General features: G+C 72.9%; 48 protein-coding genes and 1 pseudogene (1 of these 49 cut by a window edge). 16 read left to right on the forward strand and 33 right to left on the reverse strand.

What is annotated here, in order from left to right; all coding sequences use genetic code 11:
- The 16 genes and pseudogenes from ACFYR0_RS33640 to ACFYR0_RS33715 all read right to left on the reverse strand — a co-directional run.
- Positions 1-141 (reverse strand): annotated as a pseudogene (locus ACFYR0_RS33640) (4-hydroxy-3-methylbut-2-en-1-yl diphosphate synthase); the annotation flags it as partial.
- Positions 142-145: 4 nt separating this feature from the next.
- Positions 146-1,168, reverse strand: a complete 1,023-nt coding sequence (gene hpnH, locus ACFYR0_RS33645; protein ID WP_389336708.1) for an adenosyl-hopene transferase HpnH — start codon at positions 1,166-1,168, stop codon at positions 146-148.
- 5 nt (positions 1,169-1,173) lie between these two features.
- Positions 1,174-1,815 (reverse strand): 1-hydroxy-2-methyl-2-butenyl 4-diphosphate reductase, encoded by a 642-nt coding sequence (locus tag ACFYR0_RS33650; protein ID WP_389336711.1) that lies wholly within the window; start codon positions 1,813-1,815, stop codon positions 1,174-1,176.
- Positions 1,815-3,818: a squalene--hopene cyclase gene (shc, locus tag ACFYR0_RS33655; protein WP_389336714.1), complete on the reverse strand. Its 2,004-nt coding sequence runs from the start codon at positions 3,816-3,818 to the stop codon at positions 1,815-1,817. The genes ACFYR0_RS33650 and shc overlap by 1 nt, the downstream gene beginning before the upstream one ends.
- Before the next feature lie 121 nt (positions 3,819-3,939).
- Entirely contained in the window at positions 3,940-5,004 is a 1,065-nt protein-coding gene (locus ACFYR0_RS33660) for a polyprenyl synthetase family protein (RefSeq protein WP_389336912.1), read from the reverse strand.
- A gap of 68 nt (positions 5,005-5,072) precedes the next feature.
- Entirely contained in the window at positions 5,073-6,509 is a 1,437-nt protein-coding gene (hpnE, locus tag ACFYR0_RS33665) for a hydroxysqualene dehydroxylase HpnE (RefSeq protein WP_389336717.1), read from the reverse strand.
- Positions 6,506-6,691 (reverse strand): DUF6380 family protein, encoded by a 186-nt coding sequence (locus ACFYR0_RS33670; RefSeq protein WP_389336720.1) that lies wholly within the window; start codon positions 6,689-6,691, stop codon positions 6,506-6,508. The genes hpnE and ACFYR0_RS33670 overlap by 4 nt, the downstream gene beginning before the upstream one ends.
- Positions 6,691-7,641, reverse strand: a complete 951-nt coding sequence (gene hpnD / locus ACFYR0_RS33675; protein WP_389336723.1) for a presqualene diphosphate synthase HpnD — start codon at positions 7,639-7,641, stop codon at positions 6,691-6,693. The genes ACFYR0_RS33670 and hpnD overlap by 1 nt, the downstream gene beginning before the upstream one ends.
- Positions 7,638-8,570: a squalene synthase HpnC gene (hpnC, locus tag ACFYR0_RS33680; protein WP_389336726.1), complete on the reverse strand. Its 933-nt coding sequence runs from the start codon at positions 8,568-8,570 to the stop codon at positions 7,638-7,640. Before hpnC ends, hpnD begins: the two co-directional genes overlap by 4 nt.
- 340 nt (positions 8,571-8,910) lie before the next feature.
- Positions 8,911-9,678 (reverse strand): ABC transporter ATP-binding protein, encoded by a 768-nt coding sequence (locus ACFYR0_RS33685; protein ID WP_389336729.1) that lies wholly within the window; start codon positions 9,676-9,678, stop codon positions 8,911-8,913.
- A complete protein-coding gene (locus tag ACFYR0_RS33690; protein ID WP_386378306.1) occupies positions 9,671-10,600 on the reverse strand; it encodes an ABC transporter permease in 930 nt (309 codons plus the stop codon). Before ACFYR0_RS33690 ends, ACFYR0_RS33685 begins: the two co-directional genes overlap by 8 nt.
- 85 nt (positions 10,601-10,685) lie before the next feature.
- A complete protein-coding gene (locus tag ACFYR0_RS33695; protein ID WP_389336732.1) occupies positions 10,686-11,570 on the reverse strand; it encodes a glycosyltransferase family 2 protein in 885 nt (294 codons plus the stop codon).
- Positions 11,567-12,346 carry a CDP-alcohol phosphatidyltransferase family protein gene (locus ACFYR0_RS33700; protein WP_389336735.1) on the reverse strand — a complete coding sequence of 260 codons (780 nt, stop codon included), beginning with the start codon at positions 12,344-12,346 and terminating at the stop codon, positions 11,567-11,569. The genes ACFYR0_RS33695 and ACFYR0_RS33700 overlap by 4 nt, the downstream gene beginning before the upstream one ends.
- Positions 12,324-13,385: an iron-containing alcohol dehydrogenase family protein gene (locus ACFYR0_RS33705; RefSeq protein WP_389336738.1), complete on the reverse strand. Its 1,062-nt coding sequence runs from the start codon at positions 13,383-13,385 to the stop codon at positions 12,324-12,326. Before ACFYR0_RS33705 ends, ACFYR0_RS33700 begins: the two co-directional genes overlap by 23 nt.
- Entirely contained in the window at positions 13,373-14,125 is a 753-nt protein-coding gene (locus ACFYR0_RS33710) for a sugar phosphate nucleotidyltransferase (RefSeq protein WP_389336741.1), read from the reverse strand. Before ACFYR0_RS33710 ends, ACFYR0_RS33705 begins: the two co-directional genes overlap by 13 nt.
- Complete coding sequence (locus ACFYR0_RS33715) at positions 14,122-15,918, reverse strand: DUF5941 domain-containing protein (protein WP_389336745.1); 1,797 nt, start codon at positions 15,916-15,918, stop codon at positions 14,122-14,124. Before ACFYR0_RS33715 ends, ACFYR0_RS33710 begins: the two co-directional genes overlap by 4 nt.
- A 433-nt stretch (positions 15,919-16,351) precedes the next feature.
- On the opposite strand from ACFYR0_RS33715, the gene galE reads away from it, so the two are divergent.
- The 3 genes from galE (at position 16,352) to idi (ending at position 19,218) form a co-directional block, all read left to right on the forward strand.
- A complete protein-coding gene (gene galE, locus ACFYR0_RS33720) occupies positions 16,352-17,323 on the forward strand; it encodes a UDP-glucose 4-epimerase GalE (RefSeq protein WP_389336748.1) in 972 nt (323 codons plus the stop codon).
- Positions 17,324-17,511: 188 nt separating this feature from the next.
- Positions 17,512-18,450 (forward strand): cation diffusion facilitator family transporter, encoded by a 939-nt coding sequence (locus ACFYR0_RS33725; RefSeq protein WP_389336751.1) that lies wholly within the window; start codon positions 17,512-17,514, stop codon positions 18,448-18,450.
- 174 nt (positions 18,451-18,624) lie between these two features.
- Positions 18,625-19,218 (forward strand): isopentenyl-diphosphate Delta-isomerase, encoded by a 594-nt coding sequence (gene idi, locus ACFYR0_RS33730; protein WP_389336754.1) that lies wholly within the window; start codon positions 18,625-18,627, stop codon positions 19,216-19,218.
- A gap of 48 nt (positions 19,219-19,266) precedes the next feature.
- Here the strand turns inward: idi and ACFYR0_RS33735 are convergent, their stop codons facing one another.
- On the reverse strand, positions 19,267-19,776 hold the full coding sequence (locus ACFYR0_RS33735; RefSeq protein WP_389336915.1) for an ATP-binding protein: 510 nt from the start codon (positions 19,774-19,776) through the stop codon (positions 19,267-19,269).
- A 291-nt stretch (positions 19,777-20,067) separates the two neighbouring features.
- Here ACFYR0_RS33735 and ACFYR0_RS33740 point away from each other — a divergent pair, with 291 nt between their 5' ends.
- Complete coding sequence (locus ACFYR0_RS33740; protein ID WP_389336757.1) at positions 20,068-20,817, forward strand: enoyl-CoA hydratase/isomerase family protein; 750 nt, start codon at positions 20,068-20,070, stop codon at positions 20,815-20,817.
- 7 nt (positions 20,818-20,824) lie between these two features.
- Here the strand turns inward: ACFYR0_RS33740 and ACFYR0_RS33745 are convergent, their stop codons facing one another.
- Together ACFYR0_RS33745 and ACFYR0_RS33750 are read right to left on the reverse strand one after the other, a co-directional pair.
- The gene (locus ACFYR0_RS33745) at positions 20,825-21,460 is read right to left on the reverse strand and encodes a DJ-1/PfpI family protein (RefSeq protein ID WP_389336760.1); all 636 of its coding nucleotides are present in this window, start codon (positions 21,458-21,460) and stop codon (positions 20,825-20,827) included.
- A 75-nt stretch (positions 21,461-21,535) separates the two neighbouring features.
- The gene (locus ACFYR0_RS33750) at positions 21,536-22,498 is read right to left on the reverse strand and encodes a GlxA family transcriptional regulator (protein ID WP_389336763.1); all 963 of its coding nucleotides are present in this window, start codon (positions 22,496-22,498) and stop codon (positions 21,536-21,538) included.
- A gap of 152 nt (positions 22,499-22,650) precedes the next feature.
- Between ACFYR0_RS33750 and ACFYR0_RS33755 the strand changes: the two genes are divergently transcribed.
- Both ACFYR0_RS33755 and ACFYR0_RS33760 read left to right on the forward strand, forming a co-directional pair.
- Positions 22,651-25,023, forward strand: a complete 2,373-nt coding sequence (locus tag ACFYR0_RS33755; RefSeq protein WP_389336767.1) for a Tex family protein — start codon at positions 22,651-22,653, stop codon at positions 25,021-25,023.
- 283 nt (positions 25,024-25,306) lie between these two features.
- Entirely contained in the window at positions 25,307-26,494 is a 1,188-nt protein-coding gene (locus ACFYR0_RS33760; RefSeq protein WP_389336770.1) for a serine hydrolase domain-containing protein, read from the forward strand.
- A 217-nt stretch (positions 26,495-26,711) separates the two neighbouring features.
- On the opposite strand, the gene ACFYR0_RS33765 is transcribed toward ACFYR0_RS33760, so the two are convergent.
- Both ACFYR0_RS33765 and ACFYR0_RS33770 read right to left on the reverse strand, forming a co-directional pair.
- Positions 26,712-28,352, reverse strand: a complete 1,641-nt coding sequence (locus tag ACFYR0_RS33765) for an ABC-F family ATP-binding cassette domain-containing protein (protein ID WP_389336773.1) — start codon at positions 28,350-28,352, stop codon at positions 26,712-26,714.
- Between the two features lie 13 nt (positions 28,353-28,365).
- A complete protein-coding gene (locus ACFYR0_RS33770) occupies positions 28,366-29,415 on the reverse strand; it encodes an oxidoreductase (RefSeq protein WP_389336776.1) in 1,050 nt (349 codons plus the stop codon).
- Positions 29,416-29,620: 205 nt separating this feature from the next.
- On the opposite strand from ACFYR0_RS33770, the gene ACFYR0_RS33775 reads away from it, so the two are divergent.
- Positions 29,621-30,325, forward strand: a complete 705-nt coding sequence (locus ACFYR0_RS33775; protein WP_389336779.1) for a MerR family transcriptional regulator — start codon at positions 29,621-29,623, stop codon at positions 30,323-30,325.
- A gap of 13 nt (positions 30,326-30,338) precedes the next feature.
- Here ACFYR0_RS33775 and ACFYR0_RS33780 read toward each other — a convergent pair whose 3' ends face one another.
- From ACFYR0_RS33780 to ACFYR0_RS33800, 5 genes are all read right to left on the reverse strand, one after another.
- Positions 30,339-31,652, reverse strand: coding sequence for a glycoside hydrolase domain-containing protein (locus ACFYR0_RS33780; protein WP_389336782.1), 1,314 nt, complete (start codon positions 31,650-31,652; stop codon positions 30,339-30,341).
- Positions 31,653-31,829: 177 nt separating this feature from the next.
- Positions 31,830-34,010 carry a 3-hydroxyacyl-CoA dehydrogenase NAD-binding domain-containing protein gene (locus ACFYR0_RS33785; RefSeq protein WP_389336785.1) on the reverse strand — a complete coding sequence of 727 codons (2,181 nt, stop codon included), beginning with the start codon at positions 34,008-34,010 and terminating at the stop codon, positions 31,830-31,832.
- Between the two features lie 36 nt (positions 34,011-34,046).
- Positions 34,047-35,261, reverse strand: a complete 1,215-nt coding sequence (locus ACFYR0_RS33790; RefSeq protein WP_389336788.1) for an acetyl-CoA C-acetyltransferase — start codon at positions 35,259-35,261, stop codon at positions 34,047-34,049.
- Positions 35,262-35,272: 11 nt separating this feature from the next.
- Positions 35,273-36,427 (reverse strand): CaiB/BaiF CoA transferase family protein, encoded by a 1,155-nt coding sequence (locus ACFYR0_RS33795; RefSeq protein WP_389336791.1) that lies wholly within the window; start codon positions 36,425-36,427, stop codon positions 35,273-35,275.
- Between the two features lie 401 nt (positions 36,428-36,828).
- Positions 36,829-37,209 carry an MmcQ/YjbR family DNA-binding protein gene (locus ACFYR0_RS33800; RefSeq protein WP_389336794.1) on the reverse strand — a complete coding sequence of 127 codons (381 nt, stop codon included), beginning with the start codon at positions 37,207-37,209 and terminating at the stop codon, positions 36,829-36,831.
- A gap of 91 nt (positions 37,210-37,300) precedes the next feature.
- On the opposite strand from ACFYR0_RS33800, the gene ACFYR0_RS33805 reads away from it, so the two are divergent.
- Positions 37,301-38,479 carry a saccharopine dehydrogenase family protein gene (locus ACFYR0_RS33805; RefSeq protein WP_389336797.1) on the forward strand — a complete coding sequence of 393 codons (1,179 nt, stop codon included), beginning with the start codon at positions 37,301-37,303 and terminating at the stop codon, positions 38,477-38,479.
- Positions 38,480-38,728: 249 nt separating this feature from the next.
- On the opposite strand, the gene ACFYR0_RS33810 is transcribed toward ACFYR0_RS33805, so the two are convergent.
- Positions 38,729-39,421, reverse strand: coding sequence for an endonuclease V (locus ACFYR0_RS33810; RefSeq protein WP_389336800.1), 693 nt, complete (start codon positions 39,419-39,421; stop codon positions 38,729-38,731).
- 63 nt (positions 39,422-39,484) lie between these two features.
- Here ACFYR0_RS33810 and ACFYR0_RS33815 point away from each other — a divergent pair, with 63 nt between their 5' ends.
- On the forward strand, positions 39,485-39,781 hold the full coding sequence (locus ACFYR0_RS33815; protein WP_389336803.1) for a YciI family protein: 297 nt from the start codon (positions 39,485-39,487) through the stop codon (positions 39,779-39,781).
- A gap of 122 nt (positions 39,782-39,903) precedes the next feature.
- Here the strand turns inward: ACFYR0_RS33815 and ACFYR0_RS33820 are convergent, their stop codons facing one another.
- Positions 39,904-41,025 (reverse strand): WD40/YVTN/BNR-like repeat-containing protein, encoded by a 1,122-nt coding sequence (locus ACFYR0_RS33820; RefSeq protein WP_389336806.1) that lies wholly within the window; start codon positions 41,023-41,025, stop codon positions 39,904-39,906.
- Between the two features lie 227 nt (positions 41,026-41,252).
- On the opposite strand from ACFYR0_RS33820, the gene ACFYR0_RS33825 reads away from it, so the two are divergent.
- The 4 genes from ACFYR0_RS33825 (at position 41,253) to ACFYR0_RS33840 (ending at position 45,906) form a co-directional block, all read left to right on the forward strand.
- A complete protein-coding gene (locus ACFYR0_RS33825; protein ID WP_386378335.1) occupies positions 41,253-41,669 on the forward strand; it encodes an SsgA family sporulation/cell division regulator in 417 nt (138 codons plus the stop codon).
- A gap of 420 nt (positions 41,670-42,089) precedes the next feature.
- Positions 42,090-43,712 carry an ABC-F family ATP-binding cassette domain-containing protein gene (locus tag ACFYR0_RS33830; RefSeq protein WP_389336809.1) on the forward strand — a complete coding sequence of 541 codons (1,623 nt, stop codon included), beginning with the start codon at positions 42,090-42,092 and terminating at the stop codon, positions 43,710-43,712.
- Positions 43,713-43,904: 192 nt separating this feature from the next.
- Entirely contained in the window at positions 43,905-44,681 is a 777-nt protein-coding gene (gene ddaH / locus ACFYR0_RS33835; RefSeq protein ID WP_389336812.1) for a dimethylargininase, read from the forward strand.
- A gap of 250 nt (positions 44,682-44,931) precedes the next feature.
- Positions 44,932-45,906: an acyl-ACP desaturase gene (locus tag ACFYR0_RS33840; protein WP_389336816.1), complete on the forward strand. Its 975-nt coding sequence runs from the start codon at positions 44,932-44,934 to the stop codon at positions 45,904-45,906.
- A 551-nt stretch (positions 45,907-46,457) separates the two neighbouring features.
- Here the strand turns inward: ACFYR0_RS33840 and ACFYR0_RS33845 are convergent.
- Positions 46,458-46,703, reverse strand: a complete 246-nt coding sequence (locus tag ACFYR0_RS33845; protein WP_389336819.1) for a WhiB family transcriptional regulator — start codon at positions 46,701-46,703, stop codon at positions 46,458-46,460.
- A gap of 185 nt (positions 46,704-46,888) precedes the next feature.
- Between ACFYR0_RS33845 and ACFYR0_RS33850 the strand changes: the two genes are divergently transcribed.
- Positions 46,889-47,677 carry a VOC family protein gene (locus tag ACFYR0_RS33850; protein ID WP_389336822.1) on the forward strand — a complete coding sequence of 263 codons (789 nt, stop codon included), beginning with the start codon at positions 46,889-46,891 and terminating at the stop codon, positions 47,675-47,677.
- A 174-nt stretch (positions 47,678-47,851) separates the two neighbouring features.
- Here the strand turns inward: ACFYR0_RS33850 and ACFYR0_RS33855 are convergent, their stop codons facing one another.
- Positions 47,852-48,880 carry a LacI family DNA-binding transcriptional regulator gene (locus ACFYR0_RS33855; protein ID WP_389336825.1) on the reverse strand — a complete coding sequence of 343 codons (1,029 nt, stop codon included), beginning with the start codon at positions 48,878-48,880 and terminating at the stop codon, positions 47,852-47,854.
- 45 nt (positions 48,881-48,925) lie between these two features.
- Positions 48,926-49,951, reverse strand: a complete 1,026-nt coding sequence (gene ligD, locus ACFYR0_RS33860; RefSeq protein ID WP_389336828.1) for a non-homologous end-joining DNA ligase — start codon at positions 49,949-49,951, stop codon at positions 48,926-48,928.
- Between the two features lie 73 nt (positions 49,952-50,024).
- On the opposite strand from ligD, the gene ACFYR0_RS33865 reads away from it, so the two are divergent.
- Positions 50,025-51,095, forward strand: a complete 1,071-nt coding sequence (locus ACFYR0_RS33865) for an ATP-dependent DNA ligase (protein WP_389336831.1) — start codon at positions 50,025-50,027, stop codon at positions 51,093-51,095.
- Between the two features lies 1 nt (position 51,096).
- On the opposite strand, the gene ACFYR0_RS33870 is transcribed toward ACFYR0_RS33865, so the two are convergent.
- Positions 51,097-52,287, reverse strand: a complete 1,191-nt coding sequence (locus tag ACFYR0_RS33870; RefSeq protein ID WP_389336834.1) for a zinc-dependent alcohol dehydrogenase — start codon at positions 52,285-52,287, stop codon at positions 51,097-51,099.
- 208 nt (positions 52,288-52,495) lie between these two features.
- Between ACFYR0_RS33870 and ACFYR0_RS33875 the strand changes: the two genes are divergently transcribed.
- Positions 52,496-53,485, forward strand: a complete 990-nt coding sequence (locus ACFYR0_RS33875) for a DUF3048 domain-containing protein (protein ID WP_389336837.1) — start codon at positions 52,496-52,498, stop codon at positions 53,483-53,485.
- Between the two features lie 205 nt (positions 53,486-53,690).
- Here ACFYR0_RS33875 and ACFYR0_RS33880 read toward each other — a convergent pair whose 3' ends face one another.
- Positions 53,691-56,017 carry the 3' portion of an ATP-binding protein gene (locus ACFYR0_RS33880; protein WP_389336840.1) on the reverse strand. The gene runs 355 nt beyond the window's last position, so the window shows 2,327 of its 2,682 coding nt (coding positions 356-2,682); its start codon lies beyond the right edge, outside the window; the stop codon is at positions 53,691-53,693.

Below are 56,017 nucleotides of genomic sequence, written 5' to 3' on the forward strand. Positions count from 1 at the left end.
GCGGGTCGTCGTCATCGACTGCACCGACACGGGGGCGTCCCCGCCGACCGCCACGGAGCCGACCTGGATCTGCCGGCTCTTCCGGCGCTCGGCGATCGGCCTGGCCGGTACGGCGGGGACGCCCAGGGGGACGGCGGTCATGGCCTCACTCCCGGTTCCCGCCGACCGTCTCGCGCATGGCCCGCAGGGACTCCTTCAGCGAGCCCATGGTGGCCAGCACGGCGGTGGGCTCGTAGCCGCAGTGCGCCATGCAGTTGGCGCAGCGCGGGTCCTTGCCGCGGCCGTACTTGTCCCAGTCCGTGTCCTCGATCAGCTCGCGGTACGTCGGGACGTAGCCGTCGCTCATCAGGTAGCAGGGGCGCTGCCAGCCGAAGAGGGAGTAGTTGGGGATCGCCCAGGCGGTGCAGGGGAAGTCGACCTTGCCCTCCAGGAAGTCCAGGAAGAGCGGGGAGTGGTTGAGCCGCCAGCGGCTCCGGTTGCCGCCGGAGAAGGCCTTCCTGAACAGTTCGCGGGTCTGCTCGACGCCGAGGAAGTGCTCCTGGTCGGGCGCCTTCTCGTAGGCGTAGGCGGGCGAGATCATCATCTCGTCGACCCTGAGCTCGTCGTTGAGGAAGTTGAGGACCTCCACGACGGTCTGCGGGGTGTCGGTGTTGAAGAAGGTGGAGTTGGTGGTGACCCGGAAGCCGCGCCGCTGGGCCTCCTTGATCGCCTCCACCGCCTCGTCGAAGACGCCTTCCTTGGCCACCGACTCGTCGTGCCGCTCCCGCAGTCCGTCGATGTGCACCGCGAAGGCGAAGTACGGGGAGGGCGTGAACCTGTCGATCTTCTTACGCAGCAGCATGGCGTTGGTGCAGAGGAAGACGTACTTGCGCCTGGCCACCAGCTGCCGCACGATCTCGTCGATCTGAGGGTGCATCAGCGGTTCGCCGCCGGCGATCGACACCATCGGCGCGCCGGACTCCAGCACCGCGCCCACCGCCTGGGCCACCGGCATGCGCTGCTTGAGCACGCCCGCCGGGTGCTGGATCTTCCCGCAGCCCTCGCACTTGAGATTGCAGGCGAACAGCGGCTCCAGCTCGACGATGAGCGGGAACTTGTCACGCCTGCGGAGCTTCTGTTCGGCCAGGTATGTAGCAACCTTGATGGACTGTCGCAGCGGCATGGCCATCTGGCTCACCTCCGGGGGAGCAGCAGGGAACGGTGCCATTCGAAGAAAGCGGGAAGCACACGGCGAAGAACGCGGAAAGCTGATATTCCACCGCGCAACGTACCGATCCGGACGAGTTCGTGTTCTGGAGCGTCCACGACCACCCGGACGGCCGCAACCGGGCGCTCGCCCGCCCGGACGGCACTCAGGAGCGTGGCGGCCGACTCCATGTCGACCGCGATGGCTCCGGTCGCGCGCAGCGCGGCACGCTCGGCGCCGCGTACGACGTGGTCGGAGCCGGTGAGTGGGCCGGTGTGCACGGTGCGGCCGGGAACGGCCCGTGTCAGCTCCTTGACCAGCAGTTCGGTGCCCACGCACGGGGTGCTGCCGTGCGGGTCCCGGGTCTCCTCGGCGACGACGAGGTCGCCGGGGTGCATACCGGGGGCCAGGCCCGCGCAGAAGCCGGTGGCGACCACCGCGGCGTCGGCGAGCACCGGGCCGGCCAGCACCCGGGTGACGGACCGTTCCGCCGCCCTCGGCCCCATCCCGGTGCGCACCACCGTGACCGGCCCGTCCGCGCCGCCACGGTCGCCCATGCGCAGGGCGAGGTGCTCGATGCCGAGCGCGCAGGCGATCAGCAGCGGAGCCGGGGCGGGCCTGGCCGTCATCAGCCCCCCTCGGCCTCGGTGCGGGGTCCGGCGAAGGGGTCGCCGTTGACGTACCGGCCGAGCGCGGTCAGTGGGAAGACCAGCCGGTACAGGTGGTAGTTGATGGAGAAGTCCCAGGGGAATCCGGTGCCGGTGAAGTGGGGCTCGTCCCAGGAGCCGTCCTCGCGCTGGCGGGCCGTGAGCCACTCGATGCCGCGCCGGACGGCCTTGGACTCGTTGTCCCCCGCGGCCAGCAGGGCGAGCAGCGCCCAGGCGGTCTGTGAGGGCGTGGACTCGCCGCGCCCGCCCCAGCCGCGGGTGTCCCGGTAGGAGCGCAGGTCCTCGCCCCAGCCGCCGTCGTCGTTCTGTACGGTCTCCAGCCAGGTCACCGCCCGCCGGATCGACGGGTGGGAGCCGGGCAGGCCGGCCGCGGTCAGGGCGGGCACCACCGAGCCGGTGCCGTAGATGTAGTTGACGCCCCAGCGCCCGAACCACGAGCCGTCCGGCTCCTGTTCGGCCAGCAGCCACCGGATGCCGCGCAGGGTGCGCGGGTCGTGGGCGAGGCCCTCGAAGGCGAGCATCTCGACGACGTGCGCGGTGACGTCGGCCGAGGGCGGGTCGATGACCTCGCCGAAGTCGCAGAACGGCAGCCGGTTGGGGAGCGGACTGGTGTTGTCGACGTCGAAGGCGCCCCACGCGCCGTTGCGGGACTGCATGCCGAGGCTCCAGCGCACGGCACGTCCGACGGCCCGGTCCAGCCGCTCGGAGTCGTGGTGGCGGACCCGGCGCAGCGCGAGGACGACCTCGGCGGTGTCGTCGATGTCGGGGTAGTTGTCGTTGTGGAACTCGAACGCCCAGCCGCCCGGCTGGAGTCCGGGACGCTTGACCGCCCAGTCGCCGGGGCGGACGATCTCCTCGCCGAGCATCCAGTCGGCGGCCTTGACGAGTTGGGGATGGTCGGCGGGCACCCCGGCGTCGGCCAGCGCGATGGTCGCGAGGCAGGTGTCCCACACCGGCGACTGACAGGCCTCGATCATGCGGGCGCCGTCCGCGCGCCACACGGCGAAACGGTCCAGCGAGGCCAGTCCCTCGCGCATCACCGGATGCCTCAGGTCGTAGCCGAGCAGATGCAGCGCGATCAGCGAGTACACGGCCGGCGGCTGGATGCCGCCCCAGCAGCCGTCGTTCTCCTGCCGCTCGATGATCCAGCGGGCGGCGGTGTTCATCGCCGCCTTGCGCAGCCGGTGCGGGGCGATCTTGCGCAGCGCGTGCAGCGTGCGGTCCAGACGCTGGAAGGCGCCGTCCCAACTGAACGGCGGGGCGAGGGGCTTGGGCGGGTTGGGCCGCGCGGGGTCGGTGTGCAGCTCGTCGAGCGGGAAGGGCGCGGGGCGCACCGGGCGCTTGGCCGAGACGACGGTCAGCGGGACGATCGTCTGCCGGGCCCAGCAGCCGAAGTCGTAGATGTTGAGCGGCACCCACGGCGGCAAGTAGATGATCTCCGGCGGGAGTTCGGGCAGGTCCTCCCACTTCCACCAGCCGAACAGGGCGAGCCAGATCCGGGTGAAGACCCGGGCCCCGGCGATCCCGCCGCGCTCGCGGACCCAGGCGGACGCCTTCGCCATATGGGGTGCGCCGGGGTCGTCCCCGGCCAGCCGCAGGGCGACGTACGCCTCGATGGTGGCGGACAGTTCGCCCGGTCCGCCGTAGAAGGTGGCCCAGGTGCCGTCCTCGCGCTGTTCACCGCGGATGAACAGGGCGGCCGCCCGGATGGTGTGGTCGTCGAGGATGCCCAGGAACTGGCGCAGCAGCAGGTCCTCGGCGTCCATGGTGACGTTGGTCTCCAGGTCGCCCTTCCACCAGCCCTGGGCGTTCTGGCGGGCCAGCAGGTGGTCGGTCGCGCGCCGCATCGCGCGTTCGGCGGCGTCGAGCACCCCGGCCGCCCCGGGGGCGGTGCTGTGTGTCCGTGTGGCCGCGGCAGCGTGGGGCGGCACCGCCCCGGCGCTTCCGTCGGTCGTCGCTGTCATGGCTTCCCCTTCACTGCAGTCGTGCTGGTGGTGCGTCTGCCGTGGGTCCGCCGTCGGCCGGCGGGCGCACCGGGTGCGCCCGCGGCCGGCGACTAAGCGAGGTTCGTCCGGCCCATGGTGATCATCTCTTTCGTACGACGACGAAGTCGGCGAGCGCCGAGAACTGCGCCCTGACCCTCTCGGGCATGTCGACGGCGTCCAGGGCCTTCAGGGCGAGGGTGTGCTGGTGGCGGGCCTCGGAGGCGGTCCACTCGCGGCCGCCCGCCTCCTCGACGAGGGCGGCGCGGGCGGCGAACTCCGCCTCGGAGAAGTTCGCGAAGTCGCTGCTCCTGGCGTCGGCGGCGAGCAGCTCCCCGAGCCGCTCGGAGGCGGGGCCGCCGGCCGCGAGGGCGGCGACGACGGGCAGGGACTTCTTGCGCTGGCGCAGGTCGCTCCAGGTCTGCTTGCCGGTGGACCCGGGGTCGCCCCAGATGCCGAGGAGGTCGTCGACGGCCTGGAAGGCGAGGCCGAGGTGGTGGCCGTACTTCTCCAGGTGGTCGGCGGTGTGGTCGTCGGCGCCGCCCAGCACGGCGCCGATGGAGCTGGCGCAGGCGAGCAGGGCGCCGGTCTTGTTGCCCTCCATCTCCAGGCACTCCTCGACGCTGACGCGGTCGCGGTGCTCGTAGGAGATGTCCTGGGCCTGGCCGTCGATGAGGGCCCGGGAGGCGGAGGTCAGCCGGCGGGTGGCGCGGGCGGCCTCGGCGGTGCCCAGCTCCAGCAGGACCTCGTTGGCGAGGGCGAACATGGCGTCGCCGACCAGGATGGCCTGGGCGGGGCCGTGCACCTTCCAGACGGTCTCGCGGTGGCGGCGCCGCTCGTCGCCGTCCATCAGGTCGTCGTGCAGCAGCGAGAAGTTGTGGACCAGTTCCACGGCGACGGCGCCGGGGACGCCGGTCTCGGGCCGGGCGCCGGTGACCTCGGCGGACAGCACGGCCAGGGCGGGGCGTACGGCCTTGCCGCCGTCGCCCGCGCTCGGCCTGCCCTCTGCGTCGATCCAGCCGAAGTGGTAGGCGGACACGGTGTCCATGGGCGGCGCCAGGCGGTCGACGGCCGCCCGCAGCACGGGGGTGGTCAGGGTCCGGCCGCGCTCCAGGAGGGTGGTCACGTCCACCGCGGTCTCGCGTTCGGCCGTCGAGGCCGGGGGCACAGTGGGCACAGGTTCTCCTCTTGTTGCGGTGCCGGAGGTGCGGGGACCTGCCGCGCGCTCATCGAGTCTCATGCCGCCGCCTCGAACTCGAAGAGGTGGCGGGGGCGGGGCCGTCCCAGGGCGCTCAGCGCGGCGTCCGCCGCGCCGACACCGCTGCGGACCGCACTCTCCATCGTCGCGGGCCACCCTGTGGCGGTCCACGATCCGGCCAGGTACAGGCCGGGTGCCTTGGTGTGGGCGCCGGGCCTGAGCCGTCCGACGCCGGGGGCGGGGGCGAACGTGGCGGTGCGCTCCCGGGTCACGAAGAAGTCCAGCACCTCGGCCCCGCGGGTGAGCGGCAGCAGCCGCTCCAGCTCGGGCAGATAGCGCTCGCGCAGCGCGGCCACCGGCTCGTCGATGTCCCGTTGCGCGGCCGACTGGGAGACCGCGAGGTACTGGCCGCGGCGCAGCCCGGAGGCGGCGGTGCGGTCGAACACCCACTGCAGGGGGGTGCCGAGGGCGGCCAGGAACGGCGCGTCGAGCACCTTGCGGTCGTAGACGACGTGGACGTTGAGGATCGGCGCGGTGCCGATCTCCAGCAGCCGCCCGGGGGCGTCGAGGGCGCCGGCGGGCAGCAGGTCGTACGCCTCGCGCTGCGGTACGGCGAGGACGACGGCGTCCGCCTCGACGGTCTCGCCGGGAACCCGGACGCTCCAGCGTCCGTTCCCGTGACGGGAGACGGAGGTGACTCGTGTACGGACCTCGGTACGCACGCCCGCGGAGTCGAGCGCCTTGCGGGCCAGCCGGTCGTGCAGTTCGCCCAGCGGGACGTGCGCCCAGCCGATGTCGGCGGCGCCGGGGTCGGACAGCAGACCGGTCTTGAACACCATCGCGGCGAGCCCCAGGGAGGCGTCGCCCGCGACCGCGTTGAGGGTGGCGACCCCGACCAGGTCCCACAGGGCCTCGACGGCACGCGCCGACTGACCGTGCGTGGTCAGCCAGCTGCCGAAGTCCTGTGCGTCCAGGCCCGGATCGGTGAGGTCGAGGCCCTGCAGCGCGAGCGCGGCGCGGCCGACCGCGGCGCGTTCGGCGAGGGAGAGATGCGGATAGGTGGCGAGGCTGCGCCCCAGGTGCAGGGGGACGGGCAGCGCGTCGCGCCGCAGTCTGCCGAGCCTTCGGCCCGCGGGCCGGGCCACGTCGAGGACGGGTACGTCGAGCCGCTTCTGGAGCGGGGCGAGGGCGCTGCCCTCGATCCGGTCGAGGAACCACCGGTAGGCGGTGCAGCAGCGCAGATAGACGTGCTGGCCGTTGTCGACGGTGAGGTCGCCGCGCTGGAAGGAGAAGGCCAGGCCGCCCAGTCTCGGCCTGCCCTCGAGCAGGGTGACGCGCATGCCCGCGTCGGCGAGCGCGAGCGCGGCGGTGACGCCTGCGAGCCCGCCGCCGACCACGACGGCATCCCGGCCGGACGTCCCGGGGCTCTCGGCGAGGCCGGTGAGCGGCTCGTGCGGCCGCTGGCCGTCGGTCATCGTGTGCCCTCCCCCGCAAAGCCGCCATGACGGTCGAACGCTGCACGGCGGGCCGCTGCACTCAGGGACGCCGTCCGCCGGCGGAGGGTTGCGCACCGTTTGCGGCCCGTGCGACGGGCCTCTCTGTTGATGCCTGCGGCGTCACCTCGGCCCGGGCTCCCGGAGCCCGCGGGGCTGTCCATCAGATCCGCCTCCTGCCGGTCCGCGTCACATGGCGGGTGTCCAGTCCGGACAGTCCGCGCACGGCGACGTAGGCCTTCTCGGGGCCGGGCAGGGAGACACGGCCGCGCAGCACGGCCCCGGGGTCGCGCTCGATACGGTCCAGCAGCCTGCGGTAGATGCCGGCCATGGCCGCGACGCAGGCGCCGCTGCGCCGGTCGAGCAGGGGCAGCAGCCGGTAGCCCTCGGCGAACAGGGTGCGGGCCCGGCGCACCTCGAAGTGCACGAGACCGGCGAAGTCGGAGCCCCCGGGCGGCACGGGCCCCCCGTCGAAGCCGGCCGAGCAGCCGAACTTGGCGAGGTCGTCGGCGGGCAGATAGGTGCGCCCGTCCGCGGCGTCCTCGCGGACGTCCCGCAGGATGTTGGTGAGCTGGAGCGCGAGCCCGAGGGTGTCGGCGTACTCGGACGCGCGCTCGGCGCCGCGCGCTCCCCGTTCGGTGCCGAACACGCCGAGCGAGAGCCGTCCGATGGCGCCCGCCACACAGCGGCAGTACACCTTCAGGTCGTCCCAGGTCTCGTAGGTCTCGCCGCGTACGTCCATCAGCACGCCGTCGATCAGCTCGTCGAGGCCGTTGAGCGGGATCGGGAAGACCTGCGCGGCGTGGGTGAGAGCGACCGCGACGGGGTCGGTGTCGTCCTCGTCGACCGTGCCCGCGCGCACCCGGGCCAGCATGGCGCGGGTGTCCTCCAGCCGGGCCGCCTTGACGTCCGGGGCGAGCGCCCCGTCGCCGATGTCGTCGACGCGGCGCGAGAACGCGTACAGCGCGGACATCGCCCGGCGCTTGGCCACGGGCAGCAGCCGGATGCCGTAGGCGAAGTTACGGGCCTGCTGGCCGGTGACGGTCTCGCAGTAGCTGTAGGCGGCGAGTACCGGTGCGGACACGGGTGGTGGAGACTCCACGGACCGGATCACCCCTCCCCTCGCAGAGTGGCGCCCACCTGACGCAGCCGCCGGAGCTTGCCGGGCCTGGGCGGGCCGGGAAGTACGTCGTACTCGGCGGCGGCGATGGCGTCGAGGGCCGCCGCGCCCCCCGCCACGAACCCCGCGAGCAGCAGTCTGAGCCTGCCGTGGACGCTGCCCACCAGGGGCGCGCCCTCGCGCAGCAGGTCACGGGCACGCCCGCTCTCGAACGCGATCAGCGCGCGCACCGACGCGCCCGCGGACGTCGCGGCGAGGTCGGACTCCTGGACGTGGAAGCGCTTCATGTCCTCGGCGGGCAGATAGATCCGGTCGCGGCCGAGGTCCTCGGCCACGTCCTGGAGGTGCTCGACGATCTGGAGGGCGGTGCAGATCTCGTCGGAGCGGCGGACGCGCTCCGGGGTGGAGGTGCCGGTGACGGCGAGCACGAGCCGGCCGACGGGGTTGGCCGACAGTTCGCAGTAGGCGAGCAGGTCGTCGTAGGTCTCGTACCGGCTGACCAGCTGGTCCTGGCGGTTCGCGGCGATCAGGCCGAGGAAGGGCTCGGGGGTGAGCGCGCGGCGGCGGACGGTCGGCCGCAGGCGGCGCAGCAGCGGGTGCCGGGGTTCGCCGTCGAAGACGCGGCGCAGATCGGCCTCGAAGGCGTCCAGCAGGGCCATGCGGTCGTCGGCGCGGTCCGGGGCCACGCCGAGCAGGCGGGCGTCGGCGCCGCCGGGGGCGAGGTCGCCGTCGCCGATGTCGTCGACGAGGCGGGCGAAGCCGTACACGGCCATGAGGTCGGTGCGCCAGGCGCGGGGCAGGAAGAACGGGGCCACGGGGAAGTTCTCGGCCGCGGCCTTGCCGAGCGTGTCGCGCTCGGGGTCGCCGAGGCGTGTCGTGTGGGTTCCCGTCACCGCTCGCTGCCCTGGGCGGGGACGGCGCATGCCTCGCGGAGCCGGGGAGTTTCCGTAGCCATTGCCGTCACATCTCCCGTTCTACACTGCCGACCCAATACACACTATTTCGGACACGCCGCCGGGCGCTCGGCGCGGCGCCCCGAGGGGCGGTGTCGCGCATTATCGCCCCACTTGCCGCGATTGGGCACCGGTACAGCTTACGTTGTACAACGCGGCCCGGACCGTGGGGGTGTCCGGGACATCACAAGACAACACCGATCGACGTCCAAGGTTCCCGCCGGAAGGCGGAGTTGACGGTTCTCGTGCAGGCCGCCCGCACAGGCCGGGCCCCGCCGGAGCGAGTCCAGCGGGGCCCGGTGCCGGCAGGTCACTTGCCGGTGAACTTCTCGTACTCCTTGAGCACCTCTTCGGTGGGGCCGTCCATGCGCAGCTCACCGCGCTCCAGCCACAGCACGCGGTCGCAGGTGTCGCGGATCGACTTGTTGTTGTGGCTGACCAGGAAGACCGTGCCGGCCTGTCCGCGCAGCTCGCGGATACGGGCCTCGGAGCGCTTCTGGAAGGAGCGGTCGCCGGTGGCGAGCGCCTCGTCGATCATGAGGACGTCGTGGTCCTTGGCGGCGGCGATGGAGAACCGCAGCCGGGCCGCCATGCCGGAGGAGTACGTCCGCATCGGCAGGGTGATGAAGTCGCCCTTCTCGTTGATGCCGGAGAAGTCGACGATCTCCTGGTAACGCTCCTTGATCTGCTCCCGGGACATGCCCATGGCGAGACCGCCGAGGATGACGTTGCGCTCGCCGGTGAGGTCGTTCATCAGGGCCGCGTTCACGCCGAGCAGGGAGGGCTGGCCGTCGGTGTAGACCCTGCCGCTCTCCGCGGGCAGCAGGCCGGCGATGGCCCGCAGCAGGGTGGACTTGCCCGAGCCGTTGGAGCCGATGAGGCCGACGGCCTCGCCCCGGTAGGCGACGAAGGACACGCCCTTGACCGCGTGCACCTTGCGCACGCCGCGCTCCTCGCCGCGCTTGACTATGCGGCTCAGGGCCGAGGTCGCGCTGCCCTTGCCGGTCTTGGCGCCGTTGACGCGGTAGACGATGTGCAGCTCGTCGGCGATGACGGTGGGGATGCGGGGCTCAGCCACGGCCGTACCTCTCCTCAGCCTTCCAGAAGTACACGAAGCCGCCCACCGCGAACAGCACGGCCCAGCCGGCCGCGGCCGCCCAGACGTGGTCGGGCAGGTTCTTCGAGCCGTAGTCGTCGATCAGCGCGAAGCGCATCAGGTCCATGTAGATCGCGGCCGGGTTCCACTGGAGCACCGTGGCGATCCACTGCGGCTTGTCGGCCAGCATGATCGGGATGGAGTACATGACGCCGGAGGCGTACATCCACGTCCGCATCACGAACGGCATCAGCTGCGCGAGGTCGGGGGTCTTCGCGCCGGCCCGGGCCACGATCAGGGCGAGGCCGGTGTTGAAGAGGAACTGGAGCGCCAGCACCGGGAAGATCAGCAGCCAGGACAGGTCCGGGTAGCTGCCGAACGCGGTGGTCACCGCGACCAGCACGATCATCGAGAACAGCAGCTGCTGGAGCTGCTGGAGCGAGAAGGAGACGGGCAGCGAGGCACGCGGGAAGTGCAGCGCCCGCACCAGGCCGAGGTTCCCGGAGATCGCCCGCACGCCCGCCATCACCGAGCTCTGCGTGAAGGTGAACACGAACACGCCGGTGACCAGGAAGGGGATGTAGACGTCCCGGGACATGCCCCGGTCGGCCTCCAGGATGACACCGAAGATGAAGAAGTAGACGGCCGCGTTCAGCAGCGGTGTGACCACCTGCCACAGCTGGCCGAGCTTGGCCTGGCTGTACTGGGCGGTCAGCTTGGCCTGGGAGAACGCCAGGATGAAGTGGCGGCGGCCCCAGAGCCGGCGGACGTACTCGACGAGCGAGGGCCGGGCGCCGCTGACGGCCAGCCCGTACTTCTCGGCGAGCTGGGCCGCCGTCATGGACTCGTCGGGGGACGGGGGCGCGGTCACCGCGAGTCCTCCGTCCTGCGTGGTCTCACTCACTAGTGGAAACTTTCGTCTTCGATGTGCGGCCGGTTCGGGCCGGCCGGGGCCTGGCCCTTCACCGGCGCTCCCAGGGTCGAGCTTGTCAGATCACCGGGGGCCGGCCCAGCCGGGTCAGCCGCCACACGGTACGCCACTTCATCGGCCGGCGGGGCCCGCAGGCCGTGGTCCAGCCTTCCCGGAACCCGCCGAACCACGCCTGGAGCGCGGGCTTCGAGGGACGGCGTACGAGGGTGAGCAGCAGCCACACCCCGAGGTACACCGGGACCAGGGGGGCGGGCAGATTGCGGCGGGCCAGCCAGACGCGGTTGCGGGCGACCATGCGGTGGTAGACCGCGTGCCGGGAGGGAGCCGTCGTCGGGTGGTACAGCACCATGTCGGCGCGGTAGTCGATCATCCAGCCGGCGTCGAGCGCGCGCCAGGCCAGGTCGGTCTCCTCATGGGCGTAGAAGAACTCGTCGGGCAGCCCGCCGACCTCGGCGAACACCCGGGTGCGCACGGCGTTGGCGCCGCCCAGGAAGGTGGTGACCCGGGAGGAGCGCATCGGGTCGGAGGCGCGCAGCCGGGGGACGTGGCGGCGCTGGGTGACCCCGGTCTCCGGGTCGGCGATGCGGAAGCTCACGATGCCGAGGCGGTCGTCGTCGGCGAAGGCGCGGCGGCACAGTTCGGCGGTGTCGGTGCGGGCGAGCAGGCCGTCGTCGTCGAGGAAGAGCAGTATGTCGACATCGCGGCCGCCGGGCCCGAAGGCCTCGATGCCCACGTTGCGGCCGCCGGGGATGCCGAGGTTCTCGGGCAGCTCCACCGTGCGCACGCCCGCGGGGACGTCCGGGACGGGCGAGCCGTTGCCGACCACGACGACGTCGACCGGGCCGCCCTCCTGCCCCGCGACCGAGTCGAGCAGGGCGCGCAGCTCGTCGGGGCGGTTGCCCATGGTGATGATCACCGCGCCGACCTTCATCGGGGCGCTCACTTCAGCCTGCTGGAGGCGAGGATGGACACCAGGTGCAGCAGCGTCTGGAGCAGCGCGATGCCGGCCATGACCGCGACGCCGAGCCGGGTGAAGAACAGGTCGCCGCGCATCTGGTCGGCGACCGCCAGGGCCAGGATCACCAGCGAGGCCTCGATGCCCAGGATCAGGCGGTGGAACTTCAGCGCGGCGGCGGCCCGGCGGGCCAGCGCCATGCCGGAGGAGCGCATCTCGGCGGCCGCCTCCTGCACGGGCGGCTTGCCGGCCTGGTGGCGGGCGACGCCGACCAGGTCGGTCTCGGCCTTGATCAGGATCGCGCCGAGCGCGGCCAGGGTGCCGAGGAAGGCCCACAGCCAGTCGACGCGGCCCTCGCCCCACAGGTCGGCGGCGCGCAGGCCGAAGCCGACCAGCACCGCGGCGTCGGTGAGGTAGGCGCCGACCCGGTCGAGGTAGACGCCGTTGAGCGAGTACATCTTCTTCCAGCGCGCGATCTCGCCGTCGACGCAGTCCAGCAGCAGGTACATCTGGACGCACAGCACGCCGAGGACCGCGCCCGCGATGCCCGGCACCAGCAGAGCCGGGGCCGCGAGCACGCCGAAGACGGTCATCAGGTACGTGAGCTGGTTGGGCGTGACCCTGGTGTTCACCAGGTAGCGGTCGACCCGCAGGGACACCTCACGCATGTAGAGGCGTCCCATCCAGTGCTCACCGCTGCGCCGGTCCTTGACCCCGGCGGGGTGGACGACCGGACGGAGTTCAGCTACCGATGGCCTTGACATAGTCGGCGTAGATGTCCTTGATCTGGTCGGTTGTCAGGTCGAGATGTTCGAGGATCGTGTAGCGGCCGGGCCGGGTCCGGGGGGCGAACTCCACGGCCCGGACGAACTCCTCGGGCGTGAAGCCGATCTCCTCCGGCAGCACGGGAAGCCCGTGCTGGCGCAGGACGGCGGCCATGTAGGCCGACTCCTCCCGGGCCCCGCGCAGGTACATCGCGAAGGCCGCGCCCAGGCCGCACTGCTCGCCGTGGGCGGCCGCCCGTTTGGGGTACAGCAGGTCGAAGGCGTGGTTGATCTCGTGGCACGCGCCGGAGGACGGGCGGGAGTCGCCCGACACCGACATGGCGATGCCGCTGAGCACCAGCGCCTCGGCCAGCACCTGGAGGAAGTCGGTGTCCGCGATGGTGCCGGGGTGACGCAGCACGGCCTCGCCGGCCTGCCGGGCGATGGCGGCGGCCAGGCCGTCGATCTTCTCGCCCTTGACCCGGTGCGCCAGCTCCCAGTCGGCGATCGCCGAGATGTTCGACACGGCGTCGCCGATGCCGGCCCGCACGAAGCGCACCGGCGCCTCGCGGATGACGTCCAGGTCGATCACGACCGCGATCGGGTTCGGCACCCCGTAGGAGCCGCGGCCCGCGTCGTTGTCCAGGGTCGCGACCGGTGAGCACAGGCCGTCGTGGGCGAGGTTGGTGGGTACGGCGACCAGCGGCAGGCCGACGCGCGCCGCGGCGAACTTGGCGCAGTCGATGATCTTGCCGCCGCCGAGCCCGACGACCGCGTCGTAGTGGCCGGCCTTGATGTCGGCGGCCAGCAGCACGGCGTCGTCGAGCGTGCCGCCGCCGACCTCGTACCAGCTGGCGCCGGGCAGGGCGGGCTGGAGCCGCTCGCGCAGCCGGGCGCCGGAGCCGCCGCTGACGGCGACCGCGAGCTTGCCGGAGTGCGAGATGCGCTCGTCGGCGAGCACACCGGCGAGGTCGTCCAGGGCGCCGGGGCGGATGTCGACGACGACGGGCGAGGGGATCAGCCTGGTCAGTACCGGCACGCGATCTCCCGTCCCCGGGCGAGATCGTCGTGGTTGTCGATCTCCACCCAGTCGACCTGGCCGATCGGCGCGACGTCGATCTTGAATCCGCGGTTCACGAGCTCCTGGTAGCCGTGCTCGTAGAACTGCTGCGGGTCGGTCTCCCAGACGGTCTTCAGCGCGTCGACGAGCTCGGGGGCGGCCTCGCCCTCGATGAGGGTGACGCCGATGTACTCGCCGGTGGCCTCGGCCGGGTCCATCAGCTTGGTGATCTTCCGAACGCCCTGGTCGGCGCCGACGACGACCTTCATCTCCTCGTCCGCGAGGGACTTCACGGTGTCCAGGGCCAGGATGATGCGACGGCCCTCGCCGCGGGCGGCCAGCAGGGTCTTCTCGACGGAGACCGGGTGGACGGTGTCGCCGTTGGCGAGGATCACGCCGTCCTTGAGGGCGTCACGGCCGCACCACAGGGAGTAGGCGTTGTTCCACTCCTCGGCCTTGTCGTTGTCGATGAGGGTGAGCGTGAGGCCGTACTCGGCCTCCAGCGCCGCCTTGCGCGCGTAGACGGCCTCCTTGCGGTAGCCGACGATGACCGCGACCTCGGTGAGACCGATCTCGGCGAAGTTGCCGAGGGTCAGGTCCAGGACCGTGGGCTCGCCCTCTATGCCCGCGGGCCCCACCGGCACCAGCGCCTTGGGCAGGGTGTCGGTGTAGGGGCGCAGACGCCTTCCGGCGCCGGCCGCCAGCACGAGGCCGATCATGCGGGTTCTCCTTCGTCGTGTACGGCGGGCGCGCCTCCCAGATGAGAGGCCACCCAGAAGCGGATGCTCTCGGCGAGCACCACCAGGGCGACGGCCACGGCCAGTGCCGTGAGCGCGACCGTGAACTGCGCGCCGGTGAGCAGCGCGGCCAGCACGGCGACGAGCAGCGTCCGCCCTTCCTGCCCGCCGATGGCGCGCACCAGCCAGGCCGGGGGCGCGCCGGCGTTTCCGCGGATGCGGTACACCGTGTCGTAGTGATGGTAGGCGACCGCCGCCACCAGGCCGAAAGCCGCGGGGAGGGCTCCGTTCACCCCGGCTTTGCACGCCAGGGCGAGGACGGTGCCGTACTCGGCGGCCCGGAACAGCGGCGGGACCAGCCAGTCGAGAGGGCCCTTGAGCGGGCGGGCGGCGGTGAGCGCGGAGAAGGCGACGTAGACCACGCCGCTCACGACGGGCAGCCAGCTGCCGTACGGCGCGAGGGACGCGGTGAGCAGGATGGCGGCGGTGCCCAGCAGGGCGGAGACCACGGGGGTGCGCATCGGCAGCGCGACACGGCTCAGCGCCTGGGCGAGCGGGCCGTTGTCCGCCAGGTCCGCCAGCGCCTTGGCCGCCCGGTCGGTCCGCTCGGCCTTGCGGGTCAGCGAGCGCAGCACCCGGCCGGCGGTGGTGTACGTCGCCGCGAACGCGCAGCCGACGAGCAGGGCGTAGAAGGTGACGCGCGGGGTGGTGAGCGCGGTCAGGACCGCGATCATCGCCCAGCGCTCGCCGATCGGCAGCACGATCATGCGCCGGATCCACACCGTCCAGCCGACGCTGTCGAGCTTGTCGGAGAGGGCGGCGGTGGGGCTGGTGTTGGCGGTGGCGTCGTGGTTGGCCTCGTTGAAGGAGAAGTCGACCACGTGCCGGCAGGTCTGGAGGATCATCGCGCCGAGCGCGAGGGCCCATACGTCGTCGCCGCCGCGGGCCGCGCCGAGGGCGAGGCCGGCGTAGTAGGCGTACTCCTTGGCCCGGTCGAAGGTGGCGTCCAGCCAGGCGCCGAGGGTGGAGTACTGGAGGGAGTAGCGGGCGAGCTGGCCGTCGGTGCAGTCCAGCACGAAGGAGAAGATCAGCAGGACGCCCGCCGCGACGAACCCGCCGCGGGTGCCGGTGGCGGCGCACCCGGCCGCGATCAGCGCGGTGAGCAGCGAGGCGGTGGTGACCTGGTTGGGGGTCAGACCCCGGCGGGCGCACCAGCGGGCGATGTACCGGGAGTAGGGGCTGATGAAGTAGGTGGTGAAGAAGCCGTCGCGGGCCTTCACGGCGGACTTCAGGCGTACGGCCTCGTCGTCGACGGCCAGGACGGACTGCCGGGCCTCGTTGCGGGCCTGCGGGTCGGCAGGGACGGTGGCGACGAGACTGCCCAGTTCGGGGCGGTGCACGGCGGCGCCGTCCGCGTCCAGTGCGGTGGCCAGCCGGTCGGCGAGTCCGGCGACGGCGATCCGGCCGCCGCCCGGGGCGCTCTCCCCGGACATGGCCCGGCCGAGGGCCTGGCGGCCGTCCGGCTGGGCGGTGACGGCGCCGGGGATCGCGGCGAGCGGGAAGCGCGGGTCGGTCAGCCCGAGGCGCAGCGCGTGCAGGTGGCCGACGAAGGCGGGGTCGACGACAGCGACACGCCGGTCGGCCGGGACCTCCTCCAGGAGGGCCGCGGCGTCGTCGGCGCCGGACGCCACGCGGACATCGAAGCCGAGGGACCGCAGATCGTCCTCGATCGACGATCCGGGGACCGGCTGACCGGTGAGGATGGCGGTCGGCAACCCAACTCACTCCCTGGAGTGCCGGCGCCTGCGCGCCGGTCGTGTACATGTGGGCGGCGCCCCTTGGCTGGACCAGGCGGGCGGCGTGTCGGCAGAGGCTATCGGATGATGGGAAAGCCGTGTTCACCGGCCGTTCACGGCCCGGTCGACACGGTCTGCTGGTGACCTCCGTCGCGATCATCATCGGTGATGGGGTGCCGGGCGGACAAAATCGCGACCCCAGAACGGGCATTCGAGACATACGGCCGTCCGGGTGAGCGCGGCGGGGGCCCCTCCGGCGCCGACGGCGGCTCAGGCCCTGTCTGGCACATTCCCGTCGTCCGCCCGAAGGGCGGGTCGGCAACGCGGCTGGGGGTGCCCCCTCTGGGGGAGTGCGTGCCGGACGCCGCCCGGCGGGCGGGAATGTGCCAGACAGGCCCTAGGGTGGGCGACCATGACATGGCTGATCACCGGCGGTGCCGGATACATCGGGGCGCATGTGGCACGGGCCATGGCCGGTGCCGGGGAGCGCGTCGTGGCGCTGGACGACCTCTCGGCGGGCTTCGCGGCGCGGCTGCCGGAGAGCGTGCCGCTCGTGGCGGGCTCGGCCGGGGACCCGGCCCTGCTGCGGCAGGTGTTCGCCGAGCACGAGGTGACCGGCGTGGTGCATCTCGCCGCCCGCAAGCAGGTGGCGGAGTCGGTCGCGCGGCCGACCTGGTACTACGCGGAGAACGTGGGCGGGCTCGCCACGCTCCTGGACGCCGTCGCCGAGGCCGGGATCGGCCGGTTCGTCTTCTCCTCCTCCGCGGCCGTCTACGGCACCCCGGACGTGGACCTCATCACCGAGGACACCCCGTGCGCCCCGGTGAACCCCTACGGCGAGACCAAGCTGGCCGGAGAGTGGCTGGTCAGGGCCGCGGGCCGGGCGCACGGGATCGCGACGGTGTGCCTGCGCTACTTCAACGTGGCGGGGGCGGCGGCGCCCGAGCTGGCCGACACGGGCGTCTTCAACATCGTCCCGATGGTCTTCGACCGGCTCACCCGCGACGACGCGCCGCGGATCTTCGGCGCCGACTACCCGACGCCGGACGGCACCTGCGTGCGCGACTACATCCATGTGGCCGACCTCGCCGAGGCCCATCTCGCCGCGGCCCGGCAGCTGAACGCCGCCGGAGCCCCGGGCGACCTCACGGTGAACATCGGGCGCGGCCAGGGCGTCTCCGTGCGCGAGCTGGTCACGCTGATCGGCGAGGTGACGGGCGACACCCGCGCGCCCGTCGTCGAGGACCGCCGCCCCGGTGACGCGCCCCGCGCGGTCGCCTCGGCCGCCCGCGCCGCGAAGGAGCTCGGCTGGAGCGCCCGGTACGGCCTGACGGACATGGTCGAGTCCGCCTGGCGGGGATGGCGGCTGCACCACGGCCGGTGAGGCGGCGGCGGGGCCGACGAGGCCCCGCGCGGGCGCGGACACACCACGGCCGGCGACGTCACCGCTCTGACCTGCGCTTCGTTTCCGCAGGTCAGAGCATATGACAACGGTGTTCAGTGCCGCGTTGCCGGGTACCCCCCACCCGTAGTTCACTGTGATCCCGGTCCGATCACAGGAGGGCGGTTCTCATGGGGGCTGGGCACGACCACGGGCATACGCACGGGCACGCCGGGAGCGGTACGGCGACCGCGGCGTACCGCGGACGGCTGAGGGTCGCGCTCGCGATCACGCTCGGTGTGATGGTGACCGAGATCGTGGGCGGCGTGATGGCCGACTCGCTGGCGCTGATCGCGGACGCCGCGCACATGGCGACCGACGCGCTCGGGCTCGGCATGGCCCTGCTGGCGATCCACTTCGCGGGCCTCCCACCGACGGCCCGGCGCACCTTCGGCTACGCCCGCGCGGAGATCCTCGCGGCGCTGGCCAACTGTCTGCTGCTGCTCGGCGTCGGCGGCTACGTCCTGTACGAGGCGGTCCAGCGGTTCATCACGCCGGCCGGCACCGAGGGCGGGGTGACGATCGTGTTCGCGCTGGTGGGCCTCGCCGCGAACATGGTCTCCCTCACCCTGCTGATGCGCGGCAGCAAGGACAGCCTGAACGTGCGCGGCGCGTTCCTGGAGGTCGCGGCGGACGCGCTGGGCTCGGTCGCGGTGCTGGTCTCGGCCACGGTGATCCTCACCACCGGCTGGGAGGCGGCGGACCCGATCGCCTCGCTGGTGATCGGCCTGATGATCGTGCCGCGCACCCTGAGGCTGCTGCGCGAGACCCTGGACGTGCTGCTGGAGTCGGCCCCCCGGGGCGTCGACATGGCCGAGGTGCGCGAGCACGTCCTGGCGCTGGACGGGGTGGAGGACGTGCACGACCTGCACGCCTGGACGATCACCTCGGGGATGCCGGTGCTCTCGGCGCACGTGGTGGTGCGCGAGGACGTCCTCAGCGCGATCGGGCACGAGAAGATGCTGCACGAGCTCCAGGGCTGTCTCGGCGACCACTTCGACGTGGAGCACTGCACCTTCCAGCTGGAGCCCGGCGGCCACGCCGAGCACGAGGCGCGGCTGTGCCACTGACCCGGCGGCCCGGTCCGGTGGTTGGGCAGGTGGTTGCGGCACGTGGTTGCGGCACGCGCCCCTGGGCATGATCGTCCATCGGGTCCCCATTCCGGCGTACCGAAGGGCGGTAGTGCCGGAAGTGCCGGTTTCGTACGGCAGACTGGGGCGCGGGAACCGAAGCGAAGGATGGGTATGGCGATCACCTCTGCCACCGCGACGCGGCAGGCGTCTCAGGGCACCGCGGAAGCAATCTTGCTGGAACTCGTCGACGAGAACGGCGTGACGATCGGCACCGCGGAGAAGCTCGCCGCCCATCAGGCGCCGGGACAGCTGCACCGCGCGTTCTCGGTGTTCCTGTTCGACGACCGCGGGCGGCTGCTGCTCCAGCAGCGTGCGCTCGGCAAGTACCACTCCCCCGGCGTGTGGTCCAACACCTGCTGCGGCCACCCCTACCCCGGTGAGGCACCCTTCGCCGCCGCGGCCCGCCGCACCTTCGAGGAGCTCGGGGCCTCCCCGGCGCTGCTGGCGGAGGCGGGCACGGTCCGCTACAACCACCCGGACCCCGCATCGGGTCTCGTGGAGCAGGAGTACAACCACCTCTTCGTCGGCCTGGTGCAGGCCCCGCTGCGGCCGGACGCGCGGGAGGTCGGCGACACGGCCTTCGTGACACCCGCGGAGCTCGCGGAGCGGCATGCGAAGGACGTGTTCTCGGCGTGGTTCATGACCGTGCTGGACGCCGCCCGTCCCGCGATCCGCGAGCTGACGGGCGACGCCTCCGGCTGGTGAGACCGGACCCGGCACCGGGGCCCGCCTCCCGGTCGTCGGGTACGGCACTCAGGGCGACAGCGCGGGTTTGAGCGGCAGGGCGGCCCAGATCACCTTGCCGCCGCTCGCGGTGTGCTCGACGTCGCACACCCCGCCCGCCTCCCGCGTGATCTCCCGTACGAGGAGCAGCCCCCGGCCGCCCGTCTGGCCGTGGTCGGCCTCCAGGGCGGTCGGCCGGTAGGGGTGGTTGTCCTCGACGGAGACCCGCACCCACTCCGCGCCGACGGCGACCTCCACGGCCAGCACCGGCGACAGCAGGGCCGCGTGCCGCACGGCGTTGGTCACCAGCTCCGAGACGATCAGCAGGAGTCCCTGGACGAGGTCGTCCGAAGCGGGCACTCCCTGCCGGTACAGCAAGTCCCGCACGGCGTGCCGCGCCTGCGGGACCGAGGCTTCCACGGCCGGGGCCGTGAACCGCCAGACACCCTCGTACGGCAGCGGGTCGGGGGGGCCCGCCCGAAGGGGTGCGTCCGCGTCACCTGCTGGGCGTGGACCGGGCCCGCGCCCGTGGGTCTCCATCGTCCGGTCGCCACCCTCGCGCTCGATTGTCACCACACGTCGAGTGTTGATAACGAGTCGCTCCGGACCGGATGACTGAACACAAGTCAGCGACTATCGAGCGTTTCTGACCGTTGGCGTATGACACGGTCAGTTGTGGGACTGCTCCTGCCCCGATAGTGCCGCCTTCGCGAACTATTCGGGTTGTACGGGTTTGACCGCGAGCTCGCCCTTTTTGCCGGGGGTTCTCCTCCGAGACCGGTGATCACCCCCACAAGGGCCCGCCACGGGGTCCGGGTTAGCATCCGGCGCATGGAGCCCCAGCTGCTGCACAGCGTGACCGATTCGGTCGCCACGGTCGTCATCCACCACCCGGCCAAGCGCAACGCCATGACCGCCGCGATGTGGGCCGCGCTGCCGCCGCTGCTCGGCACGCTGGCCGCCGACCCGGGCGTACGGGCGCTGGTGCTCACCGGTGAGGGCGGCACCTTCTGCGCGGGGGCCGACATCTCCACGCTCCGGGGTTCGCCCCGCGAGGCGCAGGAGCTCGCGGTGCGGGCGGAGGAGGCGCTGGCCGCCTTCCCCCGGCCGACGCTCGCCGCGGTCCAGGGGCACTGCGTGGGCGGCGGCTCGCAGCTGGCCGCCGCCTGCGATCTGAGGTTCGCCGAGGAGGGCGCCCTGTTCGGGGTGACCCCGGCGAAGCTCGGCATCGTCTACCCGGCCTCCTCCACCCGCCGGCTGGTGTCGCTGACCGGGCCCGCCACCGCCAAGTACCTGCTGTTCTCCGGCGAGTTGATCGACAGCGCGCGGGCGCTGCGCACCGGCCTGGTGGACGAGGTGCTGCCCCGGGGCGAACTCGGCAAGCGGGTCGCCGAGTTCACCCAGGTCCTCGTCCAGCGTTCCCAGCTGACGCAGGCCGCCGCCAAGGAGTTCGCCGACGGCCGCACCGACCGCGACGAACACTGGGCGGCGCGGGCCCGCGAGAGCGCGGAGGCCGCCGAGGGGGTCGCCGCGTTCCTGGAGCGCAGGAAGCCGCGGTTCACCTGGACCACCTCGGGCTGACGGCCCCTCAGGTCAGCAGGAAACGGCTCCTGCCCCGGAACTCCTCGACCAGACGGGCGGGCGCCTTCTCCGGGGAGCCCGCGTCGTACGGCGGCTGCGGGTCGTACTCCGTCAGCAGCTGTACCGCCTGGGCGTGTTCGTCGCCCGCGATCCGGCCCAGCAGGGCGAGGCCCATGTCGATGCCGGAGGAGACCCCGGCCGCGGTGACGTACTTGCCGTCGAAGACGACCCGCTCGCCGGTGGACTCGGCACCGTACTTCGCGAGGTGCTCGAGGGCGAGCCAGTGCGAGGCCGCGCGGCGGCCCTCCAGCAGCCCGGCGGCGGCCAGCAGCAGGGAGCCGGTGCACACGGACGTCGTCCAGGTGCTGCCCGCGTCGGCCGCGCGCAGCCAGTCCAGCAGGGCCGCGTTGTCCATCTGCGGCGTCTGGCCGGGGCCGCCCGGTACGACGACGATGTCCGGGTCCGGCACCTCGGCGAGCGTGCGGTCGGCGACCAGGGCGAGGTTCCCGGTGTCGGTGCGGACCGGGCCGGTCTGCTCGGCGACGAAGACCACTTCGGCGTCGGGCAGCCGGCCGAGGGTCTCGTAGGGGCCGACGGCGTCGAGGGCGGTGAAGCGGTCGTAGAGGACGATCGCGATCTGCACGGGGTGTCCCTTCACTCGGTTCGGTGGTTGGTGGTCCTGAGGTTTCAGTGGCGGCCCCCGGCCGGTCCTGGGGTGTCAGTGGCGGCCCCCGGCCGGGCGGAAGCGGCGCCGGTACTCCGCGGGCGCGGTCCCGAGGGCGCGCACGAAGGCCCGGCGCATGGCCTCCGGGGTGCCGTAGCCGCTGGCGCGCGAGATCTCCTCGACCCCGTCGCCGGTGTCCTCCAGCAGTCGGCGGGCGTGTTCCAGCCGGACCCGGTCCACGTACCGGCCGGGCGTCAGTCCGGTCTCGGCGCGGAAGGCGCGGGCGAAGTGGCGCGGGGAGAGCCGGGCGCGCCCGGCGAGCGCCTCGACGGACAGGTCGCCGCGCGGGTTCTCGGTGATCCACTGCTGGACGTCGCGCAGCGGTTCGCGCGCCGCCGTCTGGGCCGCCAGCTGGGCGCTGAACTGGGCCTGGTTGCCCGGCCGGCGCAGGAACACCACCAGGTGCCGGGCGACGGTGAGCGCGACCTCCCGGCCGAGGTCCTCCTCCACCAGGGCGAGGGCCAGGTCGATGCCCGCGGTGACCCCGGCCGAGGTGCACACATGTGCGTCCCGTACGTAGATCGGGTCGGATTCGACCTCGATCTCCGGGTGGTCGCGGGCCAGCTTCTCGCAGTACGCCCAGTGGGTGGTGGCCCGGCGGCCGTCCAGCAGCCCGGCCTCGGCCAGCAGGATCGCGCCCGTGCACACCGACACCAGGCGCCGGGCCCGAGGGCCGCGGCCGCGCAGCCAGCCGACGAGGCGCGGGTCCGCCGCGCGGGTGCCCCGGCCGCCCGGCACCAGCAGCAGATCCGGCCGCTCAGCGTCCGTCAGCGCCCCGTCCGGTACGAGGGTCAGCCCGCTGGAGGTGCGCACCGGACCGCCGTCCAGGGAAGCCGTACGGATCGTGTACGCGCCCGGAACACAGGCCGCGGCGCCCGCGAAGACCTCCACGGGGCCGGTGACATCGAGGCTCTGGACGTCGTCGAAGAGGACGACGAGCACGGTTCGCTGCGCCATGCCCTCGATTCTTCGGCGGCCCCGCCATGGCCGCAATGACGAGCACCCCACCTTTCCTGCCATGGGTCCGGTGGCGTGCCCTCCTCCCCCGCTGTCGGTGCCACCTGCCACAATTGCCGCGCAACCCGAAGTGGAGAAGGCGGTACGCGATCGTGACGACACCCCTGGCAGCGTCCATCGAAGGCAGGATCGCCGAGGAGCTCGGCGTACGGGAGCGGCAGGTCAAGGCTGCGGTGGAGCTGCTCGACGGCGGTTCGACGGTGCCCTTCATCGCCCGGTACCGCAAGGAAGCCACCGAGATGCTCGACGACGCGCAGCTGCGCACGATCGAGGAGCGGCTGCGCTACCTGCGGGAGCTGGAGGAGCGCCGCACGGCGATCCTGGAGTCGGTGCGTGAGCAGGGCAAGCTCACCGGCGAGCTGGAGGCGCGGATCCGGGGCGCCGAGACCAAGGCGCGCCTGGAGGACATCTACCTGCCCTACAAGCCGAAGCGGCGCACCAAGGCGCAGATCGCCCGCGAGGCCGGTCTGGAGCCGCTGGCCGACGGCCTGCTCGGCGACCCGGGCGTGGAGCCGCTGGCCGCCGCCGCGGCCTTCGTCGACGCCGACAAGGGTGTCGCCGACCCGCAGGCCGCGCTGGACGGCGCCCGCGCGATCCTCACCGAGCGCTTCTCCGAGGACGCCGACCTGATCGGCGAGCTGCGCGAGCGCATGTGGGTGCGTGGCCGGCTGGCCGCCAAGGTGCGCGAGGGCAAGGAGGAGGCGGGCGCGAAGTTCGCCGACTACTTCGACTTCGCGGAGCCGTTCACCGAGCTGCCCTCGCACCGCGTCCTGGCGATGCTGCGCGGCGAGAAGGAGGACGTCCTCGATCTCGTCCTGGAGCCGGAGGAGGCCACCGAGGGCCCGTCCTCGTACGAGGGGATCGTCGCGGGCCGGTTCGGCATCGGCGAGCGCGGCCGCCCCGGCGACAAGTGGCTCATCGACACCGTCCGCTGGGCCTGGCGCACCCGCATCCTGGTCCACCTCGGCATCGACCTGCGGCTGCGGCTGCGCACGGCCGCCGAGGACGACGCGGTCGGCGTGTTCGCCGCCAACCTGCGCGATCTGCTGCTCGCCGCCCCGGCCGGCACCCGCGCGACGCTGGGCCTGGACCCGGGCTTCCGTACGGGCGTGAAGGTCGCCGTCGTCGACGCCACCGGCAAGGTCACCGCGACGGACGTCGTCTACCCGCACGTCCCGGCCAACAAGTGGGACGAGGCCGTCGCCAAGCTGGCGCGGCTGGCCAAGGAGCACGCGGTCGAGCTGGTCGCCATCGGCAACGGCACGGCGTCCCGCGAGACCGACAAGCTCGCCGGCGAGCTGATCACCAAGCACCCCGAGCTGAAGCTGACCAAGGTGATGGTGTCCGAGGCCGGTGCCTCGGTGTACTCCGCCTCGGCCTTCGCCTCGCAGGAACTGCCCGACATGGACGTGTCGCTGCGCGGCGCGGTCTCGATCGCCCGCAGGCTCCAGGACCCGCTGGCCGAGCTGGTGAAGATCGACCCGAAGTCGATCGGTGTCGGCCAGTACCAGCACGACCTGTCCGAGGTGAAGCTGTCGCGCTCGCTGGACGCGGTGGTCGAGGACTGTGTGAACGGCGTCGGGGTGGACGTCAACACCGCCTCCGCGCCGCTGCTCTCACGCGTGTCCGGCATCTCCTCGGGCCTCGCCGAGAACATCGTGGCGCACCGCGACGCCAACGGCCCGTTCCGCTCGCGCTCCGAGCTGAAGAAGGTGGCGCGGCTCGGCCCCAAGGCGTACGAGCAGTGCGCGGGCTTCCTGCGCATCCGGGGCGGCGACGACCCGCTGGACGCCTCCAGCGTGCACCCCGAGGCGTACCCGGTGGTCCGGCGGATGGTGAGGACCACCGGTCAGGAGGTGGCCGCGCTGATCGGCAACACCTCGGTGCTGCGCTCGCTGAAGCCGACGGAGTTCGTCGACGAGACCTTCGGTCTGCCGACCGTCAGCGACATCCTGAAGGAGCTGGAGAAGCCGGGGCGCGACCCGCGTCCGGCCTTCAAGACGGCCACCTTCAAGGAGGGCGTGGAGAAGATCTCCGACCTCGTCTCCGGGATGGTGCTGGAGGGCGTCGTCACCAACGTGGCCGCGTTCGGCGCGTTCGTCGACGTCGGTGTCCACCAGGACGGGCTGGTGCACGTCTCGGCCATGTCGAAGACGTTCGTGAAGGACCCGCGGGACGTGGTCAAGCCGGGCGACATCGTCAAGGTGAAGGTCCTCGACGTGGACATCCCGCGCAAGCGGATCTCCCTGACGCTGCGACTGGACGACGAGGCCGCGCCGCAGGGCGCCCAGCCCTCCGGCGGCGGCGGCCGTCAGCAGCGCGGCGGCGGACGGCCCCCGCAGCAGCGCCAGAACCGCGCCGGCGGTGGCGGCGGCTCCCGCCAGGCCCCGCCGCCGGCCAACAGCGCGATGGCGGACGCGCTGCGCAAGGCGGGACTGCTGGACCCGAAGAAGGGCAAGCGCTGACCAGCCGCCGGCACGGAGCCCCCGGGCCGGGGTGACCCGGGCCGGGGGTTGGCCGGGGCAAGGTGGGCCGGGGCGACCGGGCCGCGGAGACCGCCGGGCCCGCAGCTCCGGCTCCCGGACGGGCGGGACAGGGCCCGGGTGACCGCCGGACACACTTCTCCCCGTCCCGTCCCCGCCGGAAGCGGCCGTGTGGGGCGTTGGGCCATGTGCAGCAGTCGCGGCGGTCGGGTGGGGGAGGGCGGGTGAAGCTGGACGCCCCGTCGTCCCCCTCCCGGAGTGACCGATGCAGTTCCAGCGCTCTGCCCGTGGCCGGTCCCGGCCGGCCGCCGTCTCCCTGATCGCGGTCTGTCTGGCCCTGGTCTCCCCCGCTCCCGCGCAAGCCGCCGCGCACCCCGGACCGCCGTACGGCGACGCCGGGTTGCAGCAGCGGCTGGAGGAGCTGGTCGAGGCGCCGGGCGGCCCGCCCGGGGTGATCGCCGTACTGCGGGACGGCCGGCACAGCCGGGTCGTGCGCGCCGGGGTGGCGGACCTGGAGACGGGACGCAAGCCCCAGCCGCAGGACCACATGCGCATCGCCAGCACGGCCAAGGCGTACAGCGGCGCGGTGGCGCTGTCGCTCGTGCAGCTCGGCGACCTGCGGCTCGACGACACGATCGGCGAGCGCCTCCCCCAGCTGCCGCGGGCGTGGCGCGCGGTGACGCTGCGCCAACTGCTCAACCACACCAGCGGCCTGCCGGACTACTCCAAGAGCCCCGGCTTCCTCTCCCTGCTGTTCGCCGACCCGCGCCACCGGTTCGACTCGCGCAGACTGCTCGACTTCGTCGCCGACCAGCCCCTGCTGTTCCCGCCGGGCAGCCGGTACCAGTACTCCAACTCCGACAACATCGCCGTCGCGCTGATGGCGGAGGCCGTCACCGGGACGCGCTACGAGCGGCTGCTCGCGGAGCTGGTGTACCGCCCGCTGGGCCTGCACCGCACGAGCCTGCCGCAGGGGTTCCGGATGCCGCGGCCCTATCTGCACGGCTACGACACCAGCCCGCCCCCGCCGCCGGAGGACGTCAGCGAGCTGATCGGCATGTCCGGCGTCTGGGCCTCGGGCGGCATCGTCTCGACACCCGCCGACATGACCCGGTTCGTCAGGGGCTACGCGGGCGGGCGGCTGTACGGCCCGGCCGTCGTACGCGAGCAGCGGCGCTGGATCCCCGGCGGCGCGTCGGAGCCCGCCGGGCCCGGCCGCAACGACGCCGGGCTGGCGATCTTCCGCTACACCACCCGCTGCGGGGTGGTGCTCGGGCACACCGGGAACACCGCCGGCTACACCCAGCTGATCGCGGCCACACCGGACGGGCGCCGGTCGCTGACCTTCTCCGTGACCAGCCAGATCAACCAGACGCAGACCCCGGACCTGCTCCGGCTGCTGCGGTCCGTGCAGGAGGACTTCGTCTGCGCCCTGCTGAAGGACAAGCGGTAGGGACCGCCCAGAAAGGGCTCCAGGGCCCTTCTGACGGATCTCCGTGGGAGCAGGAGCGGCGTCCGGTGCGTGCGATCGGTGTGCGGTGCGGAGGGTCGTGTGGCGGAGCCACCTGTCCCTTCGCACCGTGCGGCTGGGGGGTACCTCCCACGCCCTTGAGGCGGTGGGGAGAGTGCGTGCCGGGCGTCGCGACGCCGCGAGATCCGTCAGAAGGGCCCTACCGTTCCGTCACCTTGCCGTCGGCGACCTCCAGGCGGCGGGTGACGTGGACGGCGTCGAGCATCCGGCGGTCGTGGGTGACCAGCAGCAGGGTGCCCTCGTAGGCGTCGAGCGCGGACTCCAGCTGCTCGATGGCGGGCAGGTCGAGGTGGTTGGTGGGCTCGTCGAGGACGAGGAGGTTGACGCCCCGGCCCTGGAGCAGGGCGAGGGCGGCCCGGGTGCGTTCACCGGGTGACAGGGTGGCGGCCGGGCGCATCACGTGGTCCGCCTTGAGACCGAACTTGGCCAGCAGGGTGCGGACCTCCACCGGCTCGGTGTCCGGCACCGCCGCGCAGAACGCTTCCAGCAGGGCCTCGGTGCCGTGGAACAGCCTGCGGGCCTGGTCCACCTCGCCGACCAGGACGCCAGAGCCGAGGGCCGCGTGTCCCGCGTCGAGGGGTACGCGGCCCAGCAGCGCGCCGAGCAGGGTGGACTTGCCCGCGCCGTTCGCCCCGGTCACGGCGACGCGGTCGGCCCAGTCGATCTGGAGGGAGACCGGGCCGAGGGTGAAGCCGTCGCGGCGGACCTCCGCGTCCCGCAGGGTGGCGACGACCGCGCCGGAGCGGGGCGCCGAGGCGATCTCCATGCGCAGCTCCCACTCCTTGCGGGGCTCCTCGACGACGTCCAGCCGTTCGATCATGCGCTGGGTCTGGCGGGCCTTCGAGGCCTGCTTCTCACTGGCCTCGCTGCGGAACTTGCGGCCGATCTTGTCGTTGTCGTTGCCCGCCTTGCGCCGGGCGTTCTTCACGCCCTTGTCCATCCAGCCGCGCTGCATCTGCGCGCGGTCCTGGAGGGCCGACTTCTTGTCGGCGTACTCCTCGTAGTCCTCGCGGGCGTGCCGGCGGGCCGTCGCGCGTTCCTCCAGGTAGGCGTCGTAGCCGCCGCCGTAGAGGTTGATCTGCCCCTGGGCGAGGTCGAGTTCGAGGACCTTGGTGACCGTGCGGGTGAGGAACTCCCGGTCGTGGCTGACGAGGACGGTGCCCGCGCGCAGGCCGGTGACGAACCGCTCCAGGCGTTCCAGGCCGTCCAGGTCGAGGTCGTTGGTGGGCTCGTCCAGCAGGAACACGTCGTAGCGGGAGAGCAGCAGGGAGGCGAGGCCGGCGCGGGCCGCCTGGCCGCCGGACAGCGCGGTCATCGGCTGGTCCAGGTCCACGGCGAGGCCGAGCGAGTCGGCGACTTCCTCCGCGCGTTCGTCGAGGTCGGCGCCGCCGAGGTCGAGCCAGCGCTCCAGGCTCGCCGCGTAGGCGTCGTCCGCGCCGGGGGTGCCGTCGACCAGGCCCTGCGTCGCCTCGTCCATCACGCGCTGGGCCTCGGCGACGCCCGTGCGGCGGGCCAGGAAGGCACGGACCGTCTCGCCCGGACGGCGGTCCGGCTCCTGCGGGAGGTGGCCGACGGTGGCGGTGGGCGGGGAGAGGCGGAGTTCGCCCTGTTCCGGTGCGGTGAGCCCGGCGAGCAGGCGCAGCAGGGTGGACTTGCCCGCGCCGTTGGCGCCGACCAGGCCGATCACGTCCCCGGGTGCGACGACCAGGTCGAGGTCCGTGAAGAGGGCGCGGTCGCCGTGTCCGGCGGCGAGGTTCTTGGCGACGAGGGTGGCAGTCATCAGGGGGCCGATCCTAATGGGCCGCGCCGGACCGCCCGTCCGCCGTGTCCCGCACCGCCGCGACCAGTACGTTCCCGGCGGTGCGGGCCACCACGAAGGCCTCGCCGCGCGTCGCTCTCGCGTCCAGCGGGATGCGGTGCGGGCCGGGCTCCAGTACGCCGTCGAAGATCTCGTGGGTGTGGGTCCGGTGGAGCCGGTCCAGGCGGTACGCCGTGACGCGGACCCGGCAGGATGAGCTGACCTCGACGCAGAGGTGGCCGTCCGCGGCCTCCAGCCGGTTCAGGCGCCGCCGCGCGACCGGGCCGCGGTCCAGTGCCTGCTCGATCTGGGCGACGAGGAGGGGGACGACCGGGGCGAGGCCGTCGACGTACGCCACGTCGGCCCCGGCCCGGTCGAAGGCGGCGCGTACGGCGGCGCGCTCCGGCTCGCCGATCGCGCGGCCGAAGGCGACGGCACCGTAGGCGCTCAGTTCCTCGTCGGGGACGTGCTCGGCGTCCCGGGTGATGTCCGCGCCGATGCCGATGCCGCGCAGGGCCGCCGCGAGCCTGGCCAGGACGGCCACGCGGGCGCCGATGAGCAGGACGCGGCGGCGGTCGCCGGTGTGCGTCAGGGCGTCCAGCGCCGCGCGGTACTCCTCGCCCGCGAAGCGGAACGGGCCGATGCCGTGGTAGCCGTTGCGCTCCAGGTCGGGTTCCGGCTCGGTCTGCCAGGCGAAGTCCCGCCAGACGTAGTCCTCTCCGTCGCGCTCGATCACCGCGGTGACCGCACCGCAGGCGAGGTCCGCGCACTCGGGGCAGCCGTAGATCACGTATCTGCCGCCGGGCAGCGGCGCGGAGGCCTCCGGTTCCAGCAGCAGCGCGCGGACCTGCGCGGTGAAGATCGCGGGCGGTACGTCCGAGGCGAGCGGGGACACCGCGTCCAGGTCGGACAGCTGGAACAGCAGCGGACGGCCGTCGACGATGAAGTCCACGAAGTCCCTGTGCAGTTGGTAGGCACCGTCGGGCAGAACCCCACCGGCGCGGATCGCGGGGGCGAGGGCGAAGGTCGCGTGGGCGGCGGGCATGGAGGGAGTATTCCCAGCAATCCGCGCACCGAGACGGAAAACCACCGACGACGGGCGACCATGGACGGCGAGCAGGAGATCCTGAGCGCGCCACCGTAGAGGGTGCCGCTGACAGTGGCCCTGGTGCGCCGCCCGCGGGCTCCACCTCGCCGACGGGACAGCCACTGGTGTCACAGCGACCGGTGTGACAGCGATACTGCTGCACATGACCACGGACGCCGGGGAGCCGGCCCTCACCATCGACGAGCTGGCCGCGCGCGCGGGCGTCACGGTGCGCACGGTGCGGTTCTACGGCACCAAGGGCCTGCTGCCGCCCCCGGTGATCGGTCCGCGTCGGGTGGGGCACTACGGTCCGGGGCATCTGGCGCGGCTGGCGCTGATCGAGGAGCTCCAGCGCCAGGGCATGACGCTGGCCGCGATCGAGCGCCGTCTCAGCGCGCTGCCGCCCGGCCTGAGCGCGCACGACCTGGCCATCCACCGGGCCGTGGTGGCCTCCTGGGCCCCGGAGGCGGTGGAGTCGGTGTCCCGGGAGGAGCTGGGGCGGCTGGCCGGCCGGGAGCTCGGCGACGAGGACGTGGAGCGGCTGGTGGCGCTGGACGTGCTCGCCCGCGAGGACGACGGCCGTTTCCGGGTGGACGCCGGGCTGCTGCGGCTCGGCGTGGAGATGCTCGACGTACCGCTGTCGCAGGAGACGATCCTGGCCGCGCGCACCGCGCTGATCGCCCACTCGCGGGCCGCGGCCGGTGAACTGTCGCGGCTCCTGCGGGAGGCGGTCGCCGAACGCGCCCCGCAGGAGGTGAAGTCGCTGTCCGCGCACATGCATCCGCTCGTCGTACAGGCTCTGCTGACGACGTTTCAGCGGTCGCTGCGGGAGGAGCTGCGCGCGTGGCTCAGCGAGCCACGCGCGTGATCGGCCGGCCCGTTCAGCAGCGCGGGACGGGCTTGCTGTACGAGGTGGAGCTCGGCGTCGCCACATAGTGGTCGGCGACGTAGTGGCCGTTGTCCAGGCGGTTCCACACCGAGGACGTGCCGACCCGGGTGCCGGCCCGCTGGCAGGTGACCCAGGCGAGGCCGCCGTTCGGCAGGGTGCCGACGGCCGCGTAGCCGTTGCCGGGGCCGCTGCGCTCGGTCAGACCGCCCGTGGCGGTGGCCTGGTAGGGGTAGGAGCAGCGCGGCAGCGGGGCGCTGTAGCCGGTGGTGGACGGGGTGTCGACGTAGTGGTCGGTGACGTACTGGCCGCTGCTGAGCTTGTTCCAGACACTGGTGGTGCCGACCTTGGTGCCGGGTGTCTGGCAGACGACCTTGAGGGCGGCGCCGGGGGCGTAGGTCGCGGCGACCGGGTAGCTCGTGCCGGGGCCGGTGCGGGCGTTGAGCGGGGTCGTGCTGGTGGCCTTGTAGGAGTAGGCGACCGTGGCGACGGGTGTGTCGAGGCGGTTGGTGTCGATGTTGATCGTGACACCGCCGTACGTCTCGTCGTGGCTGCCCCGGAACTGCTTGGCGCGCTGGTGGCGGGCCCACTTGGAGTCGGCGATGTTCGTCCAGCCCTTGAGGGAGTCGACGCCGTCGTAGCGGGCGATCCACAGGGCGTCGGGGCGGGCGTAGGCGGTGGAGGTGTAGACGTCGGAGAGCTGCTTGGCCCCGAGGTTGAGGTTCATGTAGACGCCTGAGACCCAGCCGACGCGGTGCAGTTCCCTGGTCCAGGCGGAGACGTAGGTGAGGACGGCCGTGCGGCAGGTGCTGTCGGTCTGGCTGTAGTGCTCGATGTCGTTGTAGAGGGCGCTGCCGGGCAGCATGCCGAGGGCCTTGGCCGCCTTGACGGCCTCGGTCGCGGCGGCGACGCCCTGGGAACGGGCGGTGGCCGGGATCCTGCTGATCTTGGCGTCGCCCGGGCGGGCTCCGCAGGGCGGTTGCAGCCCCTTGTGGACGGGGAGCAGCCGCCACCTCAGCCTGGACACCGAGGCCACCCAGGAGGACGTCAACTCGGGCTGGCGGCAGGTGCGGTTGACGCCGGAGACGTAGACACCGACGGCGCGGTACGGCGAGGCGTTCCAGGCCTTGATCGAGTCGAGCGGCTGGGCGGTGCACGCGTCGAAGGCGAGGCCTGAGTAGCGGGTCGCGGTCGCGCCCGCCGGATAGGTGACGGGAGTTGCCGGTTCGGCGGAGGCGGCGGGGGCGGCCACCAGAACGGCGGCCGGGCCCAGCACGCAGACGGCGAGGACGGCGGTGAGTCTTCGCATGGCAGGGCGCAGATGCGACATGACGGCCCCCCAGGGCGCGCGATGGATTTTGGCCCCAGAGTTGGCCTTTGCCCCTCTCGCGGCAAGAGGTCGTGCCGTCCTGTTCCAGCCCTATTACGAAGTTGATGCACTGCGGCCCCGGCGAGGTGGTCGCCGGGGCCGCGACGGTGCGTCGCGTCAGCGCGCGTCGGTGAAGGTCCCGCCGTTGCCGGCCTTCTCGACGAGCAGCGCGGGCGGGGTGAAGCGGTCGCCGTAGCGGTCGGCGAGTTCCCGCGCGCGGGCCACGAAGCCGGGCAGGCCGCCGTCGTAGCCGTTGATGTACTGGAGCACGCCGCCGGTCCAGCCGGGGAAGCCGATGCCGAGGATGGAGCCGATGTTGGCGTCGGCGACGGAGGTCAGCACGCCCTCCTCCAGCAGCCGGACGGTGTCCAGGGCCTCGGCGAACAGCATGCGTTCCTGCATGTCGCGGAACGGGATCGCGGCGTCCGGCTTGGTGAAGTGCTCGCGCAGGCCCGGCCACAGGAGCCCGCGGCCGCCGTCCTCGGCGTAGTCGTAGAAGCCGGCGCCGCCGCTGCGGCCGGGGCGGCCGAACTCGTCGACCATGCGGTCGATGACGGTGTCGGCGGGGTGGGCCACCCAGGTGCCGCCCGCCTCCTCGACCGCGGCCCGGGTCTCCTTGCGGATCTTGCGGGGCAGGGTGAGGGTCAACTCGTCCATCAGCGACAGCACCTTGGCCGGGTAGCCGGCCTGCGCCGCGGCCTGCTCGACCGAGGCGGGCTCGATGCCCTCGCCGACCATCGCGACGCCCTCGTTGATGAAGTGGCCGATGACCCGGGAGGTGAAGAAGCCGCGGGAGTCGTTGACGACGATCGGCGTCTTGTTGATCTGGCGGACCAGGTCGAAGGCGCGGGCGAGGGCCTCGTCGCCGGTGCGCTCGCCCCTGATGATCTCGACCAGCGGCATCTTGTCCACGGGCGAGAAGAAGTGCAGCCCGATGAAGTCCTCCTGGCGCTCGACGCCCTCGGCGAGCGCGGTGATCGGCAGGGTGGAGGTGTTGGAGCACAGCAGCGCGTCGGGCTCCACGACGTCCTGGATCTCCTGGAACACCTTGTGCTTGAGGGCGGTGTCCTCGAACACGGCTTCGATGACGGCGTCGCAGCCGGCAAGGTCGGCGGCCTCGGCGGTGGGCGTGATGCGGGCGAGGAGGGCGTCGGCCTTCTCCTGGGTGGTGCGCCCGCGCGAGACGGCCTTGGCGCAGAGCTTCTCGGAGTACTGCTTGCCCTTGGCGGCGGCTTCCGCGGTGACGTCCTTGAGGACGACGTCGATGCCGGCGCGGGCGCAGGAGTAGGCGATGCCCGCGCCCATCATCCCGGCGCCGAGCACGGCGACCCTGCGGACCGGGCGGGGCTCGATGCCCTTGGGGCGGTTGGCGCCGGAGTTGACGGCCTGGAGGTCGAAGAAGAAGGCCTGGATCATGTTCTTCGAGGTCTGCCCGGCGGCCAGTTCCACGAAGTAGCGGGCCTCGATCACCTGGGCGGTCTCGAAGTCGACCTGGGCGCCCTCGACGGCCGCGGCGAGGATGTTGCGCGGGGCCGGGTAGGGGGCGCCCGCCGTCTGCTTGCGCAGGGTGGCGGGGAAGGCCGGGAGGTTGGCGGCGAACTTCGGGTTCGACGGGGTGCCGCCGGGGATGCGGTAACCGGGCACGTCCCAGGGCTGCCTGGCCTCGGGGTTGGCGTCGATGAACGCGCGCGCCTTGGCCAGCAGTTCCTCCCGCGAGGCGGCGACCTCGTGGACCAGGCCGTTCTCCTGGGCGCGCCGGGCGTTGTACTGGGTGCCCTGGAGGAGGACCTTCAGCAGGGCGTCGGCGATGCCGAGCAGTCGTACGGTCCGGGCGACGCCACCGCCGCCGGGGAGCAGGCCGAGGGTGACCTCGGGACAGCCGATCCTGGTGCCGGGGGTGTCCAGGGCGACACGGTGGTGGCAGGCCAGGGCGAGTTCGTAACCGCCGCCCAGGGCGGCGCCGTTGATGGCGGCGACGACGGGCTTGCCGAGGGTCTCGATGCGGCGCAGGTTGCGCTTGATCTCCAGGCCGCCGTCGAACAGCTGCCGCGCGGTGTCGGGCGTGACCCGGATGAGGTCGCGCAGGTCGCCGCCCGCGAAGAAGGTCTTCTTGGCCGAGGTGATGATGACACCGCGGACGGAGTCCTTCTCGGCCTCCAGGCGGTCGGCGGTCGCGGCCAGGGAGGCGCGGAACGCCGCGTTCATGGTGTTGGCGGACTGGTCGGGGTCGTCGAGGACGAGGGTGACGACGCCGGTCTCGTCCTGTTCCCAGCGGATGGTCGTGGACTCAGTGCTCATGAGGAGGTTGCTCCGTAGGAATCCGTCGGGAAGGGGTCAGAGACGCTCGATGACGGTGGCGATGCCCATGCCGCCGCCCACGCAGAGCGTGGCGAGGCCGTAGCGCTTGTCCTGGCGCTCCAGCTCGTCGACGAGGGTGCCGAGGATCATCGCGCCGGTGGCGCCGAGGGGGTGGCCCAGCGCGATGGCGCCGCCGTTGACGTTGACCTTGTCCAGCGACAGGCCCATGTCCCTGACGAAGCGCAGGACCACCGCGGCGAACGCCTCGTTGATCTCGACCAGGTCGATGTCGTCGATGGTCAGGCCCGCCTTGGCGAGCGCCTTGCGGGTGGCCGGGGCGGGGCCGGTGAGCATGATGGTCGGCTCGGAGCCGGAGACGGCGGCGGAGACGATCCGCGCACGCGGGGTCATCCCGTAGCGCTCACCGACCTCCTTGGAGCCGATCGCGACGAGGGAGGCGCCGTCGACGATGCCGGAGGAGTTGCCCGCGTGGTGGACGTGGTCGATCTTCTCGACCCAGTGGTACTTCTGCAGCGCGACCGCGTCGAAACCGCCCAGCTCGCCGATGTCCGCGAAGGACGGCTTCAGCTTCGCCAGGGAGTCGGCGGTGGTGCCGGGGCGCAGGAACTCGTCGTGGTCGAGGACCGTGAGCCCGGCCCGGTCCTTCACGGGCACGACGGAACGGGCGAAACGGCCGTCCTTGACGGCGGCCGCGGCACGCTCCTGCGACAGGGCCGCGTACTCGTCGACGTCGCGCCGGGAGAAGCCCTCGATGGTGGCGATGAGGTCGGCGCCGATGCCCTGCGGCACGAAGTTGACCTCGAGGTTGGTCATCGGGTCGTTGAACCAGGCGCCGCCGTCGGAGGCCATCGGCACCCGCGACATGGACTCCACGCCGCCGGCCAGCACCAGGTCCTCCCAGCCCGAACGGACCTTCATGGCGGCCAGGTTGACGGCCTCCAGGCCGGAGGCACAGAAGCGGTTCTCCTGGACACCCGCGACGGTGTCCGGCAGCCCGGCGGCGATGGCCGCGATCCGGGCGATGTCGGAGCCCTGGTCGCCGACCGGGCCGACGACACCGAGCACGATGTCGTCGACGGCGGCGGGGTCCAGGCCGGGGAAGCGGTCGCGGATCTCGTGGATGAGTCCGACGACCAGGTCGATGGGCTTCGTGCCGTGCAGGGCGCCGTTCGCCTTGCCGCGCCCGCGCGGGGTGCGGATCGCGTCGTACACGTACGCTTCGGTGCTCACGTGGAGGCCTTTCAACGAGGGTTTCGGGGCGCGGAGGATTCGGTCGTCAGTCGTGGTACGTCCCAGTCCCGGGCCACGTCCGCGGTGTCGGCGCCGGGCAGGGCGGGGCCGCCGCGGACGGTGGTGGGGGTGGCGGAGAAGCGGGGCGCGGGGGCGGGCTGGGTGATGCCGCCGTGGTCGGTGAAGGTGCCGCGGGCGGCCAGGTGGGGGTGGTGCGGGGCCTCGCTCAGCGACAGCACGGGCGCCACGCACGCGTCGGAGCCCTCGAAGACGGCCGCCCACTCGTCGCGGGTACGGGTCTTGAAGCGGGCCGCGACCGCCTCGCGCAGTTCGCCCCAGCGGGTGAGGTCCTGGTGCGCGGGGGCGAGCTCGGGGATGCCGAGGAGCCCGACGAACTCGTCGTAGAACCGGCTCTCCAGGGCGCCGACGGCCATGTACCGCCCGTCGGCCGTCTCGTAGGTGCCGTAGTACGGGCAGCCGCCGTCGAGGAGGTTGGCGCCGCGCCGGTCCTGCCAGCCGCCGGCGGCGACCATGCCGTGGATCATCGACGCGAGGTGGGCCGCGCCGTCGACGATGGCCGCGTCGACGACCTGGCCGGTGCCGGTGGCGCGGGCGTGGTGCAGGGCGGCGAGGACGCCGACGACGAGGTAGAGCGAGCCGCCCGCGTAGTCGCCGACGAGGTTCGCGGGCACGGCCGGGGGCGCGTCGGGGGCGCCGATCATGCCGAGGGTGCCGGTGAGCGCGATGTACGCGATGTCGTGGCCCGCGCGTCGGGCCAGCGGGCCGTCCTGGCCCCAGCCCGTCATCCGGGCGTACACCAGGGCGGGGTTGCGGGCGTGGCAGTCCCCGGGGCCGACGCCGAGGCGCTCGGCGACGCCGGGGCGGTAGCCCTCGATCAGGACGTCGGCGCGCGCGACGAGGTCGAGCACGCGCGCGGGGCCGTCCGCGGACTTCAGGTCCACCGTCACCGACCGCTTGCCGCGGTTGGTGACGTCGTACGCCGGGTCGATCCCGAGGCCGGGGCCGCCGGGGCGGTCCACCCGGACCACGTCCGCGCCCAGGTCGGCCAGCAGCATCGCGGCGAACGGGCCGGGGCCGATCCCGGCCAGCTCGACCACGCGCACACCCGTGAGCGGGCCCTGCCCCGGCGTCTTCGCCGTCGTCATCCGGCCCCCAAGCCACTTGTGACACCACCGATGTAACACCAGCGATGTTAAGAACACGTTCCAGTCCGGGCAAGACCCGAAAGAGCAAGCGCTTAGACAATCTACGGCGAGAGGGGGCGGCCCGGCAGTACCCGGGCCGGGCGGGCGGGGATTCGTCCGGCGGGGCCAGGGCCCTTCCGGCGGATCCGCGTGGGAGAAGGAGCGGCGTTCGGGGCGTGCGATCGGTGTGCGGTGTGGAGGGTCATGCGGCGGAGCCACCTGGTCCTTCGTGCCGTGCGTGTCGCGCGTGTCGCGGGGCGGGCCGGGTGCCGCGGGGCGGGCGTGCCGTGCGTGCCGGGCGCCGCGACGGGCGGGCGTGCGTGCCGGGTGCCGCCACGCCGCGGAGATCCGCCGGAAGGGGCCTAGCGTGCGTCCAGCTCCGCCGTCAGCCGCTTCGGCGCGACCGCGCGGTAGCTCTCCTCGACCCAGTCGCACACCAGATCGGCCCGCGGGCTGCCCGTACCGGCCAGCGGGACGCTGACCCAGCCCGCCTTGCCCAGGCCGTAGCCGGCGGGTTCGGCGCCGGGGAAGGTCATGGCGTGGGCGTGGGTGGTCTCGTCCTTGAGCTTGACCGTCACGCCCAGGGGATGGCTGCCGTCGGTGACGCCGAGGAAGACGAACACCTTCTTGTTGACCTTGACGACCGTCTCCCCCCAGGGGAAGTCCTCGGCGGCGCCCGGCAGCCCGAGGGCGAACTCTCGCACTTTCTCCCACTTCTTCAGGGCACTTCCGGCCACCGCCACCGCGCACCTCCGGCCTCGTCGTCGGGCTCCGCACCTCTCACGCTAGCCTCAGCCACCGACAACGGCGCGAGCCGCGGGATCGAGGGGTGTCATGAGCAGGCTGAACAAGGCGGAACGTCCGTACGACATCGTGCTCTTCGGAGCCACCGGCTTCGTGGGGAGGCTCACCGCCGAGTACCTCGCGACGAACGCGCCCGAGGGACTGCGCTGGGCGGTCGCCGCCCGCGACGAGGGCAGGCTGGAACGGCTGCGCGAAGGGCTGCCCGGCGGCGACAAGGTGGGCCTGCTGGTCGCCGACGTGGCCGACCCGGAGTCCCTGCGCGCGCTGGCCGCACAGGCGCGCGTGGTCGCGACGACCGTCGGGCCCTTCGTGCTCCACGGCGAGGCGCTGGTCGCCGCCTGCGCGGACGCGGGCACCGACTACCTGGACATCACCGGGGAGCCGGAGTTCGTGGACCTGATGTACGTCCGGCACGACGCCCGTGCGCGGGAGACCGGCGCCCGTCTGGTGCACGCCTGCGGGTTCGACTCCATGCCGCACGACCTGGGCGCCTACTTCACGGTCCAGCAGCTGCCGGAAGGGGTGCCGCTGACCGTGGACGGCTTCGTCTCGGCCGACGCGGGCTTCTCCGGGGGCACGTTCGCCTCGGCGCTCGGCCAGTTCGCGCGCGGGCGCCAGATGCTCGCGGCCGCCCGGGACCGGCGGCGCCACGAGCCGCGGCTGATGGGCCGCCGGGCGTCGACGCCCACCGGGGCGCCCCGCTACGCCGCCGAGGTCGACGCCTGGGCGCTGCCGCTGCCGACCATCGACCCGCAGATCGTGGGCCGCTCGGCCCGGTCGCTGGAGCGGTACGGCCCCGACTTCCGCTACCGCCACTACGCCGCCGTACGGCATCTGCCGGTCGCGATCGGCGGGACGGCGGCGATCGGCACGCTGTTCGCCGCCGCCCAGGTGCCGGCCGCGCGCCGCTGGCTGACCGGGCGGCTGCGGTCCGGCGAGGGGCCCGGCGCCGAGAAGCGGGCGAAGAGCTGGTTCTCCGTGCGGTTCGTCGGGGAGGGCGGGGGACGACGGGTGTACACCGAGGTGTCGGGCGGCGACCCCGGTTACGGCGAGACGGCCAAGATGTTCGCCGAGGCGGCGCTGTCTCTCGCCTTCGACGATCTGCCGCCGGCGGCTGGGCAGGTGACGACCGCGGTGGCGATGGGGGACGCGCTGATCGGGCGGCTGACTCGGGCGGGGATCAGCTTCCGGGTTGCGGCGGTCCGCTGAGCCGGGCCGCTCGACGCGGCGGTGTGGGTGTGGCGGTGCCGCGGCGTTGTAGCTGGTTGCGCAGTTCCCCGCGCCCCTTTTGGTGCGTGGGGGCTGGCGCGGGTGTGCCCGTGCCGCGGCGTCGTGGCTGATCGCGCAGTTCCCCGCGCCCCTTTTGGTGCGTGGGGGCTGGCGCGGGTGTGCCCGTGCCGCGGCGTCGTGGTTGGGCGCGCAGCTCCCCGCGCCCCTTGGGGTGTGGGGGCTGGGGTGTCAGTTTGGCGTTGCCTCGCGTAGTGCCTGGCGGCATAGGGCGTCTGCGTGGCGGGTGGTTTCTGGGAGGCGGTAGCGGGGGGTGAGGGTCAGGACGTGGGCGCAGGCCGTGTCCAGTTGGGCGCGGTGGCCCACGGAGACGTACACCGGCTTGACCCCGTCACGGGTGCGCAGGGCGCGGCCGACCTCCTCCCCGTCCGCCAGCAGCGGCGCGACGGAGCCCCGGGGCGCGGCGAGTTCGCCGTGGGTGAAGGTGAACGGGTTCTTGGCGACGCCGATCGTCGGCAGCCCGGTCAGCACGCCCAGGTGACTGGCGAGCCCGAACCGGCGCGGATGGGCCAGGCCGTAGCCGTCGCAGACGACCAGGCCGGGCGGACAGGGCAGGGCGTCGAGGGCGGCGAGCACGGTCGGGATCTCCCGGAAGGCCAGCAGCCCGGGGACGTAGGGGAAGGAGATCCGGCCCACCGCGGTCGTCTCGGCGACCACGCCGAGGCTCGCCGCGTCCAGCACCACGGCCGCCGCGGCGACGAGGTCGCGCTCGTCGTCGTAGGCCACGTCGACCCCGGTGACGTACCCCGTGCCGGGCGGCGGTCCCGGCTCGTCCAGCACCACCCGTCCGCGCAACTCGTCCTGCACCGCGCGGGCTTGTTCCTCGGTCGCGGGCCAGCCCGCGGGAATGCTTACCGTCGTCATGATGGGAACGAGCGTACGGTCCCGCCGGTCCGCCCGTCCGGCCGTGACAGTAGGCTCGCGATCATGTTCGTACTGGAACTGACCTACACCGCACCGCTGGAGGCCGTGGACGCCGTGCTGCCGGCGCATGTGGCCTGGCTCGACGAGCAGTACGCGCAGGGCCGTTTCCTGGCGTCCGGGCGCAAGAACCCCCGTGAGGGCGGTGTGATCATCGCCGTCGCGCCGGACCGCGCCGAGATCGAACGGGTCACCGCGGGCGACCCGTTCGTCACCGCCGGGGTGTGCGCGTACCGCGTCACGGAGTTCGTCGCGACGAGGACGGCTCCCGGACTGGAGCGGTACCGGGAGCCGCAAGCCTAGGGCCCTTCTGACGGATCGCCGTGGCGCCGCGGAGATCCGTCAGAAGGGCCCCAGGCCCGTCGTCCGGGCACCGCCGACGGTCCGGTCCTGGCGACAGGTCTGCGGCACCGGCCCGCTCCCGGTCAGCGCTCCAGGCGTGCCACGCGGCCCTTCTCGCCGGAGGCCCAGCAGCTGCGGTCCGGCGCGCAGTCGACGGTGTCGTACGAGCCCGTGTCCACGGTCCGCCAGGTACGGCCGGCGTCGGTGGTCAGGTCGGTGCCGGTCGGGCCGACCGCGAGGGCGGCGGTGCGGCTGTACGGGAGCCAGGCGACACCCGAGCGGTAGGCGGGCGGCGGCTCGGCGGCGGGCCGCCAGGTGCGGCCGCCGTCGGCGGTGCGCGCCCCGGCCTGCGGGGAGGCCTGGTCGGGGCGGTAGTCGCCGCCGACGGCGAGGCCGTGCACGCGGTCGCGGAAGGCGAGCGCGAACACTCCGCGCGCCGGGTCGCCCGCGGGCACCGGCGTGTCGGCCGCCGTCCAGGTCAGTCCGCGGTCGGCGGAGTGCAGTACACGCGCGCGTGCCCCGCCGCCGGTGGCGAGCCAGACGTCCTTCGGGCCGGAGGCGACCAGGCACTGGCCGCTCGCGGCGAACCCGGCCTCGCCCTCCAGCGCGGCCGGCATGCCCTCGGCGGGCAGCACCCGCCAGGTGCGGCCGCCGTCGCCGGTGGACAGGATGCGGAACCTGCCGTCGACCGGGTCGCTCATCGCCAGGCCGTGCCGCCGGTCGAAGAAGGCCAGGCAGTCGTAGAAGGCCCGTGCGTCGGTGTTGCGGAAGGACTCGGTCCAGGTCGCCCCGCCGTCGTCGGTGCGGTACACCCGCGAGCTCTCGCCCTCACCGATCGCGAGCACCACCGCCCGCCGGGCGTCGAACGCCTCGATGTCCCGGAACTGGAGCTCCTGCGCGCCCGGCGGAGAGACGTTGCGCCAGCTCTCGCCGCCGTCGGTGGTGCGCAGGACCGTGCCGGCGCTGCCGGACACCCAGGCGACCCGGCCGCTGACGGCCGAGAGGCCGCGGAAGCGGACCGTGGCCGCCCCGCTGTCCTGAAGGTCCTTGAGCTCCCAGTGCGGCTGCCCCCGCCCCGGGCCGTGCGCCTGGGCCGGTACGGCCGTGAGCGCGGCCAGCGCCGCCCCGCACGCCACCGCCGCGGCCACCGCCCGGCCCGCTCGTCGTGCCCGTCCCGTGCTTCCCGTCCCTCGCGTGCTCCCCATACGCCTCATGGCGCGCGAAGCTAGCCGACCTCCCCGGACCCGTCCAGAGGGCCTCCACGCGCGCGTGCGGCTCCGGAAAGCCGGAGGAGTGAGTCACGGCCGTGAAGGAACACGGTGACAGAGGTCACTGAGCTCCCAGGTGCACGCCATGGCCGGTTCGCTCGTCTTCTTCATCAAGGGGCCTCATCCACCCGGTACCCGTCCCGCCGTCGCAAGGGAGCAAGGCCTTGTCCACCTTGATCGAGCAGCCCGTCGAGGCCCGACTGATCTCCGCAGCGCCTCGGATGCAGCACATCCCGGCCACGCTGCACTACGACCCGTGCGACCCGTTCGCCGTCCACATGATCTTCCCGGCGGAGGCCACCCTGGAGGGCGTCGAGGTCTGCTGGACCTTCTCCCGCGACCTGCTGGCGGCGGGTCTGACGGGCTCCGAGGGGTACGGGGACGTCCGGGTCAGGCCCTACGGCTACGAGCGCACCGAGCTGGAGTTCCACGCGCCGGAGGGCACGGCCGTGGTGCATCTGCACTCGGGCGACGTGCGCGACTTCCTGGCCGCGACGGACGCGCTGGTGCCGGTGGGCCACGAGCACCTCATGATCGACCTGGACCACGATCTCGCGGAGCTGATGCGCGACGCCTGCTGATCCTGGCGGCTGATCCGGATACCTGCTTACCCGGACGGCTGCCGATCCGGACTGCTACCGATCCGGACCGCCGCCCGGTGACCTCGTCGGCCGCTCCCGGCCCTGCCCTCCGCCTCGGGCGGTCGGTCGCCCGCCGCGCACCCCGCCGTAATTCCGTTGACGGCCGCAGGGCCGTCTCCTACGGTTGATCCCGGTCCTGTTGTCGTCGATTGGAGAAGGACGTTGCTCGTCTGAGGTCCCGAGACACCGCGTCACACCCGTGAGGTGTGCGCCGCGTGCGACCTCGGCGTTCGAGCCGTCCCGACGAAGCAGGGCTTTTCCCATGCCCGGCCTCTCCCCCGCCCTGGGGTATCGGTCGCCGCCTCCCGGTGTCTCGACACGCGTCTGCCCTGAACCGTCACGCATTCGCGGAGGCCCCGTATGCATACTTCGATCACCTGCAACTCCCTGTCGTTCTCCTGGTCCGACGGCACCCCTGTCCTGGAAGAGCTCGACGTCTCCTTCGGCCCCGGGCGGACCGGACTCGTCGGCGTCAACGGGGCCGGGAAGTCGACCCTGCTGAAACTGATCGCCGGTGAACTCGCCCCGTCCGAGGGCACCGTGCGCGTCGCGGGCGAGGTCGGACATCTCCCGCAGAACGTCACCCTCGACACCTCGCTGAAGGTCGACCAGGTGCTCGGCATCACCGCGCAACGGGCCGCGCTGCACGCCATCGAGGCCGGTGACGTGTCCGAGGAGCACTTCGAGACGGTCGGCGACGACTGGGACGTGGAGGAGCGCGCGCTCGCCACGCTCGGCGAACTCGGGCTCGGCCACATCGGCCTGGACCGCACGACGGGCGAACTGTCGGGCGGCGAGACGGTGCTGCTGCGCCTCGCGGCACTCCTGCTGCGCCGCCCGGACGTACTGCTGCTGGACGAGCCGACGAACAACCTCGACCTGTACGCGCGCCGAAGGCTGTACGAGGCCGTGCGGTCCTGGCCGGGCGTCCTGGTCGTGGTCAGCCACGACCGTGAACTGCTCGACCTGGTCGACCAGATCGCGGACCTGCGCTCGGGAGAGGTCACCTGGTACGGCGGTAACTACTCCGACTACGAGGAGGCCCTCGCCGTCGAACAGGACGCCGCCGAGCGGATGGTGCGGGTGGCCGAGTCCGATCTGCGCAAGCAGAAGCGCGAACTGGCCGACGCCCACCTCAAACTGGCCCGCCGCAAGCGCTACGGCCAGAAGATGTGGGACACCAAGCGCGAACCGAAGATCGTCATGGGGGCGCGCAAGCGGGCCGCCCAGGAGTCCGCGGGCAAGCACCGGATCATGCACGAGGAGAAGCTCGCCGAGGCGAGGGACCGGCTCGACGAGGCGGTGGAGGCCGTACGGGACGACGACGAGATCCGTGTCGACCTGCCGTACACGGCCGTACCGCCGGGCCGCGAGGTGCTGATGCTCCGGGAGCTGGAGCTGGCCCACGCCGGGCGGGTGGCGGGCGGGCTGGATCTGCGCGGGCCGGAGCGGGTGGCGCTGATCGGGCGCAACGGCGCGGGCAAGACGACGCTGCTGCGCACGATCGCCGGAGAGCTGGCGCCGGTGTCGGGCGAGGTACTGGCCCATGTGCCGCACCGCTTTCTGCCGCAGCGGCTGGACGTGCTCGACGACGCACTGACGGTCGCCGAGAACGTGGCCCGGTTCGCGCCGGGCGCCACCAACAACCGGGTCCGGGCACGGCTGGCCCGCTTCCTGTTCCGGGGCGCCCGCGCGGACCAGCAGGCGGGCACGCTGTCCGGCGGCGAGCGTTTCCGGGCGGCCCTGGCCGCGCTGATGCTGGCCGAGCCTGCGCCGCAGCTGCTGATGCTGGACGAGCCGACGAACAACCTGGACATGGCGAGCGTCCGGCAGCTCACCACGGCCCTGGAGTCGTACGAGGGCGCCCTGGTCGTGGCCAGTCACGACCTGCCCTTCCTGGAGTCCCTCGGCATCACGCGCTGGCTGATGCTGGACGGGGAGCTGCGGGAGGTCACTCCGGAGGAGGTGGCGGATCCCGCCTAGGGCGAACGGGTGGCGGGACGCGGGCGGTGGCGGGAGCCGCTCGCGCCCGTACCGTCTGTTACTGCCGAGTATCTCAGGAGGGCCACAGGTCGACGACGAGGGTTTTGTCCCCGCGTGCGGCCTGTGCATGATGACTCCTCCGGCGCGGACGCGCGGCGCCGGTGACGCCCCACCCGATACGGAGATCCCCTCGTGCCCAGCAGGAAAGCACTCGTCCGCCGCCCCGGCCCCCGGCTCGCCGAGGGCCTCGTCACGCACATCGAGCGCGCCGAGGTCGACGCCGGCCTGGCGGCCGAGCAGTGGGAGGCGTACACCGAGGCGCTGCGCGAGAACGGCTGGGAGACCGTCGAGGTGGACCCGGCGGACGACTGCCCGGACGCGGTGTTCGTCGAGGACACGGTCGTGATGTACCGGAACGTGGCACTGATCTCGCGGCCCGGGGCCGAGTCCCGGCGCGCGGAGACCGCCGCGGTCGAGGAGGCCGTCGCCTCGCTCGGCTGCTCGGTGAACTGGGTCTGGGAGCCCGGCACGCTGGACGGCGGCGACGTGCTGAAGATCGGCGACACGATCTTCGTGGGCCGGGGCGGGCGGACCAACGCGGACGGCGTGCAGCAGCTGCGCGCCGCCTTCGAGCCGCTCGGGGCGCGGGTGGTCGCGGTGCCGGTGTCCAAGGTGCTGCACCTGAAGTCGGCGGTCACGGCGCTGCCGGACGGGACGGTCGTCGGGCACATCCCGATGATGGACCAGCCCTCGCTCTTCGGGCGCTTCCTGCCGGTTCCGGAGGAGTCCGGGGCGCATGTGGTGCTGCTCGGCGGCGACAAGCTGCTGATGGCGGCGAGCGCGCCGAAGACGGCCGAGCTGTACCGCTCCCTCGGTTACTCGCCGGTCGTGGTCGACATCAGCGAGTTCGAGAAGCTCGAGGGGTGTGTGACGTGCCTCTCGGTGCGGCTGCGGGAGCTGTACGTCTGACCGGGTGACCCGATCACCGTCCAGCCCTGGGACCTGCGGGTCCCGGGGCTGATTCGTATGCCCGCACGAGGCCGCTGACCAGGGATCTTGAAGGGGTTCTTTACCGCGTTCTTAACCTACGGCTTCGTAACCTACGGATTCGTAGCCTACGATCCCGTAGGTTCTGGCGCCGCGCCCCGCGCGCTCCTCCCCCAGCGCCCCGAGGGCCTGGGGAGCACCCCCGATTTGCTCTGCGTCCCCTGGAGTACCCGTGACGATCGCTTCTCCCCATCTCGGCAGCCCTTCCGTGTGGACCGACGCCCGGCTGTTGTACGCGTTGGAGGAAGTGGTCGAGAAGGAGCTGAACCGGCACCTCAAGATCGCCAAGGACTGGATGCCGCACGAGTACGTCCCGTTCGGCGACGCCCGTAACTTCCCCGGGTTCTTCGAGGACGGGGAGGCCTGGGCGAAGGACCAGTCCAAGGTCACCGAGGTCGGCAGGATCGCGCTGGTGGTCAACCTGCTGACCGAGGACAACCTGCCGAGCTACCACCACGAGATCGCCACGCTGTTCGGGCGGGAGGGCGCGTGGGGCACGTGGGTGCACCGCTGGACGGCGGAGGAGGGGCGGCACGGCATCGTCATGCGCGACTATCTGCTGGCCTCCCGGGCGGTGGACCCGGACCAGCTCGAACGTTTCCGCATGTCGCACATGAGCGAGGGCTTCGAGTCGGACAACCGGCACTCGATGCTGCACTCCATCGCGTACGTGGCCTTCCAGGAGCTGGCCACCCGGATCTCCCACCGCAACACCGGCCATCAGTCCGGGGACCCGGTCTGCGACCGGATGCTCGCGCGGATCGCGACCGACGAGAACCTGCACATGGTGTTCTACCGGAATCTGCTGAAGTCGGCGTTCGAGCTCGCGCCCGATCTGACCATGCAGGCCGTGCGGGACGTCGTGGTCGACTTCCGGATGCCCGGGCACGGCATTCCCGGCTTCGAGCGGGCCGCGGCGCAGATGGCCATCGGCGAGGTGTACAACCTGCGGATCCACCATGACGACGTGCTGCAGCCCGTGCTGCGCTTCCTGAAGATCATGGAGATCGACGGGCTCGGGCCCGAGGGGCTGCAGGCGCAGGAGGAGCTGGGGCTGTTCATGGGCGGGCTCGACGCGGAGGCCTCTAAGTTCGACGAGAAGCTTGCGGCTCGTAAGGCGCGGATGGCTGCGCGGGCGGCTGGGTGAGGTTCGGTCCCCTTCGCGGGGAAGCGGTGCGGTTTCGCCTGGGGCGGGTGCGGTTTCGCCGTGGGCGGGTGCGGGTGGGCTGTGGCTGGTCGCGCAGTTCCCCGCGCCCCTCAATGGGCGGTTGAGCCGAGGTTTGCCGGAGAGCCACTGCCCCGTTGCGGCCTTGGTCTGCGCCCACGCGGCGGAGCCGCAGGTTGATACAGGCCCGCGCCCCTCAATGGGCGGTTGAGCCGAGGTTTGCCGGAGAGCCACTGCCCCGTTGCGGCCTTGGTCTGCGCCCACGCGGCGGAGCCGCAGGTTGATACAGGCCCGCGCCCCTCAATGGGCGGTTGAGCTGAGGTTTGCCGGAGAGCCACTGCCCCGTTGCGGCCTTGGTCTGCGCCCGCGCGGCGGAGCCGCAGGTTGATACAGGCCCGCGCCCCTTGAGTCAGGGGCGGTTGGGCCGAAGGCTGGCCGGAGAGCCACCGCCCGGTTGCGGCACCGGTTTGCGACCGCGCGGCGGAGCCGCAGGTTGATACAGGCCCGCGTTCCTTCGAGGGTGGGGCGGTGGGTCAGCTGGGGGTGCGGCGGAGGTGTAGGCGTTCTTTTTCGGAGAGGCCGCCCCAGACGCCGAAGCGTTCGTCGTGGGTGAGGGCGTATTCGAGGCAGGCCGCGCGGGTGTCGCACATGCCGCAGATCCGCTTGGCCTCGCGGACCGAGCTGCCGGGCTCGGGGAAGAAGAAGTCCGCCCCGGTCTGCGCGCACAGGGCCTGGGCCTGCCAGGCGGGGCCGGTCGGGGAGAGCGTGTCGGTGTGCATGGACGAGATCGTGCCGCGCGGCGCGAAACGTTCGATCAACGCCTCATCAACGCGACGGGCCCGCAGCCACGGCGCGCGTTGATGATGCACCCCGTGCCCGCCCGTGCGCACGGCGGCGCGCGGTTGTCGGTGGGCGGTGGAAGACTCGGCAGTGGAGGCGACCGTCCCCCGCCGAGGAGGCGATGATGCTCACCACCCGTTTCGTGCACGGCGCTCCGAACTGGCTCGAGGTCGGCGCGCCGGACATCGACGCGGTCGCGGCCTTCTACGGCGGACTGTTCGGCTGGCGGTTCGTGCCGGCGGGGCCCGAGGCCGGCGGGTACGGGTTCTTCCAGCTCGACGGCAAGACCGTGGCCGGCGGCATGCGGACCGCACCGGAGCAGGGACCGCCGGCCTGGACCGTGTACTTCCAGAGCCCGGACGCCGACGCCACCGCCGAGACCGCGCGGCAGGCGAACGGCGGGGTGCTGGCCGAGCCGGTGGACGTCATGGACCAGGGCCGCATGGCGGTCCTCGCGGACCGGGCGGGTGTGCCCTTCGGCGTCTGGCAGCCGGGGCGGACCAAGGGCGTGGACCTGGTGCAGGCGCCCGGCTCACTGTTCTGGCTGGAGCTCTACACCCCGGACATCGCCGCGGCGGCCGGTTTCTACCACCGGGTGCTGGGCTGGGAGACCGCCTCCGTCACCTACCCCGGCGGCATCTACACCTGCTTCAACCCGGCGGGTCAGAGCGAGGACACCATGTTCGCGGGCCTGGTGCCGCTGGACGAGGACCCGTCCGAGGCCCGTTCGGACCCGTACTGGCTGCCGTACATCGAGGTGACGGACACCGACGCGGTGGTCGCCCGAGCCGAGGAGCTGGGCGGGACCGTGCGGATGCCGCCGACCGATCTCCCGGAGGTCGGCCGGATCGCCAAGCTCGCCGACCCGTCCGGTGCCCGTTTCGCCGTCATCAGGAGCGTGCCGCCCTCCTAGGGCCCTTCGGTGCGTGCGATCGGCGTGCGGTGCGGAGGGTCATGTGGCGGAGCCACCTGGCCCTTCGCGCCGTGCGGCTGGGGTAGCTCCCGCGCCCTTGAGGCAGGGGGAGTGCGTGCCGGGCGTCGCGACGCCGCGGAGATCCGTCAGAAGGGCCCCAGGGCCTGGCCACCTCTACGCGCTCGCCCGGTGGATCAGGGTCGTCGGGAGCACCGTGCCGGGTGGGGGGGTCCCGGCGCCAGCGAGGCGGGTCAGGAGCAGACGGGCCATGAGGCGGCCCATCTCCTCTATGGGCTGGCGGACGGTCGTCAGGGGCGGGTCGGTCTGCTCGGCGAGCGGCAGCATGTCGTCGAAGCCGACCACGGCGACGTCCTCGGGCACCCGCCGCCCCCGCTCACGCAGCACCCGCAGGGCGCCGGCCGCCGACAGGTCGTTGGCGGCGAAGACGGCGTCCAGGTCCGGGCGGCGGTCCAGCAGCTCCCGCATCGCCCGTTCCCCGCCGCCCGGCGTGAAGTCGCCCGCCGCGATCAGGCCCGGGCCGGGCTCCCCCGCCGTGTCCCGGTAGCCGTCCAGGCGGTCCGCCGCGGACGTCTGGTCCAGCGGGCCGGTGATGTGCGCGATCCGGGTGCGGCCGAGCCCGGCCAGATGCCGTACGGCGTCCCGCGCGCCGCCCCGGTTGTCGCTGTCGACGTACACCGTCCCCGGCCCGGCGCCCGGCGCGTCGCCCCAGCCGGGGCGGCCGCCGAACACCGCGGGGACCCCGGCGTCCCGGATGAGTCCGGGCAGCGGGTCGTCCAGGTGCAGGGAGAACACCAGCGCGCCGTCGACATGTCCGCCCGCGAGATAGCGCCCGACCCGGCCGTGGTCCTCGGGCCCCTCGGTGAGCAGCAGCACGAGCTGGTTGTCGTGGGCCGTCAGCTCCTTGCTGATGCCGCGCAGTTGGAGCGCGAAGAAGGGGTCGGCGAAGACCCGGGTCTCGGGCTCGGCGATGACCACCGCGACGGCGTCGTGCCGCCGGGTCACCAGGCTGCGGGCGGCCTGGTTGGGGACGTAGCCCAGTTCCTCCACGGCCTGCCGGACCCGTCGGACGAGGGGTTCGCGCACGCCGTCGCCGCCGTTGACGACGCGGGAGACGGTGGCCCGTGACACCCCGGCGCGTTCGGCCACGGCCTCCAGGGTGGGGCGCGGCACGCTCTCGGTCACGGTCCGACTCCTCATCTGCGGCTCGCGGATCAGGATAGCCAGACGTCAGGACGCCTCGGGCCCCGGCTTCTTGGCCCGGCTGGGCTGCACCCGCTTCGGCTCGCCCGGCATCTTCGGGTACTCCGGCGGATAGGGCAGGTCGCCCAGGCCGTGGTCGTGCTCGTCCTTGGTGGCCAGCTCCAGCAGGGCCTCCAGGGAGAAGGCGTGGTCGTCCATGTCGGCGTGCACGTCGCCGACTTCGGCGAAACGCGCCGGCATCGTCCTCAGGTCGAAGTCGGCGGGGTGGACCTCACCGACCTCCTCCCAGCGCAGCGGCGCGGAGACCGGGGCGTGCGGGCGGGGCCGTACGGAGTAGGCGGAGGCGATGGTGCGGTCGCGGGCGGTCTGGTTGTAGTCGACGAAGATGCGCTCGCCGCGTTCCTCCTTCCACCACCTGACGGTGACCTGTTCAGGCATCCGGCGCTCCAGTTCGCGGCCCACCGCGATGGCGGCGCGGCGGACCTGGGTGAACGTCCAGCGCGGTTCGATCGGCACGAGGACATGCAGTCCGCGTCCGCCGGAGGTCTTGGGCCAGCCGCGCAGACCGCCGAACTCCTCCAGCACGGCGCGCAGTTCGCGCGCGGCGCGGACGGCGTCGCCGAAGTCGGTGCCGGACTGCGGGTCGAGGTCGATGCGCAGTTCGTCGGGCCGGTCGACGTCGGCGCGGCGGACCGGCCAGGGGTGGAAGGTGAGGGTGCCGTACTGGGCCGCCCACAGCACGGCGGCCTCCTCGGTGGGGCACATCTCGTCCGCGCTGCGCCCGCTGGGGAAGGTGATGTGGGCGGTGGGGATCCAGTCGGGCATGTTCTTCGGGGCCCGCTTCTGGAAGAAGAACTCGCCGTTCACCCCGTCGGGATAGCGCTCCAGGGTGGTGGGCCGGTCGCGCAGGGCGCGCAGGATGCCGGGGGCGACGGCCTGGTAGTAGCGGGCGAGGTCCAGCTTGGTGTAGCCGGGCTCCGGGAAGAAGATCTTGTCCGGGTTGGACAGCCGTACGGTCCGCCCGGCCAGTTCCAGTTCCACCGCTGCGCCCATGCGGCCACCGTAGGCGCGGCGCGTGGACCTCGCACACCGGGCGCATGCGGGCGGCCGCGCGCAGAATCGGACCATGGACCTGCCGGTGATGCCGCCCGTGAAGCCGATGCTCGCCAAGCCGGTGGCGAAGATCCCGCCGGGGATGCACTACGAGGCCAAGTGGGACGGCTTCCGGGCGATCGTGTTCCGTGACGGCGCCGAGGTGGAGCTGGGCAGCCGTACGGGCAAGCCGCTGACCAGGTACTTTCCCGAGCTGGTGGGGGTGCTGCGGGAGCGGGTGCCGCGGCGGTGCGTACTGGACGGGGAGATCGTGATCGTCCGGGAGGGGCGGCTGGACTTCGACGCGCTCACCGAGCGGATCCATCCCGCCGACTCCAGGGTGCGCACCCTGGCCGAGCGCACCCCGGCCTCGTTCGTCGCCTTCGACCTGCTGGCGCTCGACGACGAGTCGCTGCTCGACACGCCGCTGACCGACCGGCGGGCGCTGCTCGCCGGGGCGCTCGCCGAGGCGACCCCGCCCGTGCACCTGGCACCGGCGACGACCGATGTGGATCTCGCGCGGAGCTGGTTCGAGCAGTACGAGGGCGCGGGGCTGGACGGCGTCATCGCCAAGCCGCCCGCGGGGCGCTATCTCCAGGACGAGCGGGCCATGTTCAAGATCAAGCACGAGCGGACGGCGGACGTCGTCGTGGCCGGCTACCGCTTCCACAAGAGCGGCCCGATCGTCGGCTCGCTGCTGCTCGGGCTCCACGACGACCGGGGCGTCCTCCAGCACGTCGGGGTGTCGGCGGCGTTCCCGATGAAGCGGCGCGCCGAGCTGGTCGAGGAGCTGGAGCCGCTGCGCATGGACGACGCCACCGGGCATCCGTGGGCGGCCTGGTCGGACGAGACCGCCCACGAGTCGGCCCGGCTGCCGGGGGCGCCGAGCCGCTGGTCGGGCGGGAAGGACCTGTCCTGGGTGCCGCTGCGTCCGGAGCGGGTGGCGGAAGTCGCCTATGACCATCTGGAGAACGGGGCCCGTTTCCGCCACACCGCCCGCTTCCGCCGCTGGCGCCCCGACCGCACACCGGACAGCTGCACCTACGCCCAGCTGGAGGAGCCGGTGCGCTACGACCTCGCGGAGATCCTCGGCGAGAAGGCCTGAGTCAGGGCGTCATCAGCACCTTCACCGCGCCGTCGCTCTTGTGCTGGAACATCTCGTACGCCCGCGGCGCCTCGTCGAGCGGCAGCCGGTGGGTGGCGAAGTCGTCCACGCCCAGCGGGTCCTCGTCGGTGAGGTAGGGCAGGATCTCGTCGCTCCAGCGGCGTACGTTCGCCTGGCCCATGCGGATCTGGAGCTGCTTGTCGAACATCGTGAGCATCGGCAGCGGGTCGGCCATACCGCCGTAGACACCGACCAGGGACAGGGTGCCGCCGCGCCGGACCAGGTCGATCGCCGTGTAGAGGGCGGCGAGCCGGTCCACGCTGAAGCGTTCCGCGAAGGGGGCGCCGAGCTTCCTGGGCAGCAGGCTCGCGGCCTGCTGGGCGAGGCGGGCGGCGGCGCTGCCGTGCGCCTCGGTGCCGACGGCGTCGACGACGGCGTCCGGGCCGCGCCCGTCGGTCTCCTCCCGGATCGCGGCCACCAGTTCCTTCTCGTCGGCGTAGTCCCGCAGGTCGTACGTCTCCACGCCCCGGGCCTTCGCCCGGCGCAGCCGCTCGGGGACCAGGTCCACCCCGAACACCCGCTCCGCGCCGCGCACCCGGGCGATCCGGCAGGCCATGTCCCCGATGGGGCCGAGACCGAGCACGGCGAGGGTGCCGCCCGGCGGGACGTCCGCGTAGGCGACGGCCTGCCAGGCGGTGGGCAGCACGTCGGAGAGGTAGACGAACCGGTCGTCGGGCGGGCCCTCGGGGACCTTGATGGGCCCGAACTGGGCCTGTGGAACGCGCAGGTACTCGGCCTGGCCGCCGGGCACCGCGCCGTAGAGCCGGGTGTAGCCGAAGAGTGCGGCGCCCATGCCCTCCCCGGTGACCTGGGTGGTCTCGCACTGGGTGGGCAGTGCGTTCAGGCACATCCAGCAGCCGCCGCAGGCGATCTGGAACGGCACGACCACGCGGTCCCCCGCACTGAGGTCGGGCACGCCCGCGCCGACCTCCTCGACGATGCCCATGGGCTCGTGGCCGATGATGTCACCCGGCGTCATGAACGCCGTCAGCACCTCGTACAGATGCAGGTCGGAGCCGCACAGCCCGGTCGAGGTGATCCGCACGACCGCGTCCGTGGGCTCCTCGATCCGCGGGTCGGGCACCTCCTCCACCCGGACGTCCCGCCGGCCCTGCCAGGTCACAGCCTTCATCGCCCGCTCCTCTCCGTTCGTCGTGGGCAGGCCCTCGCCCGGGTACCCGGGGCGTCACCGGCGAACCGGGCGTGGGCCGATCGGCCGATTCCCGGTGACCGAGGAGAGGGATACGTGGCCCGCCGCGGCGCCCCGCCGGGTATGGCCTGCGATGACCTGATGGGCGCACAATCGATGACACAGGACTGAGCGGGTGGCCACGGTGGGCATGGAACACAGGACGCGCACGCGCCGCGGTACGGCACCGGCCCTGCTGGCCGCCGTCATGACGGCCTCCCTGGCCGCGGGCTGCACCTCCGGGGGCGGCACCCCCGACGACGGACGCGCCCCGGCCGACCCCTCGACGCCGTCCACGACGGCCACCGGCTCCGTCCTCGCCGTGAAGATCGACAACGCCCGGCTCGCCCGCCCGCACACCGGGCTGAACAGCGCGGACATCGTCTACGTCGAACAGGTGGAGAGCGGCCTGAGCCGGCTGATGGCGGTGTACGCGAACACGCTGCCGGCCGATGTCGGCCCGGTGCGCAGCGCCCGGGAGACGGATCTGGAGCTGCTGCGCCAGTTCGACGAGCCGACGCTCGCCTACTCCGGGGCGCAGCGCAAGCTGATGCCGCTGATCGACGCGGCCCCGCTGCGGGCCGAGCCGCCGGGCCACACCTCCGGCGCCTACTACCGGGGCACGGGCCGCCCGGCCCCGCACAACCTCTATGTGCGCCCCGCCGGCCTGCTGCCCGCCGCGCCGGGCGCCTCCGCCCTGACCACCGGCTTCAGCTACGGCGCCGCGCCCTCGGGCGGCCGGGCGGACACCTCGGAGACGGTGAGCTATCCGGCGGCCCGCTTCACCTTCACCTGGTCCCCCGGCCGGAACGGCTATCTGGTCGCCATGGACGGCACGAGCGCCACCACGACCGACGCCGGACCGCCAGCGCCCGCGACGGTCGTCGTGCAGTACGTGGCAGTGCGCGAGTCCGCCTTCCACGACTTCCTCGGCAACAACACGCCCTTCACCGAGACGGTCGGCAGCGGCCGGGCCAAGGTGCTGCGCGACGGCAGGGCCTACGACGCGACCTGGTCCCGCCCGACCGCCGAGGACGGCACCCTGTTCACGGGCGGCGACGGTGAGCAGATCGACTTCGCCCCGGGCCAGGTCTGGGTGGTGTTCGCCGAGGGCCCTTCTGAGGGATCTCCGCGGGAGTAGGAGCGGCGTTCGGTGCGTGCGATCGGCGTGCGGCGCGGAGGGTCATGTGGCGGAGCCACCTGTCCCTCCGCACCGTGCGGCCGGGGGCACCTCCCACACCCTTGAGGCGGTGGGGGATGGCGTGCCGGGCGTCGCGACGCCGCGGAGATCCGTCAGAAGGCCATAGGCCTGACGGCCCTTGACCCCGTCCGGCCGGTCAGCCCGGTCAGCGCTGTCCCGGCACCTTCTGGAGCGCCGTGCGCGCCTGGCTCACCAGACCGTCGGCGCCGCAGGAACGGGCCAGGGACAGACCGCGGTTGAGCTCGGTGACCGAGCCGACCGTGATGCCGTACTCGATGCGCGCGGCCGCGTGCTCGTACTGGCAGGGCGAGGCCTCCAGATAGGTGACGGCCTGCGCGGCGAGCCGGGCCCTGGCCGGGCCGGTCTCCAGGGCGGCGGCGCGGCGCAGGGCCTCGCCGATCGCGGTGTCCGTGCCGAAGCGCTCGGCCTGCCTGCGGGCGTCGGCGGCCAGCCGGGCGGCACGCGCCGGGTCCTCGGCGGCGAGAGCGCCCGCGAGGTCGACGGTCCAGGGCGCGAGGACGGGGTTGTGCCCGCCCCGGGCGGCGGCCGCCTTCTCGGCCTCGCCGAGTTCGTTGATCCCTTCCTTCGTACGGCCCACCGCGAGCAGCAGCCGGCCGCGCACGGAGCGGGTGTCCGGCAGCACGATGGTGGAGGGGTAGGGCGGGGCGAAGCCGTACCGCTCGGCGAGCGACCAGGCCTCCTCGACATGGCCGCGGGCCAGCAGGGTGTCGACGAGTCCGCAGGTGGCCGACCAGTACAGGGGCAGTCCGCGGCCGACTCGTTCGGCGAGGCGCAGGGACTCGCGCAACACCTTCTCGGCGTCGCGCAGTTGGCCGCGGCGACGGTAGGCGAGCCCCAGGAAGGCGTTGGCCAGGGCGAGATGGCCGCCGCTCCAGCCGGCCGAGGTGTAGGCGCGCAGGGCCTCGGAGAACAGGCTCTCGGCGCGGTCCAGCCGGTCGGAGTAGGCGTAGGAACTGCCGAGCATCATCAGCAGTTCGATGCCCCACTCGGTGTCGGTCCAGCCGAGGCCGGGCGCGAGGCGGCCGTTGACCAGGGCGCGGTCGCAGAGCTCGACGACCTCCTCGGCGTTCTCGCCGTGGGTCATGGCGTCGAAGGCACGCAGGATGAGCAGGGCGCGCTCGGAGTTGTCGCGGCCGGTGCAGGTCGCGGCGAGCCGGCCGAGCCGCTCGGAGCGTCCCGGGGAGGCGGCCTCACCCGCGTAGATGCCCTCCCACATGTACTGCACGGCCTGGAGCCGCATCCGGGTGGGCCCGTCCTCCTGCCGGGCGGCCTCCGCCTCGACGGTACGGACGGCCTGGTCGAGCTGGTCGTTGTGGAGCAGGGCCTGGGAGAGGCGGTAGACGGCGTCCACGCGTTCGCCGCCGTCCAGACCCGGCATGGCGAGCGCGGCCTGGAGATGGCCGATGGTGGTCGCGGGCGCGGTGAGCAGGGTGGCGCAGCCGAGTTCGAACAGCAGCCGGGCGTGCACCTCCTGGCGGGGCGGCTCGTCCAGCGCGCGTTCCAGGCAGCGGCGGGCGGCGTCCGGGGCGCCGACGGCGAGGTGTTCGGCGGCTGCCTCGCGCAACTGCTCGACGAGGTCGGCGTCGTGGTCCGGGTGGACCCGGAGCAGATGGCGGGAGGCCGCGGCGGCGCCGAGCCCGGAGTCCGTGACGACCTGGGCGGCGATGCCGTGCATCGCGGTGCGCAGGCCGTCGGGGATGGAGTTGTAGACGGCGGAGGCGATCAGCGGGTGGACGAACTCCAGCTCCCCGTCCTCGGGTTGGGTGGACGCCGGGTCGGGCTCGGTCAGGATGCGGGCGTTGCGCAGGAGTTCGGCGCAGCGCCCGGCCTCGTCGTACGCCATGGTGGCCAGGCGGGCGACCAGGTCGACGGTGATGCCGGTGCCGAGGATGGCGGCCGCCCAGGCGAACCGGGTCGCCTCGACGCCGAGTCCCTCCAGCCGGGCGACCAGGCCGCCGCCGCGTGCCGTGCGGTTCAGGGCGCGCAGTTCACCCGCCGAGGCGTCGGTCGGGTCCAGTTCGCTGTCCTGGACCTTGGCGAGGAGTTCGACGGTCTCGTAGGGGTTGCCGCCGGTGACGGCCCAGACCTCGCGGCAGAACGGGGCGTCGGCGTGGGCGCCGAGGGCGAGCCGGGTGAGGCCGGCCGCGGCCTCCGGGGTGAGCGCGCTGAGGCTGGTGACCGGGCCGCTCGCGGCGGCGACGGCGTCGAGGTGACGGGCGCTGTCGCCGGCCACGTCACCGGGCCTGTGGGCGACGATCACCAGGACGGACAGGTCGTCGAGGCGCTCGGCGAACGCGGCGAGCCAGCGCAGGGTCTCCTGGTCGGCCCAGTGGGCGTCGTCGATCAGCAGGACGAGCGGCCACTCCCTGCGGGCGAGGCGGCGCACGGCGGCCACGAGTCCGTCGCACACGCCCTGCGGGTCGGCCTGACGCTCGGTCGGCTCCGCTATGC

It is taken from the genome of Streptomyces sp. NPDC005017 (assembly GCF_042873115.1).
Taxonomy (GTDB): Bacteria; Actinomycetota; Actinomycetes; order Streptomycetales; family Streptomycetaceae; genus Streptomyces.

Bases quoted from the DNA above. Each gene is read 5' to 3' on its own strand.
- hpnH (WP_389336708.1), bottom strand. From the start codon at position 1,168: ATGGCCATGCCGCTGCGACAGTCCATCAAGGTTGCTACATACCTGGCC.
- ACFYR0_RS33815 (WP_389336803.1), top strand. From the start codon at position 39,485: ATGTTCGTACTGGAACTGACCTACACCGCACCGCTGGAGGCCGTGGAC.
- ACFYR0_RS33700 (WP_389336735.1), bottom strand. From the start codon at position 12,346: ATGTCAAGGCCATCGGTAGCTGAACTCCGTCCGGTCGTCCACCCCGCC.
- hpnC (WP_389336726.1), bottom strand. From the start codon at position 8,570: ATGCGCCGTCCCCGCCCAGGGCAGCGAGCGGTGACGGGAACCCACACG.
- ACFYR0_RS33780 (WP_389336782.1), bottom strand. From the start codon at position 31,652: ATGCGAAGACTCACCGCCGTCCTCGCCGTCTGCGTGCTGGGCCCGGCC.
- ACFYR0_RS33820 (WP_389336806.1), bottom strand. From the start codon at position 41,025: ATGGGGAGCACGCGAGGGACGGGAAGCACGGGACGGGCACGACGAGCG.
- ligD (WP_389336828.1), bottom strand. From the start codon at position 49,951: ATGGGCGCAGCGGTGGAACTGGAACTGGCCGGGCGGACCGTACGGCTG.
- ACFYR0_RS33760 (WP_389336770.1), top strand. From the start codon at position 25,307: ATGCAGTTCCAGCGCTCTGCCCGTGGCCGGTCCCGGCCGGCCGCCGTC.
- ACFYR0_RS33650 (WP_389336711.1), bottom strand. From the start codon at position 1,815: ATGACGGCCAGGCCCGCCCCGGCTCCGCTGCTGATCGCCTGCGCGCTC.
- ACFYR0_RS33810 (WP_389336800.1), bottom strand. From the start codon at position 39,421: ATGACGACGGTAAGCATTCCCGCGGGCTGGCCCGCGACCGAGGAACAA.
- ACFYR0_RS33795 (WP_389336791.1), bottom strand. From the start codon at position 36,427: ATGACGACGGCGAAGACGCCGGGGCAGGGCCCGCTCACGGGTGTGCGC.
- ACFYR0_RS33735 (WP_389336915.1), bottom strand. From the start codon at position 19,776: ATGGAGACCCACGGGCGCGGGCCCGGTCCACGCCCAGCAGGTGACGCG.
- ACFYR0_RS33770 (WP_389336776.1), bottom strand. From the start codon at position 29,415: ATGCCCGCCGCCCACGCGACCTTCGCCCTCGCCCCCGCGATCCGCGCC.
- ACFYR0_RS33725 (WP_389336751.1), top strand. From the start codon at position 17,512: ATGGGGGCTGGGCACGACCACGGGCATACGCACGGGCACGCCGGGAGC.
- ACFYR0_RS33765 (WP_389336773.1), bottom strand. From the start codon at position 28,352: ATGACTGCCACCCTCGTCGCCAAGAACCTCGCCGCCGGACACGGCGAC.
- ACFYR0_RS33785 (WP_389336785.1), bottom strand. From the start codon at position 34,010: ATGAGCACTGAGTCCACGACCATCCGCTGGGAACAGGACGAGACCGGC.
- idi (WP_389336754.1), top strand. From the start codon at position 18,625: ATGGCGATCACCTCTGCCACCGCGACGCGGCAGGCGTCTCAGGGCACC.
- ACFYR0_RS33830 (WP_389336809.1), top strand. From the start codon at position 42,090: ATGCATACTTCGATCACCTGCAACTCCCTGTCGTTCTCCTGGTCCGAC.
- ACFYR0_RS33670 (WP_389336720.1), bottom strand. From the start codon at position 6,691: ATGGACAGCCCCGCGGGCTCCGGGAGCCCGGGCCGAGGTGACGCCGCA.
- ACFYR0_RS33865 (WP_389336831.1), top strand. From the start codon at position 50,025: ATGGACCTGCCGGTGATGCCGCCCGTGAAGCCGATGCTCGCCAAGCCG.
- galE (WP_389336748.1), top strand. From the start codon at position 16,352: ATGACATGGCTGATCACCGGCGGTGCCGGATACATCGGGGCGCATGTG.
- ACFYR0_RS33775 (WP_389336779.1), top strand. From the start codon at position 29,621: ATGACCACGGACGCCGGGGAGCCGGCCCTCACCATCGACGAGCTGGCC.
- ACFYR0_RS33805 (WP_389336797.1), top strand. From the start codon at position 37,301: ATGAGCAGGCTGAACAAGGCGGAACGTCCGTACGACATCGTGCTCTTC.
- ACFYR0_RS33850 (WP_389336822.1), top strand. From the start codon at position 46,889: ATGCTCACCACCCGTTTCGTGCACGGCGCTCCGAACTGGCTCGAGGTC.
- ACFYR0_RS33870 (WP_389336834.1), bottom strand. From the start codon at position 52,287: ATGAAGGCTGTGACCTGGCAGGGCCGGCGGGACGTCCGGGTGGAGGAG.
- ACFYR0_RS33750 (WP_389336763.1), bottom strand. From the start codon at position 22,498: ATGGCGCAGCGAACCGTGCTCGTCGTCCTCTTCGACGACGTCCAGAGC.
- ACFYR0_RS33845 (WP_389336819.1), bottom strand. From the start codon at position 46,703: ATGCACACCGACACGCTCTCCCCGACCGGCCCCGCCTGGCAGGCCCAG.
- hpnE (WP_389336717.1), bottom strand. From the start codon at position 6,509: ATGACCGACGGCCAGCGGCCGCACGAGCCGCTCACCGGCCTCGCCGAG.
- ACFYR0_RS33740 (WP_389336757.1), top strand. From the start codon at position 20,068: ATGGAGCCCCAGCTGCTGCACAGCGTGACCGATTCGGTCGCCACGGTC.
- shc (WP_389336714.1), bottom strand. From the start codon at position 3,818: ATGACAGCGACGACCGACGGAAGCGCCGGGGCGGTGCCGCCCCACGCT.
- ACFYR0_RS33875 (WP_389336837.1), top strand. From the start codon at position 52,496: ATGGAACACAGGACGCGCACGCGCCGCGGTACGGCACCGGCCCTGCTG.
- ACFYR0_RS33710 (WP_389336741.1), bottom strand. From the start codon at position 14,125: ATGATCGGCCTCGTGCTGGCGGCCGGCGCCGGAAGGCGTCTGCGCCCC.